55 protein-coding genes and 1 riboswitch (1 of these 56 running past the window's edge) are annotated in these 57671 nt (G+C 47.4%); of the genes, 47 read left to right on the forward strand and 8 right to left on the reverse strand.

Annotation, left to right across the window (positions count from 1 at the left end):
* The 3 genes from ACN08Z_RS06350 to ACN08Z_RS06360 all read right to left on the reverse strand — a co-directional run.
* On the reverse strand, positions 1 to 449 hold a 449-nt coding region (locus ACN08Z_RS06350), incomplete at its 3' end, for a GNAT family N-acetyltransferase (RefSeq protein WP_419103723.1).
* A 171-nt stretch (positions 450 to 620) separates the two neighbouring features.
* Complete coding sequence (locus ACN08Z_RS06355; RefSeq protein WP_419103724.1) at positions 621 to 944, reverse strand: hypothetical protein; 324 nt, start codon at positions 942 to 944, stop codon at positions 621 to 623.
* Positions 941 to 1246 carry an ArsR/SmtB family transcription factor gene (locus ACN08Z_RS06360; protein ID WP_419103725.1) on the reverse strand — a complete coding sequence of 102 codons (306 nt, stop codon included), beginning with the start codon at positions 1244 to 1246 and terminating at the stop codon, positions 941 to 943. The genes ACN08Z_RS06355 and ACN08Z_RS06360 overlap by 4 nt, the downstream gene beginning before the upstream one ends.
* Positions 1247 to 1470: 224 nt before the next feature.
* Between ACN08Z_RS06360 and thrS the strand changes: the two genes are divergently transcribed.
* From thrS to ACN08Z_RS06375, 3 genes are all read left to right on the forward strand, one after another.
* Positions 1471 to 3501: a threonine--tRNA ligase gene (gene thrS / locus ACN08Z_RS06365; protein WP_419101327.1), complete on the forward strand. Its 2031-nt coding sequence runs from the start codon at positions 1471 to 1473 to the stop codon at positions 3499 to 3501.
* A gap of 148 nt (positions 3502 to 3649) precedes the next feature.
* Complete coding sequence (locus ACN08Z_RS06370; RefSeq protein WP_419103726.1) at positions 3650 to 5707, forward strand: M3 family metallopeptidase; 2058 nt, start codon at positions 3650 to 3652, stop codon at positions 5705 to 5707.
* A gap of 140 nt (positions 5708 to 5847) precedes the next feature.
* Positions 5848 to 6411, forward strand: coding sequence for an HIT family protein (locus ACN08Z_RS06375; protein ID WP_419103727.1), 564 nt, complete (start codon positions 5848 to 5850; stop codon positions 6409 to 6411).
* A 6-nt stretch (positions 6412 to 6417) separates the two neighbouring features.
* Here ACN08Z_RS06375 and thiE read toward each other — a convergent pair whose 3' ends face one another.
* Positions 6418 to 7122, reverse strand: a complete 705-nt coding sequence (gene thiE / locus ACN08Z_RS06380; RefSeq protein WP_419103728.1) for a thiamine phosphate synthase — start codon at positions 7120 to 7122, stop codon at positions 6418 to 6420.
* 44 nt (positions 7123 to 7166) lie between these two features.
* A riboswitch (TPP riboswitch) is annotated at positions 7167 to 7304 on the forward strand.
* Here thiE and thiO point away from each other — a divergent pair.
* From thiO to ACN08Z_RS06435, 11 genes are all read left to right on the forward strand, one after another.
* Positions 7298 to 8611 (forward strand): glycine oxidase ThiO, encoded by a 1314-nt coding sequence (thiO, locus tag ACN08Z_RS06385; protein ID WP_419103729.1) that lies wholly within the window; start codon positions 7298 to 7300, stop codon positions 8609 to 8611. (Overlaps the previous riboswitch by 7 nt.)
* Positions 8589 to 8831: a sulfur carrier protein ThiS gene (gene thiS, locus ACN08Z_RS06390; RefSeq protein ID WP_419101322.1), complete on the forward strand. Its 243-nt coding sequence runs from the start codon at positions 8589 to 8591 to the stop codon at positions 8829 to 8831. Before thiO ends, thiS begins: the two co-directional genes overlap by 23 nt.
* Positions 8832 to 8870: 39 nt before the next feature.
* Positions 8871 to 9683, forward strand: a complete 813-nt coding sequence (locus tag ACN08Z_RS06395; protein WP_419101321.1) for a thiazole synthase — start codon at positions 8871 to 8873, stop codon at positions 9681 to 9683.
* A complete protein-coding gene (locus ACN08Z_RS06400) occupies positions 9583 to 10896 on the forward strand; it encodes a ThiF family adenylyltransferase (protein WP_419103730.1) in 1314 nt (437 codons plus the stop codon). Before ACN08Z_RS06395 ends, ACN08Z_RS06400 begins: the two co-directional genes overlap by 101 nt.
* The gene (locus tag ACN08Z_RS06405) at positions 10893 to 12182 is read left to right on the forward strand and encodes a MurT ligase domain-containing protein (protein WP_419103776.1); all 1290 of its coding nucleotides are present in this window, start codon (positions 10893 to 10895) and stop codon (positions 12180 to 12182) included. Before ACN08Z_RS06400 ends, ACN08Z_RS06405 begins: the two co-directional genes overlap by 4 nt.
* Positions 12182 to 12904: a type 1 glutamine amidotransferase gene (locus ACN08Z_RS06410; RefSeq protein WP_419103731.1), complete on the forward strand. Its 723-nt coding sequence runs from the start codon at positions 12182 to 12184 to the stop codon at positions 12902 to 12904. The genes ACN08Z_RS06405 and ACN08Z_RS06410 overlap by 1 nt, the downstream gene beginning before the upstream one ends.
* A 98-nt stretch (positions 12905 to 13002) precedes the next feature.
* Positions 13003 to 13761, forward strand: coding sequence for a YebC/PmpR family DNA-binding transcriptional regulator (locus ACN08Z_RS06415; protein WP_419101318.1), 759 nt, complete (start codon positions 13003 to 13005; stop codon positions 13759 to 13761).
* 16 nt (positions 13762 to 13777) lie between these two features.
* The gene (ruvC, locus tag ACN08Z_RS06420) at positions 13778 to 14461 is read left to right on the forward strand and encodes a crossover junction endodeoxyribonuclease RuvC (protein WP_419103732.1); all 684 of its coding nucleotides are present in this window, start codon (positions 13778 to 13780) and stop codon (positions 14459 to 14461) included.
* A gap of 27 nt (positions 14462 to 14488) precedes the next feature.
* Positions 14489 to 15109 (forward strand): Holliday junction branch migration protein RuvA, encoded by a 621-nt coding sequence (gene ruvA, locus ACN08Z_RS06425; RefSeq protein WP_419103733.1) that lies wholly within the window; start codon positions 14489 to 14491, stop codon positions 15107 to 15109.
* 120 nt (positions 15110 to 15229) lie between these two features.
* Positions 15230 to 16192: a Holliday junction branch migration DNA helicase RuvB gene (gene ruvB / locus ACN08Z_RS06430; RefSeq protein ID WP_419101636.1), complete on the forward strand. Its 963-nt coding sequence runs from the start codon at positions 15230 to 15232 to the stop codon at positions 16190 to 16192.
* A 9-nt stretch (positions 16193 to 16201) separates the two neighbouring features.
* A complete protein-coding gene (locus ACN08Z_RS06435; protein ID WP_419103734.1) occupies positions 16202 to 16294 on the forward strand; it encodes a LysM peptidoglycan-binding domain-containing protein in 93 nt (30 codons plus the stop codon).
* 55 nt (positions 16295 to 16349) lie between these two features.
* On the opposite strand, the gene ACN08Z_RS06440 is transcribed toward ACN08Z_RS06435, so the two are convergent.
* On the reverse strand, positions 16350 to 16496 hold the full coding sequence (locus tag ACN08Z_RS06440) for a hypothetical protein (RefSeq protein ID WP_419103735.1): 147 nt from the start codon (positions 16494 to 16496) through the stop codon (positions 16350 to 16352).
* Between the two features lie 607 nt (positions 16497 to 17103).
* On the opposite strand from ACN08Z_RS06440, the gene secD reads away from it, so the two are divergent.
* The 3 genes from secD to ACN08Z_RS06455 all read left to right on the forward strand — a co-directional run bounded on the left by secD (position 17104) and on the right by ACN08Z_RS06455 (position 22434).
* On the forward strand, positions 17104 to 18801 hold the full coding sequence (gene secD, locus ACN08Z_RS06445; protein ID WP_419103736.1) for a protein translocase subunit SecD: 1698 nt from the start codon (positions 17104 to 17106) through the stop codon (positions 18799 to 18801).
* A 2-nt stretch (positions 18802 to 18803) separates the two neighbouring features.
* Complete coding sequence (gene secF, locus ACN08Z_RS06450) at positions 18804 to 19880, forward strand: protein translocase subunit SecF (protein ID WP_419101311.1); 1077 nt, start codon at positions 18804 to 18806, stop codon at positions 19878 to 19880.
* A 232-nt stretch (positions 19881 to 20112) separates the two neighbouring features.
* Positions 20113 to 22434 carry a RelA/SpoT family protein gene (locus ACN08Z_RS06455; protein ID WP_419103777.1) on the forward strand — a complete coding sequence of 774 codons (2322 nt, stop codon included), beginning with the start codon at positions 20113 to 20115 and terminating at the stop codon, positions 22432 to 22434.
* Here ACN08Z_RS06455 and ACN08Z_RS06460 read toward each other — a convergent pair.
* Positions 22431 to 23042: a hypothetical protein gene (locus ACN08Z_RS06460; RefSeq protein ID WP_419103737.1), complete on the reverse strand. Its 612-nt coding sequence runs from the start codon at positions 23040 to 23042 to the stop codon at positions 22431 to 22433. The two genes, ACN08Z_RS06455 and ACN08Z_RS06460, sit on opposite strands and share 4 nt — an antisense overlap.
* Before the next feature lie 469 nt (positions 23043 to 23511).
* Complete coding sequence (locus ACN08Z_RS06465) at positions 23512 to 24798, reverse strand: DUF349 domain-containing protein (protein WP_419103738.1); 1287 nt, start codon at positions 24796 to 24798, stop codon at positions 23512 to 23514.
* 305 nt (positions 24799 to 25103) lie between these two features.
* On the opposite strand from ACN08Z_RS06465, the gene hisS reads away from it, so the two are divergent.
* The 3 genes from hisS (at position 25104) to ACN08Z_RS06480 (ending at position 29337) form a co-directional block, all read left to right on the forward strand.
* Positions 25104 to 26468 (forward strand): histidine--tRNA ligase, encoded by a 1365-nt coding sequence (gene hisS / locus ACN08Z_RS06470; RefSeq protein ID WP_419103739.1) that lies wholly within the window; start codon positions 25104 to 25106, stop codon positions 26466 to 26468.
* Between the two features lie 162 nt (positions 26469 to 26630).
* Positions 26631 to 28400, forward strand: a complete 1770-nt coding sequence (aspS, locus tag ACN08Z_RS06475) for an aspartate--tRNA ligase (protein WP_419103778.1) — start codon at positions 26631 to 26633, stop codon at positions 28398 to 28400.
* A gap of 175 nt (positions 28401 to 28575) precedes the next feature.
* A complete protein-coding gene (locus tag ACN08Z_RS06480) occupies positions 28576 to 29337 on the forward strand; it encodes a siderophore-interacting protein (protein WP_419103740.1) in 762 nt (253 codons plus the stop codon).
* Positions 29338 to 29353: 16 nt separating this feature from the next.
* Here ACN08Z_RS06480 and ACN08Z_RS06485 read toward each other — a convergent pair whose 3' ends face one another.
* Entirely contained in the window at positions 29354 to 30217 is an 864-nt protein-coding gene (locus ACN08Z_RS06485) for a GIY-YIG nuclease family protein (protein ID WP_419103741.1), read from the reverse strand.
* A gap of 109 nt (positions 30218 to 30326) precedes the next feature.
* Here ACN08Z_RS06485 and dtd point away from each other — a divergent pair, with 109 nt between their 5' ends.
* The 27 genes from dtd to ACN08Z_RS06620 all read left to right on the forward strand — a co-directional run.
* A complete protein-coding gene (gene dtd, locus ACN08Z_RS06490) occupies positions 30327 to 30761 on the forward strand; it encodes a D-aminoacyl-tRNA deacylase (protein ID WP_419103742.1) in 435 nt (144 codons plus the stop codon).
* A 39-nt stretch (positions 30762 to 30800) separates the two neighbouring features.
* Positions 30801 to 32243 (forward strand): replication-associated recombination protein A, encoded by a 1443-nt coding sequence (locus ACN08Z_RS06495; protein ID WP_419103743.1) that lies wholly within the window; start codon positions 30801 to 30803, stop codon positions 32241 to 32243.
* Positions 32244 to 32496: 253 nt separating this feature from the next.
* Positions 32497 to 33129 (forward strand): 30S ribosomal protein S4, encoded by a 633-nt coding sequence (gene rpsD, locus ACN08Z_RS06500; RefSeq protein WP_419103744.1) that lies wholly within the window; start codon positions 32497 to 32499, stop codon positions 33127 to 33129.
* A gap of 249 nt (positions 33130 to 33378) precedes the next feature.
* Positions 33379 to 33762, forward strand: a complete 384-nt coding sequence (locus tag ACN08Z_RS06505) for a DUF948 domain-containing protein (RefSeq protein ID WP_419103745.1) — start codon at positions 33379 to 33381, stop codon at positions 33760 to 33762.
* The gene (locus ACN08Z_RS06510; protein ID WP_419103746.1) at positions 33762 to 34223 is read left to right on the forward strand and encodes a hypothetical protein; all 462 of its coding nucleotides are present in this window, start codon (positions 33762 to 33764) and stop codon (positions 34221 to 34223) included. The genes ACN08Z_RS06505 and ACN08Z_RS06510 overlap by 1 nt, the downstream gene beginning before the upstream one ends.
* A 75-nt stretch (positions 34224 to 34298) precedes the next feature.
* Positions 34299 to 36983: an alanine--tRNA ligase gene (gene alaS / locus ACN08Z_RS06515; RefSeq protein ID WP_419103747.1), complete on the forward strand. Its 2685-nt coding sequence runs from the start codon at positions 34299 to 34301 to the stop codon at positions 36981 to 36983.
* Between the two features lie 3 nt (positions 36984 to 36986).
* The gene (gene ruvX, locus ACN08Z_RS06520) at positions 36987 to 37541 is read left to right on the forward strand and encodes a Holliday junction resolvase RuvX (RefSeq protein WP_419103748.1); all 555 of its coding nucleotides are present in this window, start codon (positions 36987 to 36989) and stop codon (positions 37539 to 37541) included.
* Positions 37531 to 38754, forward strand: coding sequence for an endolytic transglycosylase MltG (gene mltG, locus ACN08Z_RS06525; protein ID WP_419103749.1), 1224 nt, complete (start codon positions 37531 to 37533; stop codon positions 38752 to 38754). Before ruvX ends, mltG begins: the two co-directional genes overlap by 11 nt.
* Positions 38735 to 39688: a shikimate dehydrogenase family protein gene (locus ACN08Z_RS06530; protein WP_419103750.1), complete on the forward strand. Its 954-nt coding sequence runs from the start codon at positions 38735 to 38737 to the stop codon at positions 39686 to 39688. Before mltG ends, ACN08Z_RS06530 begins: the two co-directional genes overlap by 20 nt.
* A gap of 114 nt (positions 39689 to 39802) precedes the next feature.
* Positions 39803 to 41017 carry a chorismate synthase gene (aroC, locus tag ACN08Z_RS06535; RefSeq protein WP_419103751.1) on the forward strand — a complete coding sequence of 405 codons (1215 nt, stop codon included), beginning with the start codon at positions 39803 to 39805 and terminating at the stop codon, positions 41015 to 41017.
* Positions 41018 to 41023: 6 nt separating this feature from the next.
* Positions 41024 to 41647 (forward strand): shikimate kinase, encoded by a 624-nt coding sequence (locus ACN08Z_RS06540; RefSeq protein ID WP_419103752.1) that lies wholly within the window; start codon positions 41024 to 41026, stop codon positions 41645 to 41647.
* Positions 41644 to 42747, forward strand: coding sequence for a 3-dehydroquinate synthase (aroB, locus tag ACN08Z_RS06545; protein ID WP_419103753.1), 1104 nt, complete (start codon positions 41644 to 41646; stop codon positions 42745 to 42747). The genes ACN08Z_RS06540 and aroB overlap by 4 nt, the downstream gene beginning before the upstream one ends.
* Before the next feature lie 167 nt (positions 42748 to 42914).
* Entirely contained in the window at positions 42915 to 43478 is a 564-nt protein-coding gene (gene efp, locus ACN08Z_RS06550; protein WP_419101667.1) for an elongation factor P, read from the forward strand.
* A 20-nt stretch (positions 43479 to 43498) separates the two neighbouring features.
* Positions 43499 to 43909, forward strand: a complete 411-nt coding sequence (gene nusB / locus ACN08Z_RS06555; RefSeq protein ID WP_419103754.1) for a transcription antitermination factor NusB — start codon at positions 43499 to 43501, stop codon at positions 43907 to 43909.
* A gap of 217 nt (positions 43910 to 44126) precedes the next feature.
* A complete protein-coding gene (gene pyrR, locus ACN08Z_RS06560; protein WP_419103755.1) occupies positions 44127 to 44702 on the forward strand; it encodes a bifunctional pyr operon transcriptional regulator/uracil phosphoribosyltransferase PyrR in 576 nt (191 codons plus the stop codon).
* Between the two features lie 6 nt (positions 44703 to 44708).
* Positions 44709 to 45710, forward strand: coding sequence for an aspartate carbamoyltransferase catalytic subunit (locus ACN08Z_RS06565; RefSeq protein ID WP_419103756.1), 1002 nt, complete (start codon positions 44709 to 44711; stop codon positions 45708 to 45710).
* 9 nt (positions 45711 to 45719) lie between these two features.
* Positions 45720 to 47045, forward strand: coding sequence for a dihydroorotase (locus ACN08Z_RS06570; RefSeq protein WP_419103757.1), 1326 nt, complete (start codon positions 45720 to 45722; stop codon positions 47043 to 47045).
* Positions 47046 to 47048: 3 nt separating this feature from the next.
* Positions 47049 to 47570, forward strand: coding sequence for a hypothetical protein (locus tag ACN08Z_RS06575; RefSeq protein WP_419103758.1), 522 nt, complete (start codon positions 47049 to 47051; stop codon positions 47568 to 47570).
* A 53-nt stretch (positions 47571 to 47623) separates the two neighbouring features.
* Entirely contained in the window at positions 47624 to 48784 is a 1161-nt protein-coding gene (gene carA, locus ACN08Z_RS06580) for a glutamine-hydrolyzing carbamoyl-phosphate synthase small subunit (protein ID WP_419103759.1), read from the forward strand.
* 26 nt (positions 48785 to 48810) lie between these two features.
* Positions 48811 to 52143: a carbamoyl-phosphate synthase large subunit gene (gene carB, locus ACN08Z_RS06585; RefSeq protein ID WP_419103760.1), complete on the forward strand. Its 3333-nt coding sequence runs from the start codon at positions 48811 to 48813 to the stop codon at positions 52141 to 52143.
* The gene (pyrF, locus tag ACN08Z_RS06590) at positions 52136 to 52999 is read left to right on the forward strand and encodes an orotidine-5'-phosphate decarboxylase (RefSeq protein ID WP_419103761.1); all 864 of its coding nucleotides are present in this window, start codon (positions 52136 to 52138) and stop codon (positions 52997 to 52999) included. Before carB ends, pyrF begins: the two co-directional genes overlap by 8 nt.
* A gap of 220 nt (positions 53000 to 53219) precedes the next feature.
* A complete protein-coding gene (mihF, locus tag ACN08Z_RS06595; RefSeq protein ID WP_419103762.1) occupies positions 53220 to 53534 on the forward strand; it encodes an integration host factor, actinobacterial type in 315 nt (104 codons plus the stop codon).
* Positions 53535 to 53546: 12 nt separating this feature from the next.
* Positions 53547 to 54125, forward strand: a complete 579-nt coding sequence (gene gmk / locus ACN08Z_RS06600; RefSeq protein WP_419103763.1) for a guanylate kinase — start codon at positions 53547 to 53549, stop codon at positions 54123 to 54125.
* Between the two features lie 151 nt (positions 54126 to 54276).
* Positions 54277 to 54681, forward strand: coding sequence for a DNA-directed RNA polymerase subunit omega (gene rpoZ / locus ACN08Z_RS06605; protein ID WP_419103764.1), 405 nt, complete (start codon positions 54277 to 54279; stop codon positions 54679 to 54681).
* Positions 54682 to 54712: 31 nt separating this feature from the next.
* Positions 54713 to 55951 carry a bifunctional phosphopantothenoylcysteine decarboxylase/phosphopantothenate--cysteine ligase CoaBC gene (gene coaBC, locus ACN08Z_RS06610; protein ID WP_419103765.1) on the forward strand — a complete coding sequence of 413 codons (1239 nt, stop codon included), beginning with the start codon at positions 54713 to 54715 and terminating at the stop codon, positions 55949 to 55951.
* A gap of 40 nt (positions 55952 to 55991) precedes the next feature.
* Positions 55992 to 57194 (forward strand): methionine adenosyltransferase, encoded by a 1203-nt coding sequence (metK, locus tag ACN08Z_RS06615; protein ID WP_419103766.1) that lies wholly within the window; start codon positions 55992 to 55994, stop codon positions 57192 to 57194.
* 14 nt (positions 57195 to 57208) lie between these two features.
* Positions 57209 to 57671 carry the start of a primosomal protein N' gene (locus ACN08Z_RS06620; protein WP_419103767.1) on the forward strand. Its footprint extends 1628 nt past the window's final position, so 463 of the gene's 2091 nt are visible here — the first part of the coding sequence; the start codon lies at positions 57209 to 57211; its stop codon lies off the right edge, out of view.

Genomic DNA, 57671 nt, shown 5'->3' on the forward strand with positions numbered 1-57671 from the left:
GCGGCGTTTCTTTCGCTGATATGTGTACTTGCCTCGTCATAATGATGATTTTGCATAATGTCGAGGGCGTAGGTAATGAGTTCTTCGGCAATTCCTTCACGGCGTCGTGAAGGTGCAGTGATGAGCTCTAATAGTGTGGGTGTTTCTTCTGGCCCGTTGTGGTCTAGACGGTTTTTGAGGCTGAGGAGAACAGCAACTGCTCGACCGTTATCGTCAATGAGGAGAGGGGAAGCTTCGGGGTAGAACTCTCCGTATGTTCCAGCGAGTATTTCTTTGACTTGGCGTTGTGCATCTTCTTGGGTGACGAAGGTTGATTCGTCGTAGGAAGAGAATAAGAGCCGTGCGATGGCTTCTGTATCTTCTGGTGTGGTGGGGCGTAGAGTGAGACGCTGAGGTGATTTGCGCAGTGGAGTGGTGGTGTTGGTGATGAGGGTGATGTACTTTTCCATGGCAAGTCCTAGGTATTGTGGGCAACGTCATGTATGTAAACAGGCTAGCGGATATTTCTCTTAACCGGCAATAGCTTATTGTGTGGTGTCTTGATGATTTTAAAATACGGTGGGTGATAAGGACTAAGTCCTTATCACCCACCGTATTTTAGCCTGTGTGTTGAGCTGTATTTATGCTGCGTGGTTGCAGGTTGCGCACTGGCAGTTTTCGCAGACGCAGTTGACGCATGCGTCTGAGCAGTCGCCGCATTCGCAGGTTGCGTGGTTGCAGGTGGGGCAGTTGCAGTTGTCGCATTCGCAGGTTGCGCAGCTATCGTTGCAGTCGCCGCATTCGCAGGTGACGCATTCGTCGTAGTGTCCATCGTGTTCACGGTGTACGTGGTCGCCGTGGATGTAGTCGACGTGGTCGTGGTGGATGACTGCTAGGTGACCGCAGTTTGGTCCGTGGGTGTGTGCATGTGCTTCTGATTCGCGGTGCAAAGTTGCGGTGCTCATGAGTTATTCTCCTTGGTGTGTTCGTAGACATCGTTAATGATGTGCGTGACGTGATGGTCTGCTACTTCGTAGATGATGCTACGTCCTGTCTGTGTGCTGGTAATAACTCCAGCTTCTTTGAGGATTTTGAGGTGGTGGGAGACAAGAGGTTGTGAGACTCCCATACATGTAAAAAGCTCACTGACGGTATGTGATCCTTTGGACAGATGGTGAGTCAAAGCTAGGCGCAATGGGTGCGCTAATGCTGCAAAGAGTGCAACGGAGCCACTGTACTCTGTTTCCCAAGTTCTCTCGCTATCCATAAAAGAAACTTTATATAAAGATTTCTTTGTGCGTCAAGGTATGTATCAAAAAAATTTTATGGATGTTAGATACTCCACAACCAGTCGTCACGACACTGCAGATAAAGAACCCCCATGACAAAACACATGTAAACTAAAGAACAATGTGCGCTCTTGTACCGCGCACTATCAATACCGAGCATGCCCTTAGTACGGGCGTGCACAACACACAAACAAGGAGACAGATGTCTGTCGCACACATTTCTGTAGACGTTGCCGGAGAAAAACGCACCATTGAAGACGGCACCACAGCCGCCGAACTCTTCACCGAAGACCGCGATATTGTCGTTGCCCGTATTAACGACAAACTCGTAGACCTCTCAACACCCCTACACGAGGGGGATTCTATCGTCCCCGTCAGCATCCACGAACAAGAAGGTCTAGAAGTCCTCCGTCACTCCGCCGCGCACGTCATGGCTCAAGCAGTCCAAGAATACCGAAAAGACGCAAAGCTCGGCATCGGACCATATATTACCGACGGCTTCTACTTCGACTTTGACGTTGAAGACCCCTTCACCCCTGAAGACCTCAAAAAAATTGAGAAAATGATGATCAAAATCATCAAATCAGGACAAAAATTTGTACGCCGCGTTGTGACCCCAGAACAAGCAGCGCAAGAAATGGCGCAAGAACCCTACAAGCTCGAATTGCTGAGCCTCAGCCAAGGTCCCGGTTCTGGGGCTGACGCAGCAGAAGGCGCCTCCGTAGAAGTCGGCGCCGGTGATATCACCATCTACGACAACGTTCACCCCAAAACTGGGGAAACCGTATGGCGTGACCTCTGCCGTGGCCCACACCTACCCAACACAAAACTTATCGGAAACGGGTACGCCCTCATGCGCGCAGGTGGAGCCTACTGGCGCGGTTCTGAAAAGAACCCCATGCTCCAACGCATTTACGGAACTGCATGGCCTAGCAAAGAAGAGCTTGTAGCCTACAAAGAACGTATCGCAGAAGCTGAACGACGCGACCACCGACGACTCGGAGAAGAACTAGACCTCTTCTCCTTCCCTAAAAACATCGGCCCCGGTCTACCCGTCATCCACCCCAAAGGTGGCATTATCAAACGTGAGATGGAAGACTACGTACGCACACGCCACATCCAAGAAGGCTTCCAATACGTCAGCACCCCTCATATTTCCAAAGAAGACCTGTTCTACACCTCTGGGCACCTGCCATACTACTCAGACGGTATGTTCCCCTCCATGGAGCTCGATAACGGAAACTACCGTCTCAAGGCCATGAACTGCCCCATGCACAATGAGATTTTCCGATCACGAGGACGCTCCTACCGAGAGCTACCATTACGACTATTCGAATTTGGAACCGTCTACCGTGACGAAAAATCAGGTGTACTACAAGGACTCACCCGAGTTCGTATGATCACCCAAGACGACTCACATAGCTACGTCACCAAAGAACAAGCACCCGATGAGATTCGTCATCTGCTCAAATTTATGCTCAGCCTGCTAGAAGATTTCGGTATGACAGACTTCTACCTCGAATTGTCTACCCGAGACACAGAAGGCGATAAAAAAGACAAGTTTATCGGCACCGACGAACAATGGGAACAAGCAACAGCAGTCCTTGAACAAGTCGCCTCCGAAACCGGTCTAGAACTTGTACCAGATCCAGGTGGAGCAGCATTCTACGGACCTAAAATCTCCGTACAAGCGAAAGACGCCATCGGCCGTACCTGGCAGATGTCTACTGTTCAATATGACTTCAACCAGCCACAACGATTCGGGTTAGAATACCAAGCCTCAGACGGAACACGTCAAGAACCTGTCATGATTCACTCTGCAAAGTTTGGTTCGTTTGAGCGCTTCCTCGGAGTTCTCACCGAACACTATGCAGGAGCATTCCCCGCATGGCTATCACCCGTACAAGTTGTAGCAGTGCCCGTAGCAGAAGCCTTCAACGACTATATGGCAGATATTGCTACCAAGCTTCGAGCTGAAGGGGTTCGCGTAGAAGTCGACTACGGAACTGACCGTTTCCCCAAAAAGATTCGTACCGCTTCCAAAGAGAAAACACCGTTTATTCTCATTGCCGGCGGAGAAGACGCAGAAAATGGGGCAGTATCGTTCCGCTACCGTGATGGCTCCCAAGAAAATGGTGTGCCTGTAGCAGAAGCTATCCAACGCATTGTTGAACACATCAAGAACCGTGTGAACGAAGACCCTCGCGCAACAACTGAAACACCGGCAGAATAGAAGAAAAACCTATACAGCCAAGACATCTCATGTGTTGAAACTGTCGCTCTTGTAAAGAATCCTTCCGACAAGGAAAAACTTTACAATAGCGACAGTTTGCTTTAACACAGCAGACAGGAGGAAAAAACCACCGCTAAAATAGAGAACTATGACACATAAACTATTACAAGCATCATCAGATATCGGAGGATACCCACAACTAGCCTCCACCACCAGCCATGACATACACCAAGCGTTAGAAGAAGCCGTACAGGCTCAAAAACTTGCGTGGAACAACATCTGTGCAAATAGCGAAACACCAACCTTTGCAAACACCATTGAACCGTTAGAAGACAGCTACCGAGAATTCTCACGAGCAACAGGCATCTACTACACGTACCTGTCCTCCATGGGAACACCAGAAATACTAGAACTCAGCGAATACTGGGAACCCAAACTCGCCGAACACACAACCGCCATGGCAAATAACGAGCCTCTTGCTACTCGCATCGCCAACGTTGAAGAGCACAACCTCACCCCAGAACAACAACGAGTGCTCAAGCTCTGGAAAGAAACATTCACCGACGCAGGAGTATACCTCAGCAAAGATGCACAACAACAGCTCGCAGCACTCGAGGCCGAACTAGCAAAACTGAGTGCAGAATTCTCTAAAGCACTGCTGACCGGAGCACAACAAGCAGCACTTCTCATCCACGACGAAGAAGAACTTACAGGACTCGACGAAAGCACCCGAGAACGTCTTGCCCTCAACGCCGCAAAAAACGGACACGAAGGAGCGTTCCTGCTACCTCAAGATCTCTTTGCCGCACCGGCACTTCTTGAATCACTAGAGAACCCCGCGACCCGCGAAAAATATTATGCAAACTCCATCAACCGTGGACGAGCACACACTCGAGATGCCGGTAGCGCAGATACACCACAAACCATCCAAACTGGCGCAAAAATGTCATACCTGCGAGCGCAACGAGCAGCACTCTTCGGAGCAAAGAACCACGCAGAACTGACCATTCGCCGAGCTGTAGCACAAAAATCTGATGAAGCATTAGCGATGCTTGAAAAAATGTTGCCACAAGCATTAGCAAACTTCCGTAAAGAACTAGAAACCATGGCAGAAGTTGCGGGAGTGCCTGTTGAAGACATCCATGCTGCTGACGTACCTTACTACCTCAAACGTGTGGCAGAAGAAAAATATCGTGTCGATATACAAGCTCTACGACCCTACTTTGAGCTTAACTCTGTAGTAGAACGAGGCGTCTTCTACGCCGCTGAAACTCTTTACGGAATCAGCTTCACCGAACACCCCGAACTATCGAGTTATTACCCCGACATGCGGGTATGGGAGGTCAAAGACGAGAACGGCACTCTTATCGGTATTTTTGCTCTTGACCCGTATGCTCGCGCCACCAAACAAGGCGGAGCATGGATGAACGACCTCGTACCACGTGATGAACGCATCCAACAAGTGCCAGTAGTGCTCAACACCCTCAACATTGCAGAACCTGCTGAAGGTGCACCGGCGCTACTGACCCTTGATAATGTACGGACACTTTTCCACGAATTTGGCCACGCACTACATTCCTTGTTAAGTACCGCTAAGTATCCTTCTGTTGCTGGTACGAACGTTCCCCGTGACTTTGTTGAATATCCCTCACAAGTTAATGAGATGTGGATGTTCCACCCAGCAGTAGTAGGGAACTACGCACGCCATATTGATACAGGAGAAACACTCCCACAAGAACATATTGATGCGCTACGCGCTAGCGAACAGTGGGGAGAAGGATTTGCCACCAGCGAATATCTAGGAGCCGCCCTCCTCGATATGGCATGGCACACCCGTAGCGTTGAAGACGGGCTCATCGACAGTTGTGAAGATGCTAAAGCCTTTGAAGATGAAGTGCTCAAACGTTATGGCTTCGACCAATACCCAGTATCTCCGCGCTACCTTACCGGAATGTTCAAACACATCTTTGGTGGAGGATACGCCGCCGGATACTATGCTTACATCTACTCCGAGATGATGGACGCAGAAACTGTTGATTGGTTTGAAGAATCCGGGGGAGCAACCCGCCACAACGGTGAAACCTTCAAAAACGCTATCCTCGCAACAGGAAATAGCCAAGACCCGGCAGAGTCTTTCCGACAGTTACGAGGACGAGACCCACGAATTGAACCACTATTACGTCGACGTGGACTACTTGAAGAATAGTTAGAACCTATTCTGCTAGGAGTATCACACTCGCATAATCTGTGTGGATGCTACCGGAAAAGACTTATCCGGTAGCATCCACAAGAATCTTTTAGCAACATTCACATAGAGCGTATGAGCCTACAGGTACACTAAAGACCATGGAGTACACCACCGATAGCTTTGAACTGCCACAAGTCCCAGATGCTTTCCAACGGCTTTGGACACCTCACCGTAAGGCATACGTCAGCGGAGGGCAAAAAGACTACCAAGAACAGACATGCCCCTTTTGTAGTGCTCCCGAACGCTCCGACGAAGAATCTCTGATTGTTCATCGAGGTAAATACGCATACGCCATCTTAAACCTCTACCCATATAACCCAGGGCACCTGCTGATTCTGCCCTACCGGCATATCCCATATTACGATGACGCAACCGTCGAAGAACTAACCGAAATAGGGATTCTCACCCAACAAGCGATGCGTGTGCTACGTCAAGTCAGCAAAACAGACGGATTCAATATTGGGATGAACCAAGGCAAAATTGGGGGAGCCGGAATAGCCGATCACCTACACCAGCATATCCTCCCACGATGGTCTGGCGACACCAATTTCTTACCGATTATCGCCCACACAAAAACCATGTCACAGACACTAGGACAGATACACACTCTCGTAAAACAAGGGTGGGAAGAATACCTTTCAACGACAACCAAAACTCTTTAGAGAAAGCTAAACAACTTCTAACGCACCCTTCAGTTGTTTTGCTGCGCTACGAACATCAGCAGCTTCGGTTAAAGCACGCACCACAACAATACGTGAGGCACCTGCCTGACAAACCTCTGACACCGTATCCACGTTAACGCCACCAATAGCAAACCACGGTTTCTGACCGGCAAACTGAGCAACCTGCTCAAGATACTCCACGCCTGTTGCTGCACGCCCCGGCTTCGTCGGCGTCGGCCACACCGGCCCACACGCAAAATAATCAATATTCTTATCGGCAGCAGCCTCCTGCCCCTGAGACACCCCATGTGTTGAAGCACCTACAAGAACATCGGCACCTAACAACCTGCGCGCCTGCACCGCAGAAAGATCGTCTTGACCTCGATGAAAAATATCAGCACCCATAAGAGCGGCAACATCAGCACGGTCATTGACCGCAAAAAGCTTATCGTGACGACGCGCCACCTTTTTGAGAACCTCTAAAGCTGCTAGCTCCTGTTGCACAGAAATCTTCTTATCACGCAGCTGAATAATATCGACACCGCCACTATAGGCTTCATCCAGAAAAGACTCTAAATCTCCACGAGATAAACGCGCATCCGTACACAAGTACAAGCGTGCTTTGTGAAGCTTTTCAAGGCGCTCGCGACGAAGCGTTGAAGAAGAATTCACGAAAGAAGTAGCGAAAGGCTGTTGTTCATAAACGGACATAGTTTTGAGGTCTCCTTGTATCAAAAAGATTGAGGCTTATACTTAGAGTGACCTACGGGAGCGTCAGATATATCGCGCCATATCACAATAGATATATCTTCACGACGCTGAGAGGGCTAAGAGAGCCGACCGTCTTACTTGATGCGGGTTATGCCGCCGGAAGGAAGTGTTCGTCATGGGTGCGACGTTGTTTAACCCGCACGATGAAGATTCAACTATTCATCAATATATACCCGAACTATCCAAAGAACCACCCTCAACAGTAGATATTGCAGTCATCGGTGCAGGAATTATCGGATTATCGACCGCGTACCGTCTCCAAAAAATAGGGTATAGCGTTGCTGTCTTAGACCCACAGCCCGCTTCAGAAGCAACACGAGCAGCCGCCGGAATGCTTGCCCCAGCATCTGAAACACAATTTCGCCAAGAACCATTAGTTCAGCTGATGAAACGGGCAGCGCAACTATACCCATACTTTGCACAACACATTCAAGAAGAATCCGGTATTCACGTTGGTAGACAAGAAACAAAAACCCTCGTATGCGCCTACGATCATGCTGATAAAAATGCTCTAGAAGACCTCCAACAATATCAACAAGAGCTAGGTTTAGAAACCCAAAAAATATCCATCCGAAAAGCTCGTTCTCAAGAACCAAGCCTCTCCTCGCGTCTTGCAGGAGTCGTGGAAATAGCCGGCGACCACCAGATTAACCCGCGCTGGTACTGCCAAGGGCTCATACACCTCTTACACGAACAGCTCTACCCTGTGAGAGCCCAAAAAATTCTTCTCGACGCAGACCAAACACACGCCCGCGGCATCTACTGGGAATACCAAAACCCCACGACAGGGCAACAGCACACCGGAGAACTCCACGCAACATATATCATCGTCGCTAACGGCCTCGGAACCTTAGAACTTCAGGGCATACCAGCGCTCAAAGAACTCCCTTTACGACCCGTCTACGGTGATGTGCTTCGTCTCCGCGTACCTGAAAACCAGCGGCCCTTCATCACCTCAACAATTCGCGGTATCGTCCGCTCCCAACCTGTTTACATCGTTCCCCGTGAAGACAACACCGTCGTCATCGGTGCAACATCACGTGAAGACCATATGCCCGGTATCAACGCTGGCGGAATATACCAACTACTACGTGATGCAAGAGAGCTTATCCCCGCCATCACAGAACTCGAACTCTACGAAATAATCTCACGAGCACGCCCCGGAACACCCGACGACCTGCCCCTCATCGGCACAATCGAACACCACGGTAAACCACTCAAAAACCTCATCCTCTCAAACGGCTACTTCCGTCACGGAATACTGCTTTCACCACGAGCAGCAGAACTCGTAGAACACCTCATCACCGAAACCCTCACCGAAGACGACAGAAAAGACCTCTACGCTTGCCGTCCACAACGCTTCACGCCAACCCAACAAAACCCTAAACCAACGGAGGAAAACCCCAATGAACATCACCCTCACAATTAACGGTGCAGAACACACCTATACGACACCACAAACCATCAAAAAACTCGTCGAAGACACCATCAACACCGCCCTCAACGACCAAGGAAACGCCCAAGACGGAACACCCCTTGGCATCGCCGTAGCACTCAACGACACCGTACTACCACGCAATCAATGGGCACACACCACCGCAAACCACCATGACAGGCTAGAAATCATCACCGCCGTACAAGGCGGATAACACCACCAGCACAAACAACAAACTCGAGATAAAAAGAACATGACACCAACAAACATTCCACCACTGAACATCGACGGAGTAGACCTCAACTCACGACTTATCATGGGCACCGGAGGAATCACCTCACTACAACACCTCGAAGAAGCACTCCTTAGCTCAGGAACAGAACTGACCACCGTCGCCATGCGACGATACAACCCCAGCGGAAAAGAATCTCTCTACTCCATTCTGAAACGCAACAACATCAAAATTCTGCCGAACACCGCAGGCTGCTACACCGCAAAAGACGCACTACTAACCGCAGAACTTGCCCGAGAAGCACTCCAAACACACTGGATTAAGTTAGAAGTCATCGCAGACGAAACAACACTCCTACCCGACACCTACGAACTAATCGAAGCCACCGAAACACTCGCCGAACGAGGCTTTACCGTATTCGCCTACACCAACGACGACCCCATCACCGCACGACACCTACAAAATGCAGGCGCCAGCGCCGTCATGCCCCTTGGCGCACCCATCGGCACAGGACTAGGAATACTCAACCCACACAACATCCAACTCATCACCAGCGAACTAGACGTTCCCGTCATCATCGACGCCGGCATCGGAACAGCCAGCCAAGCAACACAAGCAATGGAACTAGGCTGCGATGCTGTCCTCCTCGCCTCAGCCGTTACCCGAGCCCAAAACCCCGTAGCAATGGCAGAAGCCATGAAATACGCAGTACACGCCGGATACCACGCCTACCATGCTGGACGCATCCCCACCCGAACCCACGCGCAGGCCTCATCACCAACCGAAGGACGAATCCTCACCGGAGCACCCACCCAAGAAGACCTCACCACCTAACCTCAACGAAGAAAGCACCCCAACCATGCCACTGGCACCACTGACCACACCCAAAAAACAACTCAGTACACAAGAACAACTCCGCTACGGGCGACACTTCACCCTGCCCGGCATCGGAGAAGAAGGACAACGACGACTCGCCAACGCAAAAGTCCTCAGCATCGGAGCCGGAGGACTCGGCTCACCCCTACTGCTCTACCTCAGCGCAGCAGGAGTTGGAACCCTCGGCATCATCGACCACGACACCGTCGAATACAGCAACCTCCAACGCCAAATCATCCACAACAACAACACCATCAACACACCCAAAACACACTCCGCACAACAACGCATCCACGAACTCAACCCACACACCAACGTCCACACCTACCACGAAAAACTCAACGCAAACAACGCCGAAAACATCATCAAAAACTACGACCTCATCATCGACGGATCCGACAACTTCGCCACCAAATACCTCACCAACGACATCTGCGAACACCTCAACAAACCACTCATCTGGGGAAGTATCTCCCAATACACCGCACAAATCTCACTCTTCTGGGCACACCCCAAACACCTCAACACCACCCAACACACCCAAGGAACCACCCTCCGAGACCTCTACCCACAAATACCAGCAGCAGACTCCATCCCCACCTGCGCACAATCAGGAGTACTCGGATCCCTCTGCGGAACCATCGGCTCCATCATGGCCACCGAAGCCATCAAACTCATCACGGGAGTACCCGAACCACTCCTAGGAAAACTCTGGATGTACGACAGCCGAACACACACCACCAAAACCCTCAACATCACACCCGACCCACACCGCACCCCCACACCACTGACCGAAACACTCCAACAAATACAACAATCAACACCACAACCCCTCAACGTCCCCGAAATCGCACTCCACGAAATCAACCAACACCCCGAACACTACACACTCATCGACGTACGCGAACACCACGAACGCAACAACGGACACTACCAAGACCACGCACACATCCCACACCAAGAACTCCTCACCCTCATCAACAACACCCCAAACCCCCTAGAAAACATCAACAACACCCTTACCAAACACCTCAAAAACAACACCACACCAGTGTTCTACTGCGCCAGCGGAAAACGCTCAGCACTCATCGTCCACACCCTCAAAAAACAACAACCACACATAACAGCCCTATCCCTTACCGGAGGATTCAACCAAACACCTATAAAATAAAAAACATGTCTAGACCCATAACACGACTCATCGGCCAAGGCGTACGCTACGCCACCAAACTCCGCGGAGGCGGATCCGCATTCCCCGGACTCGTCATGGAAAAACTACACCCCAACTTCGTCCCCGAAGAACTCGCAAAACTACCTCACGGCGTAGTCGTCGTCTCTGGAACCAACGGAAAAACCACCACCACAAAAATGGTGGTCCAACTACTCCAAGCCCAAGGGCTCAAAGTCTTCACCAACAAAACAGGATCAAACTTCGTTCGAGGAGTTGCCGCCTCACTCCTTGCAGAAATGAGCCTCACCGGAAAACTCGACGCAGACATTGCCGTCCTCGAACTCGACGAAGCCCACGCCGTACACTTCGTCAAAAAAGTCAAACCACACTACGCACTACTACTCAACGTCCTACGCGACCAACTCGACCGCTTCGGTGAAATCGACACCACCCGAAAAATGCTCACCACCGTAGCAGAAGCAACCACCAACACCGTCGTACTCAACCGAGAAGACCCACGCATCCTCAGCATCGCAGAACACGTTAAAACAGGAACACACACCAACTATTTCGGACTCAGCCAAAAACTCCGAACCATGTTCCCATCCGACGACGAAATGCGCTCGCAACAACGAACCAGCACTAAAGAAAACCTCCCAGAAGCCACCGTCACCCTCAACGACTTCAACGGAACCAACGCAACATTCACCCTCAACGGACACACCGCACAAGGAAAAATCAACCTCTACGGCGTCTACAACATCTACAACGCCGCCGCAGCAATGGCACTCACCCAAGCAGTCATGGGAGAAAACCTCAACGAAGAAAAACTCATCGAAGAACTCCAACACATCACACCCGCCTTTGGACGAGGCGAAACCCTCAACATCAACGGCCAAACATTACAACTACTACTCGTCAAAAACCCCTCAGGATTTAGACTCTCCCTCGCCAGCGCAGACGCACAAGACTACGCAACCATGATTACCATCAACGACCAATACGCAGACGGCAGAGACGTCTCATGGCTCTGGGACGTAGACTTCCACAGCCTACAAACAACCGGAGTCAACACCGTCTCCGGAACCCGCGCATGGGATATGGCACTACGCCTAGAACACGACGAAATCACCACCGAACACGTCGAAGAAAACCTCACCGAAGCACTAGAACACTTCATCAAAAACTCCCACGGCAAACCCATGCGCATCTTCTGCACCTACACCGCTATGCTTGCCATCCGCAAAGAACTCTCCAAAATTACCAACGTAGAGGACATCTCCTAATGAGCAACAAAACACTCACCATCGTCCAACTCTACCCACAAGATATGAACATCTATGGAGACTGGGGCAACACCCTCGCCCTAGCACGTAGAGCAAAAGCCCACGGATACACCCCCGAAATCATCGACTACAACCCCTCCGACACCTTCCCCGAAAACCCCGACATCATCCTCGGCGGAGGCGGACAAGACTCCGGACAAAGCATCATCCAAGAGGACCTTCACGCCATCGCCCCCAAACTCAAAGAACTCGCAGAAAACGGCACACCCATGCTCGTCATCTGCGGACTCTACCAACTCTTCGGACAAGAATTCCGCACCAACCAAGGAGAAACACTCCAAGGCATCGGCATCTTTGACGCCATCACCGTCGGCGGAGAAGAACGACTGATTGGAAATATCGTCGAAGAATCCGAAGAATTCGGAACACTCATCGGATACGAAAACCACTCCGGAATCACCACACTCTCCGACGGCACCCGCCCCCTAGCCACCGTCACCAAAGGCGAAGGAAACAACACCACCGACAGCACCGAAGGCGCTCGCAAATACAATGTCATCGGCACCTATCTACACGGCTCACTCTTGCCGAAGAACCCTGCCGTGGCTGACTTCTTAATTGCAGAAGCTGCCAAGAAAAAATATGGGGAATTTATCCCTCAAACAATAGATGACACGACTATTGACCGTGCACGTGAAAGCGCCATGAATCGACCCCGTTAATGCGGTGTCGTTGAAACTGTTTACAATAGAACCTAGTATCTAAAGAGAACCTGCGCTGATGAGCCACATCAGCGCACAGCAACAAAAGGAGACAACGTATGTCAGGTCACTCCAAATGGGCAACAACCAAGCACAAAAAAGCAGCTATCGACGCTAAACGTGCAAAAGCATTTGCCAAATTTATCAAAGCTATTGAAGTTGCAGCTCGTATGGGTGGCGCAGACGTATCTGGTAACCCTGCACTAGACCTCGCTGTTTCTAAAGCTAAGAAAAACTCTGTCCCTAACGACAACATTGACCGTGCTATCAAGCGTGGTGCTGGTCTCACCGGTGAAACCATTGACTACACCGAAATCATGTATGAAGCCCGCGGACCTCAAGGAACAGCTCTTTACATTGAATGTTTGACCGATAACCGTAACCGTGCAGCAGCAGAAGTTCGTACTGCCGTTACTCGTAACGGTGGTACTATGGCCGATCAGGGATCTGTAGCGTTCCTCTTTGAACGTAAAGGCGTTGCCGAGGTGACCAAGACCGAAGGCCTTACCGAAGACGACGTCCTCATGGCAGTACTTGATGCTGGAGCTGAAGAAGTTATTGATGAAGGCGATATTTTTACTGTCGTATCAGAAGCAACTGATCTTCCAGCCATCCGCCAAGCATTGACTGAAGCAGAACTTGAATATAACAATGACGACCCTGTTTTCCGTCCTACCATGAATGTCGAAATTGACGCTGAAGGTGCTCGCAAATTCCTCAAACTAGCAGATGCTATTGAAGAACTTGACGACGTTCAGAACGTTTATTCTAACGCTGATATTAACGAAGCTGTTATGGAAGAACTTAACGCAGACTAAGGAGATAGTAGGCACAATGCCCCTATCCACAACACAGCGCCCGAAACTTGCGAGTATTCCGCGAGTTCCGGGCGCTGCCCGTATTCTTGGAGTAGACCCAGGGCTGACACGGTGCGGTTTTGGTGTTATTGATATGACCGCTAACCGCCAAGCCCGCTATGTGAAAGTTGGTGTGGCAGGAAGCGCCCCCGCCCAGAAACTTGACCAACGTATTTTCACTGTTTTTCAGGCGGCAGAAGAATGGCTAGAAGCGTATCAGCCAGATGCTTTAGCCATTGAACGAGTATTCGCGCAAGAGCAAGTCAATACGGTGATTGGCACGGCTCATGCTTCTGGTGTTGTGATTGCTGCTGCTGCTGCACGTTCCATTCCCGTATATTTTCATACTCCTTCAGAAGTTAAAGCGGCTGTGACTGGTTCCGGTAAAGCAGATAAAGCTTCTGTCGGAAGAATGGTCACGCGTATCCTTAAATTAGAGAGGCTACCTCAACCTGCTGATGCCGCAGATGCTTTAGCTATTGCTATTTGTCATGGGTGGCGTGGTGCAACGGTCGGCTCTGGTATTGATATGAGCGCTGGCGTGCAAACTCATCAAGGTTCGCGGCCTCGTCCTCAGATGGGTGCGCTAACCCCAGCCCAAAGAGCGTGGAAAGCGGCAGAAGCTCAAAGTGCTCGTCGTGGGCGAGGACAATGGAAATAGTACATATATTCGAATAAGATAGAGATTATGATTAGCACCCTCACGGGAACCGTGACTCAGATTTCCCTCAATAGCCTCATCCTTGACGTCAATGGCTGGGGGCTGATGGTACATACCCCAGCTCGAACACTCTCTCAGCTTTCGCAAGGGGAGACAACTACTCTTTTAACAAGCTTTATCGTTCGTGAAGATTCCATGACTCTTTACGGCTTCTTAGAACCGGCTGAACGTGAAGCCTTTGACCTTTTGCTCTCTGTCTCTGGTATCGGTCCGCGTATCGCCTTAGCAGCATTGTCGGTGCATACGGCCCAAGATATTGAACGAGCTATTGCCACAGGAGACGATAAAGCCTTCACTAAAGTTCCTGGTGTCGGCCCTAAAACTGCTCGAAGAATTGTTTTAGAACTTGCCGGAAAGCTGATTCTCAACGCGAACTCCGACACCGATCAGCTACCGCTTAACACTGGCATAGCATGGAAATCTCCCGTTCTCGAAGCGCTCATAGGATTAGGGTGGAGCGAAAAAGATGCAGAACGTTCGGTGGAATCCTACCTCAAAAAGAGTGCGCATCCTGAGAAGCTATCTGTGCCACAAGCCCTCAAAGAAGTCCTTGCAACATTAGGGCAACAACACAGCACCTGTCATTAGCACTCACGAACATTATCGCCTCAAGAATGAAGAACGGATACTTTGGTGAACCATCGCGCAACAGAACCTGAATATCGAGAGCAACGGCTCGTCGGGTTAGAAGAAGAACCTGAAGAAAAAATGATTGAAGCCGCTTTGCGTCCCCAATCATTAGATGATTTTGTAGGTCAGCAACGTGTCCGACAGCAGCTCTCACTACTTCTCGAAGCATCAAAACTGCGCGGTAAGTCAGCAGACCATGTGCTGTTATCTGGACCTCCCGGTTTAGGAAAGACAACCTTGTCGATGATTATTGCCGCAGAGATGGACGCGCCCTTGCGTATCACCTCAGGGCCAGCCATCCAACATTCCGGAGATTTGGCTGCTATTCTTTCTTCCTTGACTCCCGGTGAAGTTTTATTCTTAGATGAGATACACCGTATGTCTCGTCCAGCAGAAGAAATGCTGTATATGGCGATGGAAGATTTTCGTGTGGATATTGTGGTCGGGAAAGGTGCTGGCGCTACGTCTATTCCTCTGGAACTTCCACCGTTTACGTTAGTGGGGGCAACTACTCGGGCTGGTCTTTTGCCGGGGCCTCTACGAGACAGATTCGGTTTTACCGGACACTTAGAGTATTACTCAACAGAAGAACTGGAAAAAGTGTTGCGCCGTTCGGCAGGGCTGATGGATATGAATATTAGCGCTGAAGGTTTTGCGGAAATTGCAGGACGTTCTCGTGGCACTCCTCGTATCGCTAATCGTCTTCTGCGTCGTGTACGAGACTGGGCATTAGTGCACGACATCCCTCATATCAGCGCCGTAGAAGCTGGACGAGCTCTTGACATGTATGAAGTAGACTCGCGGGGGCTTGACCGCTTAGATCGTTCCGTCCTTGAATCTCTTATTCATAAGTTTGGTGGTGGTCCTGTTGGGCTATCAACTCTTGCTATTGCCGTAGGCGAAGAAGTTGAAACAGTAGAGACGGTCGCAGAACCTTATCTTGTCCGTGAGGGGATGATTGGTCGTACACCCCGAGGCAGAGTAGCGCTTTCAGCTGCTTGGGAGCATCTGGGGATAGAACCTCCAGAACAACTCTCATAAGATAAATATGTGGTTTTACCCAATCGCCTTACTGAGCTTAACGGTATTGCTAACCCCGATGTAATTGACGTTGGTCAGGTTATTGTTATTCAGCTTGGCTAATATACAAGGCGGGGCTGGGCATCACTTTTGTGTGGTGCTCAGCCCCGCCTCTTTTTTATTTGTTGGTTTTTAGGGCGGTGTAGGCGACTCCTCCCATGACGGCTGATAGGAGGAAATACCAGGGGTGACCTAGTACGGCTGGGATGAGGAATGCTACTGCGCCGATGGTTGCAAATAATGCAATTTTTTGTTTATCTGTCATGATGTTTTTCCTTTGTGATAAGGTCGGGGGTAACGCCCTCCCGCCCCTGATTAGTTGGTTTATTCAGGAGCGGGAGGGTTTTGTTACCTACTTTTCTCTTGAGTCTTCTTGATGGTAAAAGGGACAATGAAAAATATTATCGCCGATAGCTCCCACGTTTTGGCTGAGAATCAATCCATTTCTTCGCATTCTCAGGCAAATAAAGTGCTTTACCGTTAGGTAACACGAATATCATTAGTCATTACTTTACCGTGGTAACTGTTGATATATTGTCAGCCTCGTTGCTACATGTCTGTATTCACCAGTAGTACAAAAGATGAATGAAGCCATATCTTCATAAATATGTCTGATTTTATGCTCTGCAAACTCATCAGCGTATGCGGATTATTCGTTCGTGAACTACGATAGAGCGTGGAAACTTTTCTGCCAAGAAGTATTTTCTGATAAATATTTCTTGGTTTTAGTGATGACATGCACCGTTATCAAACATTGTAGATACTCACCATTAGAAGAAAAGTTCCACTAAATACGAATAAAAATGTTGAGCACATCGTTTACTAAGTATCAAGAAGTTAACGCATGTAGGTCGGGAGAGTAAAGGGGCGGTATGGCTAAGCGAAGCCAACGAGCTAAAGCGAGTAGAGCGCTTATCGCCATGGCTGTGATAGTCGTGGCTTTATGTGCTGGAATCTTTGCTAGCACATCCTATGGAGGGTCATGGCGAGCTAAATTCGCTTTAGACCTCTCTGGCGGAACACAAATGATTCTTGCGCCTAAAGTCAACGGGGCGCAAGACCAAACAGTTTCTGCTGAACAACTAGAGCAAGCTGTCGAAATTATTCGTCAACGTGTTGACGGTTCAGGTGTGTCCGAAGCAGAAGTGACGACCCAATCAGGGCGTAATGTTGTTGTCTCGGTGCCAGGAACTATCGATCAAAAAACACGTGAGCTGATTCAAGCCTCTGCACAAATGGACTTCCGCGCAGTAATTTACTCAACTTCTCCAGAACCTGTTGCTGATGATAAAAAACTGGCTGATGACCAACTTCCTCACCCCGATGGAGAAGCGACAGACGGTTCCGACGTGCGGTGGGTGACCCCAGAACTCTGGCGTGAATATGAAGCAACTGACTGCACAAGCGGGAAAAGCCCTAACGCAGAGCATCAAGACCCTCACCAAGCTATTGTGGCTTGTGCAGTATCTGGGCATGAAAAATATATCCTAGGACCTGTAGAGCTGAGTGGCTCCGATATATCTAACGCAACCGCCTCACAGGTTGCTAACAGTAATGGTGTCTCAACGGGACAATGGGGTGTAAACATCAATTTTGATGAGAAGGCCCGCGAAAAGTTTAAAGACATCACCACCCGCCTTTACGGAATCTACGGAAAAAACCAGCAAGACCCACGCGCTCGTTTTGCGATTATGCTCGATGGCGCAGTTCTTTCTTCTCCGGTAGCTCAAGCAGTGATTGCCGACGGTAACCCACAAATTACCGGTAACTTTACGGAAGAAAGTGCACAGTCTCTTGCTCAGCAGCTCAAATACGGTGCTTTGCCCATCAGCTTTACCATTCAATCTGAACAGCAGATTTCTGCAACACTAGGCTCTGACCAGCTCAAGATGGGGCTACTTGCTGGTGTTATCGGCTTGCTATTGGTCTTCGTCTATTCACTTTTCCAATACCGTTTACTAGGGTTCGTGACGATTGCATCGCTGATTGTTGCTGGTGTTATCTCTTATCTGGCAATTATTTTGCTTGGGTGGTCTATGAACTATCGTCTTTCCCTTGCCGGTATTGCTGGTTTAATCGTCGCTGTTGGGCAGACTGCTGACTCCTTCATCGTGTACTTTGAACGTATCCGTGATGAAATTCGTGGGGGTCGCACTATCCCCGCTGCAGTAGATCATGGCTGGCGTCGTGCTCAACACACGATTCTTGCTTCTAAAGCAGTCAACCTCCTTGCAGCAGTAGTGTTGTACATCTTCTCCGTCGGCTCGGTTCGTGGATTTGCTTTCACCTTAGGTTTGACCGCTATCGCCGACCTCATCGTTGTGTTCCTCTTTACACATCCTGTTCTGACGCTTCTTGCTCGTACCCGATACTTTGGTGAGGGTGGACGGTTCTCTGGTCTAGACCCTGTTGCCCTTGGTGCTACACCGTTATATCGAGGCGCTGGTCGTTTGCGCACTGCAGAAGAATCTGAGCAAATGAGTATCGCTGAACGTCGTCGAGCTGCTGCTCGCGCTCAAGAAAACGCTCAAGAAGTAGAGGCTTCTCAGAGCACACAGAAGGAGGGGTAATTGTGGCTAACGCACTTGCTCGTTTTGGTAACGACTTACATTCTGGACAGCGTTCATACCAGTTTGTTGGAAAACGTAGATTGTGGTTAAGCATTGCAATGGTTCTCGTTGTTTTGTCCCTTCTCATCCCCGTCGTCAAAGGAGGGTTCAATCTAGGTATTGAGTTCCGAGGCGGTTCAGAGTTTACGATTTCTGATACTTCAAATACCGATATTTCGGTAGGGCAAAAAATTATTGCAGAGCACGCCCCTGAAGCCTCTGACGTTCGAGTGACTCATATCGCTGCGAAAACTATCAGGGCGCAAATGAGCCAGCTTAACGATGAAGAGACTCTTGCGGTAAAAACTGCCCTTCAAGAGGGGTACGGTGTTTCTGCAGACGACGTCACCTCGTCCTTTGTCGGGCCAAGGTGGGGCGCCGATGTGACCAGACAAGCACTCTACGGACTTGTCGCGTTCGTCCTTCTTGCTCTTATCGGCATGGCTTTATACTTCCGTACGTGGAAGATGTCTCTATCTGCTATTGCGGGATTGCTTTTCACCGTAATCGTGACAATCGGAATTTACGCTTTAGTAGGCTTTGAAGTGACGCCTAGCGCAATCATCGGTTTCTTAACCATTTTGAGCTATTCACTCTATGACTCTGTGGTAGTTTTCGATAAGATTCGTGAGAATACCGAAGGCATTGAGAAACGCCGTGACCTCACCTATGGTGAACAGATTAACCTTGCAACGAACCAAACTCTTGTTCGTTCCATTAACACTTCTGTTGTGGGCGCATTACCTGTTGGTGCAATTCTTTTCATCGGTGCGTTCATGCTTGGTGCTGGAACTCTACAAGACCTCTCGTTAGCTTTATTCGTCGGCATTATTGTGGGAACGATTGGAACACTCTATGTTTCTGCACCAATGTATGCGGCGTTGCGTCTAGGTGAGAAAGAAATTCGTGAGCATACACAGATGGTAGAAGATATTCGTTCTGGAAAAGTTATTGAACCAGAAGATGCTTCTGAGACTTCTGAGCAGAGCTCTCTCAACGAAATACGCATTGAAGTCAACACGATTTCATTGGATCGTTAACGTTGATTAGACAATAACTATAGTTTTTGTTAAAAAATCGGTAGCTATGAAAAGAAATAGCTACCGATTTTTTATTTTTGTTATAGTGCGAACAATATAAGGCTAAAATAGCCATACTAGCCTTGGAAGGATGAACACTATGGCGGATTCAGCACACACAGCACAAGATATTGTTTCACAAAAGGTTGTTGGTAACCTTCTTCCTACGACTCTTGGCGGATCGCATCGGGTGATGTCTGCTTCAGAGCGTATTCCCACTCGTCATGTTTTCGGACGTTCCATTCAGACTTCACGAACAAGTCCTACACGTTATTCACCAGTACTTGCCCCAGTGATTCGAACTGTTAAAAAATTTCATCCCGAAGAGGATCTTGACGTAATACAACGGGCCTTTACCGTTGCCGATAAATATCACCAAGGGCAAAAACGTAAAAGCGGTGACCCCTACATTACTCACCCCGTTGCCGTCACCACGATTCTTGCAGAGATGGGAGCCACTGGCCCTGTTCTTGTGGCCGGGCTACTTCACGACACCGTAGAAGATACTCCGTATACGCAAGAACAACTCATCGAAGACTTTGGCGAAGAAGTTGCTTATCTTGTTGATGGCGTCACGAAATTAGATAAAGTAACTTATGGGGAATACGCCTCGATAGAGACGATTCGTAAATTAGTGCTTTCTATGAGCAAAGATATTCGCGTCTTATTGATCAAACTTGCTGATAGGTTGCATAATGCTCGCACGTGGCGTTTTGTTCCCTCTGGCTCTGCAGCTAAAAAAGCTGAAGAGACTCTAAAAATCTATGCTCCTTTAGCACACCGGCTTGGTTTGAGCGCTCTTAAATGGGAGCTAGAAGATCTTTCTTTTGCTGCGATGTCTCCAGAGATTTATCGTGAAATTGTGCGCATGGTGGGGGACCGTACGCCTAAGCTTGAAAAATATTTGGATGAAGCCAAAACGACGATTGAACAGCGTCTTGCTAAAGTTGGTATTAAGGCTACTGTCCATGGGCGTCCTAAGCATTATTATTCTATTCATCAGAAAATGAAGTCGAAGAATAAGAGCTTTGACGAAATTCATGACATCTTAGCTGTTCGTATCCTTGTCGATGATGAAGACACTTGTTATGGCGTATTAGGGCATGTAATGTCCTTATGGACCTCGGATCAGGGACGCTTTAAGGACTATATTAAATCTCCTAAAAATAATCATTATCAATCGATACATCTAACATTTGTTGGTCCAGGAAATCTTCCTCTCGAGGTTCAAATACGAACCTATAAGATGCATGAAGAAGCAGAATATGGTGTTGCTGCACACTGGAGATATAAGGCTGCTTCTCGCGGTGAAGATCTTGGAAAAATTGATGCTTCTGGCCGTAAAAAATCAGAGAATAAATCTTCTACTTTTAATGCTGGAATTTTACAAAATATCGCAGAGATATCGAATTCAACACCAGAGCCTGTAGCGTTCTTTGAAGAGTTAGCTTATCACTTAGAGACTGACGAGATTGTGGTGATGACCCCCAACGGTGACGGCATCATCTTACCTGTTGGAGCCACACCGGTAGATTTCGCCTATGCTATCCATTCTGAGGTCGGCGAGAAAACTGTTGGAGCTATCGTGAACGGAAAGATAGCTTCCTTATATACGGGATTAAACTCTGGCGATGTTGTCGAGATTCGTACGTCAAAGAGCCCTCAGCAAGAACCTAGTGAAGACTGGCTAAAATTTGTGCGTTCTTCTAAAGCTCGCCAAAAGATTCGTCAGTATTTTGCTAAAGGTCGCCGATTAGAAGCTATTGATAAAGGCCGTGACGCACTAACTAAGGCAATGCGTCAGCATGAGTTGCCTCTGCAAAAGATGCTGACTGCAGATTTATTGATGCAAGTAGCCCATACTTTCCATCAAAATGATGGTGCTTCTTTGTACCATGCCATCGGCGAAGGAAATATCAAAGCTCAAGATGTCATCTCAAACCTTGTAAATATCTACTATGGCGATGAGGACGATAACCTTGACGTGTTGCCATCCGATTTTGATGAAGATATGTTCTCTTCTCGTCGCACAGTTAGCGATAATGGAATCGTTGTTCCCGGCGCAGATGGTATTTTGACGAAAATTTCTAAGTGCTGTAACCCTGTTCCACCGGATGAAATTCTTGGTGTCGTCACGCGTACTAGCGGAATATCGGTTCACCGAACAGACTGCCCTAATATGCGCAATATGGGGGACGAACCACGATTAACTGAGGTTCAATGGGCGTCAAGTTCTCAGGCTGTCTATCGAGTCAATATTCAGGTTGAATCAATAGACCGTAAATCTTTATTGATGGATCTGACCAGAGCCATCGGTGAGAACCATATTAATATTTGTCATGCTCGAGTACTGACTAGCGAAGATCGCTTCGCGATTAACCGTTTTTCGGTGGAAGTACGTGACCGGTATATGTTGGATCATGTTCTTAATGTTCTTAAGAATGTTGAAGGAGTCTATAAGGCGTATCGTCTCACAGGAGCAAAGCCCGTACACGAAAAATCTTCTACCAGTTAAACTTTCATAGGGTGTGAGGTCGGGATGTTCTGGGATATTTGTTGAAGGACCTGTTGAGCTTTTTGACGGTGGGGTACATACTTCTTGTGTTCAAGGTATGTGTGCATAGTATCGATAGAACATCCTGAAAAGTTTGGAGTGTTGAGGAATCGTTCGACACTTTGACGAGCGATAGTTTCATCGTGGTGATAGATGAGCAAGTCTAAAGCGGTTCGTAGCGGAGTCGTAACGTGTACCTTGCCTAGGGCTAGGTAATCAGTAGAAGAAAACTGGTTTTGATGCGTAATGATGTTCTCTTGCCTAGTTTTACGAGTGTTAATTCTTGAATAGCGGTCAAAATCTATATAGAAATTCTCAAAGGCAGATGGAGTGCAACCCCATATCCATGCTGCACTATAACGAGAAATTCTACCTCTGGCAAAATATCGAGGAGGGAGGATAAGGCTTAAGGCGCTAGCTCTTAATAAAGGAGTGATACGTAACGCTGAAGGAGCATAAATATGGGGGAGTACCTCCTGATATTGATACTCTTGGGCGAGAACACGTAGCTCTTGAAGAGTGCCGTTAAAAGTCTCTTTGCTCAGAAGCTGAGAACAATATAATTTCATTTGTTGCTCAGAACTTAGTGAAGAACACACTATAGGTGTTGTTGGAGGTCTAAGACTTTGTTGAGTCCTGACACCTAAAACATGTTGAGGATGGCTCTCGACGAACAAGGGGCAAGGTAGTGTCTGAAGAAGAGAGCTAGGTTGCTGAGAATAAGCTGGTGGTGTACTCATACGCCCATTATGCGGTAGTTCTGAGTGAAACTATGTGTAGTAAAAATATTTGTGGATATCTTCTTGTCTGCCTATATTAATCTGAATTTTTTCTACCCTCGGATTGCGGCTCGAGCGATACACGGACTACGGTTCACTAAATTATTAATTTTGGTAGCTAAGCAACCAATACGTCCGAAACTTCGCACAGAAAAGGCTCCCCAGTAAAAACATCAGGGGAGCCTTTTCCGTGAGGGGTTTCAGTATAGGTTTTTTGAGCGTGCCAGTTGCTCATGATCTCCTTACCGAAAACAATTTTTTAGGCGTTAAAATCTGCAGAAGACGCCTGAAGCGTGCTCAACCATGTACGACGTGCATCGAGAGCTTCTTGAGCTTTTTTAATCTTCTGAGCATTGCCTGTTGCTTCCGCCTTCTTGAGGTCTTCTTCAAGGCCTGCTATGGAGTCCTCTAGCTGAGCAAGCATGGAGTTTGCGCGGGCTTTCTTCTCAGGATCGCTCTTAGACCACTTAGCATGTTCTGCATTGTAGATAGTGTCCTGAACCTTCTTAAGTTCGCCTTCAACGCGACGTACTGCATGACGAGGTACACGACCGGCTGCATCCCAACGGTCTGCAATAGCTTCAAACTGAGCTTTTGCAGCTTTCACATCAGTCACCGGTAAAATGGCTCGTGCTTCTTCTAGAAGTTTTTCTTTGACTTCAAGGTTAGCCTCAAACTCTTTATCTAGCTCTGCATGAGCTACTTTACGAGCTTCAAAGAAACGATCTTGTGCGGCACGGAAACGAGTCCAAAGAGCGTCATCTTCACGACGTGAAGCACGAGGAGCGCTCTTCCAACGGTCCATGAGGTCACGGTATTTTGTTGCTGTTGCTGCCCAATCGGTAGAAGTAGAAAGTTCTTCTGCCTCTGCGATGAGCGCTTCTTTAATCCGTTTAGCTTTGGCATTCGCCTCATCGAGAGAGGAAAAATGTGCGCGACGGTGCTTATCAAAAGTTGTGCGAGCAGAACGGAAACGAGTCCACAAACTATCTTCTACACTCTTAGGTAGGTGGTGAGTGCGCTGAGTGGTTTTCCACGCGTCAAATAGTTCGTTCATGCGAGCATGAGAGTTTTTCCAGTGGGTTTTCTCAATGTCTTGAGAAGCAATGGACTCTGCTTCGCTCACGATTTCTTCACGAGCTTTAAGGGCTGCTTCGCGTGCTGCTGCTTGTTCTTCTTTTTCAATGACTGCACGTTCAGCAATTTTTCCGGTGATAGCAATGAGACGTTGCTGTAGGTCTGCATAATCGCCAACCATGTTGCGAATAGCAACCTGAGCACCGAGCTGTTCTACAGATTTCTGTAAATCAGCAACAGCCGCGCCATGCTCAACGCGTGCTTCAAGAAGTGAAATCTGAGCTTGGATATTTTCAAACTTACGAGCAAAATATGCGAGGGCTTCGTCGGGGGTAGCTTCTGGAAGCTGGCCGACAGCGTATTCTTCTCCCTCGACAATGACAAAAACGTGTCCGTCGTCGGATACTCTGCCAAACTGGCGTGCTTTATCGAGGTCTACTGGGGTGTTGTCGTCGGATTGTGTGGTCACCGCTATAACTCTTTCACATGAGGCGCACAAGCGCGTTAAACAAACAAAAGCCGCATTCTTCGGCTAGTTCCTCTGCGTATCAGAGGCTCAATTCGCCGTGAATGCGTACATCTTTAGAATACCTTTAGCTTTAAAAACTAGCAACGCAACACGTGAGAAAACCTCTATGAGAATGAGTTTCAAACTACATTTTATGTAGATGACTCCTGTTGATGTTGGGTGATAGCAAAACAACCGAGTACCCTAGAGTAAAGAACTAATAAACACCATCCGGCTTCATCTAGTCGTATATATAGGAGTAACACATGGCTCGTAAGGCTTCGCTATCTGGTTTTCCCGAATTTCTTCCCGAGGAACGCCTGGTAGAGAATCACGTATTGGATACTCTCCGTACCACCTTCGAGCTTCATGGATTCTCACCTATTGAGACTCGTTCGGTGGAGACAGTAGAGCAGCTACTGCGTAAAGGCGAAATCGATAAAGAAGTTTATGGTATCTCTCGACTACTTGACGAAGACGCCGCACACAACAGCACCAAAAAAGACAAAGAAAAACTAGCTCTTCACTTTGATCTCACCGTACCTTTTGCACGATACGTTGTAGAGAACGCCGGATACCTCAACTTTCCTTTTATGCGCTACCAAATGCAGAAAGTATGGCGAGGAGAGCGACCTCAAGATGGTCGTTTCCGTGAATTTACCCAAGCTGACGTAGACGTTGTAGGCGATGGAACATTGCCTTTCCGCTACGACGTAGAACTTGCTCTAGTCGTCGTAGACGCACTTTCACAACTGAACATTGGTGACTTTAAGCTACGCGTCAATAACCGAAAACTCTCTGAAGGTTTCTACCGTGGAATTGGGCTCGACGACACGGCAGGGGTGCTCCGCTCCATCGATAAACTCGAAAAAATTGGGGCAGAGGCAGTAGCGCAACTTCTCAAAGATGAGCTCGGAGCCAGTGACGAACAAGCACAAGCAGCTCTATCATTAGCTCAAATCAGCGCCGAAGATACCTCGTTTGTTAAACAAGTACGCGCTTTAGGTGTTGAACATGAACTTCTTGAAGAAGGCCTTGCCGAACTAGAACAAGTTGTTGGTGAAGCAACTAAACGTGCCCCTGGGCGTGTTATTGCAGACCTGTCAATTGCTCGCGGTTTAGATTACTACACTGGAACCGTCTATGAGACAGTTCTTGTTGGACACGAAAAACTTGGTTCAATCTGCTCTGGAGGTCGCTACGAATCACTAGCTTCTAACGGTAAGAGAACCTTCCCCGGTGTGGGTCTTTCTATCGGGGTAACCCGCCTTGTCTCACGTATCATTGCAGAGCGCATGGCAGAACCAACTCGTAAAGTTCCTTCTGCCGTATTGATTGCTCTAACACATGAAGACATGTGGTCTGAAGCGCAAGACGTTGCCGTGGCATTACGCTCAAGAGGTATCGCTTGCGAAGTTTCTGCACAAGCAACCAAATTTGGTAAACAAATTAAATATGCAGAAAAACGTGGCATTCCTTTTGTCTGGTTTACATATGAGACAGAAGACGGTGGCTTGACTCATGAGGTAAAAGACATTCGTTCCGGAGAACAACTCCCAGTGAATCCTGCACAATGGATGCCATCAGTCGAAGACCTCACTGTGCGTGTAGTAGCCACAGAGAACTCCTAAAAGATGAAGAACCTCATATGAGTTCTTGAGTGAAAAAACAACTCTTTGAATATTTTTCAGTTCTTCATTCGCTGAGGAATATTAAGATTATGATTAGAATGACTATCACATTTTCGTGAACATACCACCTGAAGATAGGTGGTACCCGTGGAAAGGAATCGAGTGCTACGCACACACACCCTCGGCGAACTAACCGCCGAACACATTGGACAGACTGTCACATTAACCGGATGGGTAGCCCGCCGTCGCGACCACGGCGGTGTCGCGTTCGTTGATTTACGTGACCGTGAGGGCGTCACACAGTGCGTTTTCCACGATGAACAAGACTTTGAGCACCTTCGCAATGAGTACGTTCTTAAAGTTGTTGGTGAAGTAACCCGCCGTCCAGAAGGTAACGAAAATCCTCAACTAACAACCGGTGAGATTGAAGTTGAGGTTAAAGAAACTGAGGTGCTCAATACTGCTGCACCGCTACCATTCCAAATTGACGAACACGTAGAAGTTGGTGAAGAAGCTCGCCTCAAGTACCGTTACCTTGACTTGCGTCGTCCAGAACCAGCACGCCTAATGCGTCTACGTTCTGAAGCAAACCGTGTTGCACGTAATGTTCTTGCAGAAGATGGGTTCACTGAAGTTGAGACGCCTACTCTAACTCGTTCCACCCCCGAAGGTGCACGAGACTTCCTTGTTCCTGCTCGTCTAGCACCTGGCTCTTGGTATGCACTTCCTCAATCTCCTCAGCTTTTCAAACAGCTCCTACAGGTAGGTGGCATTGAAAAGTATTACCAGATTGCTCGTTGCTACCGTGACGAGGACTTCCGTGCAGACCGTCAACCCGAGTTTACTCAGCTTGATATTGAAGCCTCTTTCGTTGATCAAGAAGATATTATCGATCTTGGTGAACGCATTGTTGAGGCGGTATGGAACCTTATCGACGTCAAAGTTCCACGCCCAATTGAACGTATTACGTTCAAAGACGCTATGGAAAAATACGGTTCAGATAAACCTGATTTACGTTTCGGTTTGGAGCTAACAGAACTAACAGACTACTTTAAAGACACAACTTTCCGGGTCTTTAAGGCTCCTTATGTTGGCACTGTTGTTATGCCTGGTGGTGCTTCCCAGCCCCGCCGCACTCTTGACGCATGGCAAGAGTGGGCTAAACAGCGCGGTGCAAAGGGACTAGCTTATGTCCTAATTCAAGAAGACGGTGAGCTTACTGGCCCTGTTGCAAAGAACATCACTGAAGCTGAACGTGCTGGTCTGGCAGAAGCTACCGGCGCTAATCCTGGCGATTGTATCTTCTTCGCTGCAGGTGAAGCTAAAGCTTCTCGCGCGTTGCTTGGTGCTGCGCGTGTTGAAATTGGGCATCGAACTGGTCTGATTAAAGATGGTGAATGGTCCTTTGTTTGGGTTGTTGATGCACCCATGTTCGAACCAGCCGCAGACGCTACAGCATCTGGCGATGTGGCATTGGGCAACTCTTCGTGGACTGCAGTGCATCACGCCTTTACCTCACCTAAACCTGAGTTCTTAGAAAACTTTGATCAGAATCCCGGTGAAGCTCTTGCCTACGCATACGACATCGTATGTAACGGTAACGAAATTGGTGGTGGATCTATCCGTATTCACCAGCGTGATGTTCAAGAACGCGTCTTTGCCGTGATGGGTATCGGGGAAGAAGAAGCCCGAGAAAAGTTTGGGTTCCTTCTTGATGCGTTCTCCTTCGGTGCCCCTCCTATGGGCGGTATCGCTTTTGGTTGGGATCGTGTTCTGCAACTTTTGGGTGGCACTGATTCCATCCGTGATGTTATTGCGTTCCCGAAGACTGGCAATGGTTTTGACCCGCTAACGGCCGCGCCTGCACCAATTACTGCACAACAGCGTAAAGAAGCTGGTGTTGATGCAAAACCTAAAAAAGACGAAAAATAATCTTTGACTCTTTACCTCTGAGATAAAAGGTTTGGGGTGCAACATATGTTGCACCCCAAACCTTTTTCGTATCTGATACCCATAGATAAAAATAAGGTTTACCTAACTTTTAGTCTTCTTCTCTGGCATACTGGACTCATTAGCTTTCGTTGATAATTAGAAGAAGGGGTATCTCATGGGACGCGGTATATGCGGTGCGCTTCTAAAAGTTTTGCGTGCAGGAGATTATTCATGTACGGTACGTCGCATCTGGCAGCACAGCCCAAGTATGCTCGCATTACGAGTTAGCTCCCCAGAATTTGTTCAAGAAGTTCACCCCGTACAGGGAGAGTATCTTCGGTGTTGGTTTCCCTCTTTAGAGAACCCGAATAGAGAGGAAATGCGAGGATATACCATTACTGAGGTGGATGAACAGACAGGGGAGTTTACCTTATTCTTTCTTCTCCACACACCATATGGTCCGGGTAGTTATTGGGCTACTCATGCCGAAGTTGGTGACACCTTTGAGTTTTCCTATTATGGGTCACACCCTTTTGAAGTGCCGTCTAAGATACCTCAAGGTTTTGTCTTTATTGGTGACGCTGCAGGTATTCCTTATATTAATTCGGTGATTGAGGTTTTAGAGGGACGTTTTCCAATACAGATTTGGTTATCTCGGTGGCATGAAAGCGATGAAAGCATCCCGTTATGCTCTGGAGAAAATATTACGGTACATTGGATTGAACCTACCCCAGAAGCAATGCTGGAGAAAACAAAAAGCTGGGATTGGGAAGGGTGGTTCCCTCATCTTGTCTGTGAGGCTAAAGTTCTTTTGCCCACCCGAAGATATCTTCTTAAAGAGACTTCAGTTTCTAAAACTTTTATGCATTCTCACGCCTATTGGGTCAAAGGTCGTGCGATGGGAACTACGCGAGATATTCGAGAAGTAGAAAATTAGCCTTTTTATCTCGGCTTTACAGGTCTTTGAGAGGTGTGCCATCAACAGTTTTCCAAGCTCGGTTTCCACTGATGGACGCGCCTACGACAAATTCAGCAGCACCTGATGGGCTGGAGAAAAGAATATCTTCAGTAAGTTTTCCTTCACAGATATGTGCGCGGTGACGTTCACGTTGCTGAAAAACTCTTGGTGGGCAAGTTCGGGTAGTTTCAGAGCGAATTTGTGAATTACGAAAGACTACAAAACCTTCAGACGTTTGCTGTCCGGTAGCAACAGCACCCCTTTCCTTCAACTCAAGGACAGGTGCTTTCTGTTTTTGTGTCTCTTCTTGTGGAGTATCTCTCGGACGAACAAGTGGTTCAAAAACAAAGAATCCTAAAGAGCCCATTACCAATTCTGCGTAACTAATGAATTCCTCCAGCTCAGCTTGCTTTTCTTCAGTGATGTTCCCTCGACTAGGAAGATTCCCGTTCTTTACATGGTATCGACGAGCGTCCTTTGCTATCTGTGTAAAACGATGTTCTAAATATGATATTTCCGTTGGCCCGAAAGAATTATTGGAAGTTGTCATCACAACAGCCTGATTAAAGTAGTCCTTATTAGCATCATGGCAGTGTTCTTCTATACGACCTAAAACACCTCTACCGTTTTGACGAGTCCCAGCCTGTCCTACGTATACAGAACCTTGCCCGTCCGATTCATCTATACCAAAAAGAAAATAAACACCAGTTTGTTCAAGTGCCGGAATATCTTGTGCACCGCGGATAAAAGTACGAGGTATTTTATAAACTAACCCTGTCCAATTTGCGAGGGTGCTTTTAACACGACCGTCAACGACCCCATCCATGAGGAATAGCTGGATTGTTTTCGGTGACGGCATATTGTTCATCCTTAGAATTTGAGTACGAAAGAATGCTTTAACGATAGTCTAAAAAGGTTTAAAATAACATGTAACAATTCAATACTCTCACAAGAGAGGATAAATCTTTATGAAAGTCGTGATTCAACGTGTACAACAGGCTGAGGTCTGTGTAGGTGGACAACAAGTTGGTGCTATCGACCGTGCGGGGTTACTAGTTTTAGTTGGTATCACTCACACTGATACCCCTGAGATTGTCAAAAAACTTGCGGAGAAAACATGGAAATTGCGTCTTCTCGAGGGTGAAAAAAGCTGTTCAGATATTGGGGCACCCATTTTAGCTGTGTCGCAGTTTACCTTATATGCAGATTCTCGCCGTGGACGCCGTCCTTCGTGGTCAGCTGCTGCTAGACAAGAACTGGCAGAGCCTCTATTTAATAGTTGCGTTCAGTATCTTGAAGAATTAGGTGCAGAAGTCTCTCAAGGAATATTCGGTGCTGACATGCAAGTTAGCCTCATCAATGATGGTCCTGTAACTATTATTCTTGATAGTGATGAGCTATAAAAGTCCTTCCGCAATGGTGGGGAAGGGTAGGATAGCAACGTGACAGATTCTCTTTTTACCCTTGATGATGGCAACGAAAAACCTGCTCCTGAAGCGAGTCGATCTTTTACTCAGGCACCTTTGGCAGTGCGGATGCGCCCACGTACCTTAGATGAGGTGATTGGACAGAAGCAACTTCTTCATCAGGGCGCACCTTTGAGGATTTTAGCGGGAGAGTCAGCTGGACCAGCTGGGCCCCAGTCTGTCATTTTATGGGGCCCTCCAGGTACGGGAAAAACTACTCTAGCGCATGTTATTGCTAGGGGTAGTGGGCGAAAATTTGTTGAACTTTCTGCAATAACAGCTGGTGTTAAAGACGTTCGTCAGGTCATGGAACAAGCTCTATTAGATCGTGACATGTATGGAACAACTACCGTATTATTCCTAGACGAGATTCATCGGTTCTCTAAGGCCCAGCAAGATGCTTTACTTCCTGGCGTTGAGAACCGTTGGGTTGTTCTCGTTGCTGCAACTACGGAGAATCCGTCCTTTTCTATTATTTCTCCGCTGGTGTCACGGTCTTTAGTGCTCACTTTAGAATCTTTACAAGACGATGATATTCGTCAACTATTACTTCGAGCAGTTGAAGATTCTCGCGGTTTCGCTGGAAACGTCCAGATATCAGAACATGCACTTGAACATTTTGTCGCTTTGTCAAAAGGTGACGCTCGTAAAGCGTTAACTGCCTTAGAAGCAGCTGTAGCTACCGCTTATGGGCAAGAAAAACTATCTCTTAAAGAAGTGATAGAAGAATCTGAAAGTTCACGCCCTATCGTGGTTTCTTTAGAACATGCTGAAGAGGCGTTGAACCAAGCATCTATTCGATATGACCGTAATGGTGATCAACATTATGACGTCATTAGTGCCTTCATTAAGTCTATTCGTGGTTCAGATGTTGATGCCGCATTGCATTATCTTGCAAGGATGATTACGGCGGGGGAAGATCCTCGTTTTATTGCCCGTCGTTTAGTCGTACACGCTAGTGAAGATATTGGCATGGCAGATCCTACCGCTTTAACTACTGCAGTGAATGCCGCACAGGCTGTGCAACTAGTTGGTATGCCAGAGGCTCGTCTTAATCTTGCTCAAGCAACTATTCACCTTGCGACAGCACCTAAATCTAATGCTGTGATTGCTAGTATCTCTCAGGCGCTAGGGGACGTGAAAGCCGGTAAAGGTGGAGCCGTTCCTGTGCACCTTCGTGACAGCCATTATCCTGGGGCAGCTGAAATGGGTCATGGGCGTGATTATATTTACCCTCATAGTGTTCCTTTTGCTGTAGCCGAACAACAATATCTGCCAGATGATTTAGTAGGTCGGAAATATTACCACCCCACTGAGTATGGTGAGGAAAAGAATATTGCTCGTCGTTTGAGAGCTATTGTAAAAATTTTACGAGGGTCTTCATCTAGTGAAGCCACACGGAAAAATCATGAAAAATAGGTGTGAAAAAATACACCTAAGATGTGTAGGTGTTTATGCACATGTGAGGTAAGGTAGAACCGTGGTTGGCAAGCCTATCTAAAACGCACATTTCGATGTGATCACCAAATAGGTTGCAGTGTCTGAAGTGCGGCTGCTTCACACTCTCCACCGCATAAAATCGTGTGCGGATATTTTGGAGGCCAATCCATCAGAACAAATGGTCGGCACACTAGCTGTTTTGTGTGCTACCAACCGCTATGAAAGGTAAATTGTGGCTAAAAATAACCGCACCCGCCGTACCGTGCGTCATTCTCGTGCTCTTGGTATTGCGCTGACTCCTAAGGCAGAAAAGTACTTCGAACGTCGTCCTTACAGCCCCGGTCAGCATGGTCGTAACCGTCGTAAGGCTGATTCCAACTACGCAACCCACCTTCGCGAGAAGCAGCGTCTACGCGCTCAGTACAACATTCGTGAAGCTCAGATGCGTCGCGTATACCTCGAAGCTAAGCGCGTTGAAGGCCAGACCGGTAAGAACATGGTCGAGATTCTTGAAACTCGCCTTGACGCACTCGTTTTGCGTTCCGGTTTTGCACGCACCATTGCTCAGGCACGTCAGCTTGTAGTTCACCGCCACATTATGGTTGATGGTGTTCGTGTTGACCGTCCTTCCTTCCGTGTGAAGCCAGGTCAGCTCATCCACGTTCACCCTAAATCTGAAAAGATGGCTCCTTTCCAGGTAGCTGCTACCGGTGCACACAAAGATGTTTTGCCTGATACTCCGGCATACCTCAACGTTGAGATTGAGAAGCTCCACGCTAAGCTCGATCGTCTACCTAAGCGTGAAGAGATTCCGGTCATCTGCGAAGAGCAGCTTGTCGTTGAATACTACTCACGTTTGGCATAAGCATACGTTCGTACAGCCCGTGCTCTTTCCATCACTGGAAGAGGGCACGGGTTGTCCGTTTTAATGCGTCAGTTTTTGATTCAACCGTCGTTTTCTGCGGTTAATGTGTGCTCCGAAAAAGATGAGAAAATACGATAACCCGAAAATAAATCGTCTGTATCTTATTCCATGCAGTAGTATTGTTATCAATTCGTGTTCTTAATTTCTGATATTGAGGCGCACATCGTACACACGAGGAAAGAAGGATCTATGAGCGGTGGAGACATTGCCGGGCTTATCGCTGCGGCAGTATTTGCAATACTTGTAGCGCTTCTAGCCTTACCCATCATTAAATTAGGGAAAGTTTTTGACGAACTAGTAGTAACGATTCGTTCTCTCAACGGAGAAACCACTCCTTTAATTAGGGAAGTGACGAAAACTGTTACAACCACCAATACCCAATTAGAAAAAGTAGACGACATTACCAATAACGTTTCTGACGCTTCAGCTAACGTGTCTGCTCTTTCCTCGTTGGTGACATCAACGGTTGGGCAACCTCTTATTAAGGTTGCGTCATTCTCTTATGGTGTACGTAAAGCTATGCGTTCAGATAAACAAAACACACCACCTGCAACACCGAAGGAGCGTCCATAATGGGGTTCTGGAAAAGTGCGGCATTATTAGCTGGTGGGGCAGTAGCTGGTTATCTGGCGCAGCGTATCAACCAAACAACAGACGTGAGCCAAGCATTGGCACAACGAACTTCATCAGAGTTATCTTCAGCTTCTGGACGGAAGGCTCAAGTGGCACGCTTCTTTGATTCTCCGTGGGGGCAACCTCTTCAAAAGGTTGTACTAAAAGCAACTCAATTTGCTGCTCAAGTAAAAAGCGGGATGCAAGAACACGAAGCTCAGCTACAACAAAGATTTCAAGAACAAAAGAATGAGGCTCGCCCCGGTTCTTTAGACACATGGGCAGTACCTGAGAACTCTGACAGTGCTGAACTAACACCGCATAATACGCCTTCGCCACTGGCCGGCACGGAACGTAGAGTTCAACGTGACCGTCAGCTAGGTGAAGACTTTTTTGAAGGTCATACTTCTAGCGGGTCTTAAACGTTATCGGCTCTAGTAGCCTTTTATACATTTTTAGAACATTTATTCATCATCATAGGTTAGGAATATAGCTTCATGCTTTCACAGGAAATATCAAAGCGATGGCTTGAATTCTTTAAAGAACGCGGTCACACAGTCGTTCCCTCCGCCTCGCTTGTTTCCAACGAGCCAGGTGCAATGTTTACCATCGCCGGTATGGTTCCTTTTATTCCTTATTTCTTGGGTCGTGAAGTTCCTCCTTATCGTCGAGCAACTTCCGTACAGAAATGTATCCGCACCCTCGATATTGAAGAAGTAGGTAAAACAGCTCGCCACGGAACGTTCTTCCAGATGGCTGGCAACTTTTCTTTCGGCGACTACTTCAAAAAAGAGGTGATCCCTTGGGCGTGGGAACTTCTTACTACCTCTGTTGAAAAAGGCGGGTTTGGTCTTGACCCAGAACGTCTTTGGGTGACCGTCTATGAAGGCGATGATGAGGCCTACGAGCTATGGACGAAGACCGTCGGGCTACCTGCCGAACGCGTACAGCGTATGGGTATGAAAGAAAATTATTGGTCTACCGGACAGCCTGGCCCTGCTGGTCCTGACTCTGAAATCTTCTATGACCGTGGGCCTGCCTACGGTAAAGATGGTGGCCCTGCTGTTGACGATAATCGCTACATTGAAATCTGGAACCTTGTGTTCATGCAATACCAGCGTGGTGAAGGTACTGGAAAAGATAGCTTTGAAATTCTTGGGGATCTACCCGAGAAGAATATTGATACGGGTCTAGGCGTTGAACGTCTTGCAATGCTATTACAAGGCGTTGAAAACTTCTACGAAACCGATCAGGTTCGTCCGGTACTTGATGCTGCAGCAAAACTATCAGGCAAGACATACCACGGTTCTGAAACAGCTCAAGATGAAGGATATGAAGATGACGTTCGGATGCGTGTTGTTGCAGACCATATCCGTTCTTCACTGATGCTCATTGCTGATGGCGTGACCCCCTCTAACGAAGGTCGTGGATATATTCTCCGCCGCCTGATGCGTCGCGCTATTCGAGCTATGCGACTTTTAGGTGTTACTGAGCCATGCTTGCCAGTGCTATTCCCAGCTTCTCGCGATGCAATGGGTGGCGCATTCCCCGTCGTGCTTGAAGACTTTGAGCGTATTTCACGTATTGCGTATGCGGAAGAAAAAGCATTCTTAAGAACTATTGAGTCAGGTACTGAACGTCTCGAAGAAGCTGTTAAAGAAGCTAAAAAGGGAAGCTCTATTGTTTCTGGAACTGAAGCTTTCACTTTGCATGACACCTATGGTTTCCCCATCGACTTGACGCTAGAAATGGCTGAAGAAGCTGGAGTAAAAGTCGACGAAAAAGCTTTCCGTGAGCTCATGGAAGAGCAACGTACTCGCGCCCAAAAAGATGCTAAAGCCAAAAAGGGTGCTTTCGCAGATCTTTCTGCATTACGTGAACTTGCTAATGAACGCGGCTCCGTATTTACCGGTTATGAAGAGCTCAAAACACAGACTGTCTTACGCGCTATTTTGGTTAATGGTGTTACTGTTCCTGTTGCTCAGGCAGGGGACCGCATTGAAATCGTTTTGGATGAGACTCCTTTCTACGCTGAAGCAGGTGGTCAGGCAGCTGATACCGGAGTGATTAGTGGTAACGGTTTTGTGATTGATATCGATGATGTGCAGCAACCTGTTAAAGGTTTGAGCGTGCATCGTGGTGTTGTTCGTGAAGGCGAAGCTCTAGCTGGTGCTGAAGTTGTTGCACAGGTGAACGAACGTCGCCGTCGCGATGGTGAAAAAGCTCACTCTGGTACACATATTGTGCACGCAGCATTGCACCAAGTGCTTGGAAATGAAGCAACGCAGCGTGGCTCTTTCAATAAAGAAGACTACCTACGTTTCGACTTTGCATGGGGTGAAGGATTATCTGAGTCTGTTCAGCGTGAAGTTGAAGAAGTTGCTAACACCGCAATTCGTGACAACCTACAGACTGTGACACGAGAGATGCCGTTAGATGAGGCGAAGAAACTCGGCGCAATGAGTCTCTTCGGTGAAAAATACGGTGATACCGTACGTGTCGTCGAAATTGGTGGAGATTTCTCTCGTGAACTTTGTGGAGGAACCCACGTGTCATCCTCTGCAGAGATTGGTTCTTTGACATTGCTTTCAGAACAATCTGTTGGTTCTGGTAACCGTCGTGTTGAAGCGCTTGTCGGATATAGCTCCTTTAACCATTTGGCAACAGAACGTACTCTTGTTAACCAGCTGACAGGCATGATGAAAGTACAATCTTCTGCTGAACTTCCAGAACGTCTTTCTCAGACCCTGACAAAACTGAAGAGTGTTGAAAAAGAGCTGGAGAAACTTCGTACTGAAAAACTTCAGGCTGAAGCTGGAAAACTAGTAGAATCAGCAGAACTCATCGGACAAATCCGAGCTCTCGTTCATAATGCTGGTGAACTATCAGTGAATGAGTTACGTAATCTTGCAATGGATTTGCGTCAACGTCTAGGCTCAGAGCCTGCTGTTGTTGCAGTAACAGCTGTTAATAATGGTCGCCCGGTTGTTCTCGTGGCAACTAATGAAGGTGCTCGTGAACACGGCGTTAAAGCTGGAGCTTTGGTTCGTGTTGCTGCAGGCATCCTTGGTGGCGGCGGTGGCGGCAAGGACGATATGGCTCAAGGTGGCGGACAAGACCCAACAAAGGTTGAGGATGCGCTCACCGCTATTCGTTCTGAACTTGCGAAAGTCAGTGCTTAACCTATGACTTTTACACCAGGAGTGCGCATGGGAGTCGACGTGGGTAACGCTCGCGTCGGTCTCTCCCTCTGCGATAGAGATGGAATTCTAGCGACGCCGCTCAAGACTTTACGTCGAGACCTTAAAAAGAACTCTGATCGTAGAGTCTTGCGTACCCTGGTGAAAGTCCACGAAGTTACCGAAATTTTCGTGGGCTTACCTAAGACCATGCGCGGTGGAGAATCATCATCAACGCTTATGGCTCGTTCTTATGCACAAGATCTCGTTACTGAACTTGTAGCAGAAGGATATTCCATTCCTGTATGGTTAGTAGACGAGCGTTTAACGACGGTCAGTGCTCATCGCACTTTGCATGAGGCTGGGGTATCGTCACGAGATTTTAAGACAATGGTGGATCAGGTAGCTGCAGTTAATATCTTGCAGTATTGCCTAGACACACTGAAAGCAGGCAATCATGTTGCTGGATTTTTAGTGGAGCCTCAGACAATAGAATGCGCTGAGGAGATTTCCTCAGCACCACAGACGAAAAACGATATGGAGAACTTGAGTGAGCAATAAAACGAACTCGAGCCGATCGCCGAAACGTTCAGTTCACCGTGATGAGCCAGAGAACCTCAAAATGATTTTGAGCCCCTCTGAAGAAGATGAACGTGAGGGTATCCTCGGATTAGTTGTTGAGCATGATCTGCTCACTCCTGAACAACGGCGTAAAATTCGTCTTCGCAGGCGCAATACCATGCTCAGTGCAGGACTTGTTTTTGCCATTGCCGTGGTCATGATTATCGCAATTATTAGCCCTCAGCTAGGGTGGTTCAAACGCAAAGATTTTAGTGGTTCCGGTAATGGGACAAGCGTGAGCTTCACGGTTGCCCCTGGTGCTTCTACTATTGGTGTAGCAAACCAGCTAGAGAAAATGGGTGTTATTGCTGACGCTGACCGTTTCCTCTCTGTCTACAGTGATATGGGAGAGAAGAAGTATATTCAGCCTGGTGAGTATAACCTTCAAGAAGAGATGAGCAGCCAATCAGCACTTGATGTTCTTCTCCGTTTGAACGAAGCTAATCAAGTGTATATTGCTTTGGCTCAGACTCTTCGTATCGAAGAATCTCTAGATATTATTGCTCAAGCTACTGGTGTTTCACGAGATGAACTCAATAAGTTTAATCAGAACCCTCAGAGTCTTGGCGTTCCTGCTAATTTCCCTTCTCTAGAAGGTTGGATGCATCCTGGTGAATATCGTTTTGACCAGGGAACAGACATCAAAGATATTATGCAAAGCATTGTCGATGAGACGAAGAAAGCATTATCTGATGCTGGTGTAAAGGGCGATGAGCAAGCCTTTTATGTTCTAACGGTAGCTTCCATCGTGGAATTTGAAGGTATTACGCCTGACTATAAGGCTATTGCAGGGGCTATCGAAAACCGTATTAATAACCCTGATGGGGAAACTAGCGGGTACATTCAGTCCGATGCTACGGTTGCTTATGGTCTAGGGAAGAAGACCGTTCACATTACAAATGAGCAAAAGCAAGACCCGTCAAATAAGTACAACACTTTCTATTACAAAGGCCTTCCTGCTGGCCCTATTGGTTCACCGGGTACTAACGCTATTGATGCCGCAGCAAACCCCGATAAGAATGACTACTATTTCTGGGTGACTGTCAATCTTGATACTGGCGAAACAAAGTTTGCTAAGACCTATCGTCAGCATCTGAAGAACGTTGAAGAATACGATAGATGGTGTCGTGAACATGATGGCAAGTGCACCTAAAATAGATGATTCGATGAATACTCGGAAGAAAGCTTTTGTTCTAGGTAACCCTATTGAGCATTCGCTTTCTCCGAGCCTTCATCAGGTTGCCTATGAGCATCTTGGGTATGAGATTGATTATGGTCGTTGGAAAACCTCTATTGAGGAACTTCCAGAACGGTTTTTACCTGCTCTAACCGAAAATGTGGTTGGCTATTCTGTAACGATGCCGCTGAAAAACGCCGTGATTGAGAATCTTCATGAACTGACTGATTTTGCGAAGGTTCTTGATGTTGTCAATACGGTGTATTGGCGAGGTGAAGGTTCTTCTCGACGAGCTATAGGGCATAATACTGATGTTTCGGGCATCGTCAATGCCTTGCACCATGCTGGTGTTCGCGTATCTACAGACGACTCGCCACGGGCTATTCTTGGTGGTGGCGGAACTGCTACCTCTGCATTGATGGCACTGTCCTTTTTGGGTTCTACTGAGGTCGATCTTTATGTGCGTTCTGTAGAGCGCGCGGCAACTGTTCTTCGGCTAGCCGAGAAACTGGAGATACGTCTTAACATCTGTCGTTTTGAAGATTTTGCTTCACAATATTCGGTTTATGAAGCCGTTATCTCAACTTTGCCGGCAGGAGTGGCTGATCAATTTGCCCCAACGCTGGGGTCTTCTTTGAACGGTGTACTTTTCGATGTGAGTTATGACCCGTGGCCTTCTACCATTGCCTCGCGTTGGGAAGATGCTGGGGGAGTTATTGTCTCTGGTTTAGATATGCTACTGTATCAGGCTATCGACCAGATTAAGCTTTTTACAGGTCATGCGTTAGAAGAGACGTTACCTGAACAGCTTCAGATGATGAATGCGATGTGTTCAGCTATTGGGTTGTTACCACGAAATAAGCTACCGCTTAATGTTTATTCGATGGAACATTTTGGTTCTTGTGGTTAACACAGTTTTCATGTGAAGACATCAAAAATTTTATTCAGTTTATTTTCTGGGTACTCTAGTGCTTAGGGAAGAACCTTTTGGTTATCACACTACATATGTAAAGGAAGTCAGAGCATGTTGCGTTGGCTCACAGCCGGTGAATCTCACGGTGAAGCTCTTGTCGGTATTATTGAGGGCGTCCCAGCAGGTGTAGAACTAACCTCGCAGATGGTGCGTGACGCTTTGGCTCGACGTCGTCTCGGTTACGGGCGTGGAGCACGTATGAAGTTTGAAGAGGATCAGGTTCGTATTTTAGGTGGGGTGCGTCATGGTAAAACACTGGGTGGACCTGTTGCTTTAGAGATTGCGAATACGGAATGGCCAAAATGGGTTGATGTGATGAGCGCTGACCCTGTAGATCCTGCACTACTCGAAGGACGCGCACGGAATGCGCCATTGACTCGTCCTCGACCTGGGCACGCTGATTTTACGGGAATGCAGAAATATGATTTTGATGAAGCACGACCTGTTCTAGAAAGAGCTTCCGCACGAGAGACGGCAACTCGTGTAGCTCTCGGTGTTGTTGCTTCTCAGCTTCTCAAAGCTCTAGGAGTGCAGTTGGTAAGTCATACAACAGCTATTGCTGATGTATGCACTCCAGAAGATGCTCCTCGTCCATGCCCTTCTGATGTTGGGGCACTTGATGCTGACCCATTACGTTGTTTTGATTCTGCCACTTCTGCTGCGATGGTTCAGGCTGTAGATATGGCTCATAAAGATGGTGAGACTCTTGGTGGGGTTGTTGAAGTCCTTGCCTACGGTCTTCCTCCTGGGCTTGGTTCTTACGTTCATTGGGACCGTCGTCTTGATGCACGTCTTGCTGCTGCATTAATGGGGATTCAAGCCATTAAGGGTGTCGAAGTTGGAGATGGGTTTTTGACAGCTTCTCGTCCGGGAACTCGTGCGCACGACGAGATAAGCGTGAATGAGTACGGTGTTACTCGTGATTCAAATCGTGCCGGAGGTATCGAAGGTGGTATGAGTATCGGAGACCTCTTGCGAGTTCGTGCTGCGATGAAGCCTATTGCTACAGTCCCTAAAGCGTTGAAAACTATTGATACTTCTACTGGTGAGGTTGCAAAAGCTCACCATCAGCGTTCAGATGTATGCGCGGTACCTGCTGCTGGTGTTGTTGCTGAAGCGATGGTTGCACTGGTTCTTGCTGAAGCTGCTTTAGAGAAGTTTGGTGGGGACTCTGTGACTGAGACTCGACGGAATATGGATGCTTATCTTGCTGCTATTCCGCAGTCTTTGAGCTGGGAGTCGAACGTTGCCGGTTGGGACCGTTAGACGCCTATGTCGAAGCAGCGTCTTTCTCCAGAGCGTGTTAGTGTCTCATCACCGGACCCTCAGCATGTTCGTGAAGTTCAAGAAGAGTTCTTAGATCGCCGTCGGCCAGTAGTTTTTATTGGTCCGATGGCTGCTGGAAAGTCTTATATAGGGATGCACTGTGCCCGTTTTTATGGGTATCAGTTTTTAGACGCAGATCAGCTCATTACCGAACAATATGGATCGATACCAGAAATGTTCGATACTTTAGGAGAAGAATATTTTCGTAAAGTTGAGAGCGAAACTATTTTTCAAGTTCTTGAGTCTCCACAGTATCGCAATAGTATTTTTTCGTTGGGTGGTGGTGCACCCATGAGTGAGCAGGTTGCACAGAAACTCAAAAATGAGTGTGTTATTTATCTGAAGGTGGATGCTGATACTGTTCGCCCACGAATTTTAGGTAATAAGACGCGTCCACTTTTGCAAGGGGATCCTATCCAGCGTTGGAATGATATTTTTCAACTACGCAAAGAACGCTATGAACAGTTAGCAAGCTACACGTTGGATGTTCGGGGGTCTCGTCCTATTTCAGAGATTGCTGCAGAAGTTCAACAATTTATTTTACGTACTCGTGGGGGAGTAACAGCATGAGCAATAATATGGAGCCAACCGTTATTTCGGTTACGGGAGATACCCCGCAAGAAAATTATGATGTTTTTGTTGGACATCATCTTTTAGCTCAGTTACCTGAGATTCTGGGTGCTCAAACTCGCCGTGTGTTGATGATTTATCCGAGGGCTTTGCGTTCTACCGGTGAACTGGTCATGGAAGATTTACGTTCGGCTGGTTATGACTCTTTCAGCGCAGAGATACCTGACGCAGAAGAAGGAAAACATCTTCAAGTAGCAGGTTTTTGCTGGCAGGTGTTAGGGAAGAATGATTTTACTCGTTCTGATGCAATTATCTCTATTGGTGGCGGAGCAGTCAGCGATGTGGCAGGTTTTGTGGCCTCCACCTGGTTGCGTGGTGTGAAGGTTGTTCATATCCCGACAACTTTACTTGGCATGGTCGACGCTGCAATCGGTGGAAAAACAGCGATTAATACTGCTGAGGGAAAGAATTTGGTAGGGACGTTCTACCCTCCGGCAGCTGTTTTATGCGAGTTAGGAACGTTACGGACTTTGCCCGTTCATGAATTATTGACGGGGCTGGCAGAGGTCATTAAATGTGGGTTTATTGCTGATCCTGAGATTCTCGATATTATTGAAGGCAATCCTGATGCTTTACGTGATTCTCAGTCTGCAGTAATTCGTGATTTAATTGAGCGCTCTATCCGTGTTAAAGCTCGTATTGTTTCTGAGGATTTAAAGGAATCTGGCCTTCGAGAATTCCTGAATTATGGCCACACTTTTGGTCATGCTATTGAGCGAGTTGAGCGTTATCAGTGGCGTCATGGTGCGGCAGTTGCGGTAGGCATGGTTTTTGCTGCTGAGTTATCTTTGGCTGCAGGGTATGTTGATGAGTCAGTGGTAGAGCGTACTCGTCGTATCTGTCAGTCGGTGGGTCTTCCGGTGAGTTATCGTGGGGACCGTTGGCAGCAGCTCATTGAGTCGATGCGCCGAGATAAAAAGGCTCGTGGAAATTTGCTTCGTTTCGTCCTTCTTGAGGGGTATGGTTCACCTCGTATTTATGAAGTTCCTGATGATTCTTTGTTGTTTGCAACGTATCAGGAAGTTTCTTCTACCTCGTAGGCTTTATAGACCCTCATCTATATGATGAAGGCTGTGTGTTCTGGCACAGGGGAGCATCTATTTTATGTTTCTTCGTCCAATACAGCTGTCTTTATCTCGTTGAAGCGTTACAATGGCTAAGAATCATTTGATTATTGATAATTCCCATATATTTGAAGGAGAGTCGGTTGGCTACTACCGCTGACATTAAGAACGGCGTTGTACTTAAGATTGATGGTAACCTCTGGTCGGTTATCGAATTCCAGCACGTCAAGCCAGGAAAAGGTGGAGCGTTCGTTCGTACCAAGTTGCGTAATGTAACCTCCGGCAAAGTTGTCGATCGTACGTTTAACGCTGGCGCAAAGGTCGATACTGCTACTGTTGATCGTTCTGATTATCAGTATCTCTATCAAGATGGTGATGATTACGTTTTCATGGACGTAAAAACTTACGATCAGATTAATGTTCCTCAGGTTGTTGTTGGTGACGCAGCAAATTATCTTCTTGAGTCTCAGGTTGCTACTATCGCGATGCATGAGGGTGAGCCACTATACATTGAGCTTCCTGCATCTGTTGTTCTTGAGATTACGTACACTGAGCCTGGCCTTCAGGGTGACCGCTCTACCGGTGGCACAAAGCCTGCAACAGTTGAGACTGGTGCTCAGATTCAGGTTCCACTCTTCTTGGAGACTGGCACTAAAGTTAAGGTTGATACTCGTACCGGTGAGTATCTTGGTCGTGTAAACGACTAGAAGAACAGGGCATAAAATACGTGAATTCACGAACTAAAGCTCGATTGAGAGCAGTTGAAGTTCTTTTTGAAGCTGAGCAACGAGATGATGAGATTCTAGACGTATTGACTCGTCGTCGTTTACATACTTCCGCGCAGATTTCTACGTACTCTGAGCAGATTGTGCGCGGTGTACAAGAACATGACGAAGAGATTCGTGAGTATATCGAAACGTACTCTCAGGACTGGACCATGGACCGTATGCCTAGCGTAGATCGCATTCTTTTGCGTATCGGAGCATGGGAACTTCTCTATAATGATGAGGTTCCAGATCTTGTTGCTATTTCAGAAGCAACGGGACTGGCTCGGGTGCTTTCGACTAACGATTCACCTAAGTTCATCAATGGTCTTTTGGAGCGGTTGCGTCAAGTTAAACCTACGCTTCTTGCATAAAAGTATCTTTCAACGGTGGGGTGGCTACACTATGTGGCCACCCCACCGTTTTATGCGTGGTGACGTGCTGATTTACCGGATAACTTCATCGTTTTTCTCAAAAACTTTTCTCAAAACATCTCTTCTTGCAGGTTTGCCAAGATAAAACATGATAGATTGCTCCATAAAGCAAGCAACCTTTAAGTCCGTCCTGTGAGGCGGGGAAGGAGGCCGGCAGATGAGTGAACTCTACCCAGTGATGGGTCGCACCATTCTTAACGAAGCCGATATTAACCGTGCCTTGACACGTATTGCTCACGAAATCCTTGAAGGAAATCGTGGTGCAGAAAATCTTGTCCTTGTGGGGATTCAGCGCAAGGGCGCACCATTAGCGCAACGCTTAGCAGAAAAGATTGCGCGCACTGATTCGTCTTTTAATCCTCAGCTATGCCTCGGTCAATTAGATATTACAAAATACCGAGATGATCTCAATTCAAAACCTGAGAAGACTCCTTTACCAACAGTTCTACCAGCATCCGGTATTAACGGTAAAAATCTCGTGCTCGTCGATGATGTTTTATACTCCGGAAGAACGATTCGAGCAGGTTTAGACGCTCTCAAAGACTATGGTCGCCCTGCTTGTGTCCGTCTAGCTGTTCTCGTTGATAGGGGACATCGCGAATTACCTATTCGTGCAGACCACGTTGGTAAAAACCTTCCCACCTCATCTGAAGAACTTGTTCGTGTATATCTCGAAGAAATTGACGGTTGCACCGATCGCGTTGAGATTTTGCACCCTAATAGCGGAGAATAAAAGACCATGCGTCATTTACTAGACACTAAAGAATTAACTCGCGAAGAAGCGATAAGTATTCTCGATACCGCCGATTATATGGCAGAAGTGGGCCGGCAGGAGGTGAAAAAACTTCCTGTCTTACAGGGCCGTACCGTGGTAAATCTCTTCTTTGAAGACTCTACTCGTACTCGACTTTCTTTCGAAACAGCCGAAAAACGCCTCGGCGCCGACATCATTAATTTTGCTGCTAAAGGTTCTTCTGTTTCTAAAGGGGAATCTCTCAAAGACACTGCTCAGACCTTAGCTGCAATTAATGCTGACGCGTTTGTGATTCGGCATAGCGCATCAGGGGCACCTCAGCGTTTAGCAGAAGCTGGATGGACCAATATTCCAGTTCTTAATGCTGGCGACGGTACACACGCTCACCCAACACAAGCCCTTCTTGATGCGATGACACTTCGACAGTTCCAGCATCAGCTATCAGGTATTCCGACTCAAGGTTCTGCACTTGAGGGAATGCGTGTCGCTATTGTTGGCGATATCCTTCACTCTCGTGTTGCTCGTTCAAACCTCTGGCTTCTACACACATTAGGAGCAGAGGTTATTTTTATAGCACCGCCTACTCTTTTACCTCATGATATTGATCATTGGCCAGTTCAGGTGTACTACAACTTTGATCAGGCCTTAGCGCATGGTGTTGATGCGGTAATGCTACTTCGTATTCAAAAAGAACGTATGAATGCTGCGTTCTTCCCTAGCGTTGAAGAATACGCCCGATTATGGGGGCTTACCCCTGAACGTTTCAAAGCTTTAGAACGTTCGGGAGAACAGACAGCCGTTCTACATCCGGGCCCAATGAACCGCGGGCTTGAGATTAGTTCTCTTGCAGCAGATTCTTCACAATCGTGGGTTCTTCGCCAGGTCAATAACGGAGTCTCTGTGCGCATGGCGGTGCTCTATATGCTAATGACTGGCCAAGACGGCAGCGAACTTTACTCTTCAAATAACACACAGATTCACCCATAGCGAGAAGATATGACACAGAAATACCTCATTAAAAATGCTTCTATTCTTGGCCAAGATACAGCAGATATCCTTATTGAGGCCGGAAAGATTGTGCAGATAGGTACAGCATTGACAGCTGATGATGCTCACACCATTGAAGCACAGGGGCTCATTGCTTTGCCTGGTCTTGTCGATTTGCACACCCATTTGAGAGAACCGGGCCAAGAAGATGCTGAAACGGTTGAATCTGGAACTCAAGCAGCTGCTTTAGGTGGCTATACAGCGGTTTTTGCGATGGCGAATTCTCAGCCTGTGGCAGACAGTGCAGGAGTTGTTGAGCAAGTATATGATCTTGGAAAAAAAGCAGGCTGGGCGCAAGTCTATCCTGTTGGCGCAGTAACCGTAGGTCTCAAAGGAGAACGTCTTTCAGCAATCGGTGCGATGGCAGATTCTCGTGCTCAAGTACGGGTTTTCTCTGATGATGGTATGTGTGTATGGGATCCGGCACTGATGCGTAGAGCCTTAGAATACGTCAAGACTTTTGACGGAGTCATTGCTCAACATGCGCAAGAACCTCGGTTAACCGAAGGCGCTCAGATGAATGAAGGAAAAGTTTCAGCAGAACTTGGTTTAGCAGGATGGCCTGCTGTAGCTGAAGAATCCATTATCGCTAGGGACGTTCTTTTAGCTGAACATGTTAATTCTCGTGTGCATATCTGCCATCTTTCAACACGTGGGGCAGTAGATATTGTGCGCTGGGCTAAGTCTCGTGGTGTTCAGGTGACGGCTGAAGCAACACCTCATCATTTACTTTTGACCGAAGAACTTGTCCGAAGCTACGACCCTGTATATAAGGTGAATCCTCCTTTGCGAACCGAAGAAGACGTTATGGCTCTCCGTCAGGCGGTTGCAGATGGAACGATCGATATTATTGGCACAGATCATGCTCCGCACCCAGTAGAGTCTAAAGATTGCGAATGGGCTTGCGCGGCAAATGGTATGACCGGTTTGGAACAGGCATTATCAATTATTCAGAAAACGCTTGTTGATACTGGTCTTATTGGTTGGGAGCGTGTTGCAGAAATTATGAGTTTCCGTCCTGCTCGTATTGGCAGTGCAACAGGTCAAGGACGTCCCATTGCACCAGGCGAGCCAGCACATATCGTACTTTATGATCCTCAAGCAACACGCGTTATCAACTCAGCTGAACAGGCGACACGAGGTAAGAATAATCCGTACCAGGGGTTAGAAGTTCCAGGTGCTGTTCGTGCAACCTTCTTTGCCGGTCATCCTACTGTTTTAGAGGGGTCTTTAGCGACGCCGCGCCGACAACCAGCAGAGGGGAACAGCCTCTAAACTATGTCAAAATATTTTTTCCCCACGCTTGTATGTATCGGTGTTGTTGTCTTAGCTTGCCTTTTGATGTGGCGTGGCTGGTCGGCACGTAAAAGACGTCAAAGTGAGCTAGGCCCTTTAGCACCGGTACCAGAACGTTACGATGAGTTACCGCCTGATGCGGTTGTTTCTGGGACGTATATTGTTACAACGCTATTAGGGGATTGGTTAGCCCGCGTTGCAGTGCACACTTTAGGTGTTAAATCTCGGGCTGAGTTATTCATTTTTGATGAAGGACTTGTTTTAGCCAGAGAAGGTGCACAACACCTATGGATTCCTTATCGCGATGTTATTGCAGTACGCCAAGAGTCAGGCATTAACGGAAAGTTTGTTGAGAAGGATGGTCTTCTCATCATCTCCTGGATGCTCAATAGCACTGCTGTCGATACGGGGTTTAGGCTATTGCACCCGCAAGAACAAGAAAATATTCAGAAAGAAATTCTTCGAAGAGCACCTCAGGCGAAGGATTATCTTCCAGCTCTTTAGCCCTCAATGATTGATGCGAATTATCGCAAAACACTATATAAGGAAGTTAGTTGATGTCTAATCTAACTCAGCACCAGCCCGCTCTTCTCGTATTAGAAGATGGCACGGTTTACCATGGACAGGCTTATGGAACAGTAGGAAAGACTCTGGGTGAGGCCGTCTTTTCTACGGGTATGACCGGTTATCAAGAAACTCTCACTGACCCTTCTTACGCTGGTCAAATTGTGGTGCAGACTGCTCCTCATATTGGAAATACTGGTGTTAACGCTGTGGATGCGGAATCACGTCAAGTGTGGGTTGCCGGTTATGTTGTACGAGATGCTGCTCGACGTCCTTCAAATTGGCGTAGTGAAGGTTCTCTCGACGATTATCTTTCAGCGCAGGGAATTGTAGGTATTGAGGGGATTGATACTCGTGCCCTCACCCGTCATTTACGTTCTGCTGGGGCAATGCGTGCTGGTATTTTTTCGGGGGAGTACGCACAACGTCCGGTATCTGAGCTGTTGACGATGGTGCAAGAGTCTGAGCCGATGCAGGGACGACAGCTAGCGGAGAGTGTTTCTTCTGAACAAGCGTATACCGTTGAGCCGCAAGACTTCGGGTGGGAGGGCCCCATTCAAGGGGTGTTAGCAGCTCTTGACTTAGGTATTAAATCGATGACTCCCGAACAGTTCGCACGTCGTGGTGTTCGTGTTCATGTTTTGCCTGCTTCATCAGACTTTGAGGCTATTCAGGCGGTCAAACCTGACGGCGTGTTCTTCTCAAATGGCCCAGGAGACCCCGCTACTGCCAACCAGCAGGTTGAACTTCTACAACAGGTTCTTCGTTCTTCTATTCCGTTCTTTGGTATTTGCTTTGGTAACCAATTGTTAGGTCGTGCCTTAGGTTTTGGTACATATAAGTTGCCTTTCGGTCATCGTGGGATTAACCAACCTGTTCTTGATAAGACAACAGGCAAAGTAGAGATTACGGCCCAAAACCATGGCTTTGCAGTGGACGCACCTCTTGATGAGGTGGTGACGGCTCCATGTGAGGAATTTGGTCGTGTTGAGGTTTCTCATATCGGCCTCAACGACCGTGTTGTTGAAGGATTACGTTGCTTAGATATTCCAGCCTTCTCAGTGCAGTATCATCCGGAGGCTGCGGCTGGGCCACATGATGCAGCGTATCTTTTTGATCGCTTTATCGATTTGATGAAACAACACCAGAACTAAGAAACTCACAAAGGATTTTGTAAACAATGCCACGTAGAAAAGACCTCAACTCTGTGCTCGTTATCGGTTCTGGCCCTATTGTGATTGGGCAGGCAGCCGAGTTCGATTATTCCGGCACTCAGGCGCTTCGAGTTCTCAAGGAAGAAGGAATCCGAGTGATTCTTGTGAACTCAAACCCCGCGACGATTATGACTGACCCAGAGTTTGCTGATGCAACATATATTGAACCAATCAGCGCAGAAGTTATTGAAAAAATTATTGAAAAAGAGCGTCCTAACGCGATCTTGCCAACTCTTGGTGGGCAGACAGCCCTCAACGCCGCAATTGACCTTGACCGCCAAGGTGTTTTGGCAAAGTATCAGGTAGAGCTGATTGGTGCGAATATTGAAGCTATTAATCTTGGTGAAGACCGAGAAAAGTTCAAGGGTGTCGTAGAACGTGCTGGTGGTGAGTCTGCTCGCTCGGTCATCGTTCATAGCATGCCAGAAGCTTTGGCGGCAGCTGAAAAACTAGGTTACCCGATGGTGGTGCGCCCTTCCTTTACGATGGGCGGTTTAGGTTCTGGTATGGCTTATAACGAAGAAGACTTATACCGTATTGCCGGTGCTGGTATTCAGTACAGCCCCACGAGTGAGGTTCTTTTAGAAGAATCTATTCTTGGGTGGAAAGAATACGAGCTAGAGATGATGCGTGATAAGAACGATAACGTTGTTGTTATTTGTTCTATCGAGAACTTTGACCCAGTAGGTGTGCATACGGGAGATTCCATTACTGTTGCACCAGCGTTGACCCTTACTGACCGTGAGTTCCAAAAGCTTCGTGATATTTCTATTAACGTTATTCGCGAGGTGGGTGTTGATACGGGTGGATGTAATATCCAGTTTGCGGTGGATCCTCATAGTGGTCGCGTTATCGTCATTGAGATGAACCCTCGTGTGTCTCGTTCTTCTGCTTTGGCATCTAAAGCGACAGGGTTCCCTATCGCAAAGATTGCGACAAAGCTTTCATTGGGGTACACCTTAGATGAAATCCCTAATGATATTACGCAGAAGACTCCGGCATCTTTTGAGCCAACCTTAGATTATGTTGTTGTTAAAGTTCCGCGTTTTGCATTTGAGAAGTTCCCTGCAGCTGACCCCACGCTAACAACAACGATGAAATCGGTCGGTGAGGCGATGGCATTAGGCCGTAACTTTACGGAGGCTCTGCAAAAAGCAATGCGTTCTTTGGAGCAGAAGGGGGCAGAATTCAGTTTTGATATTTCTTCTGCAACCGAGGAAGACCTCGATCAGTTACGTCAGCTTTGTGCCCGTCCGACGGCAGAGCGTATCCACTATGTTCAACAAGCGTTAGCTCTTGGTCTTGGGGTTGAGGAGCTCTACCAGCTTACTGGTATTGACCCATGGTTCTTAGACCAGTTGGTGTTGCTCAATGAAGTAGCAGAGAATATTCGTGAGCATAAAAACCTTGATGAGCAGACTCTACGTCTGGCGAAGAGACATGGTTTTTCTGATGCGCAGATTGCACATATCGTGGGTTCCTCAGAGGAAGTTGTTCGAGGTATCCGCTATGCCTTAGGTATTCGTCCGGTCTTCAAAACGGTTGATACTTGTGCTGCAGAGTTTGAGGCTTTTACTCCGTATCATTATTCTTCTTACGATATGGAAGATGAGATTGCTCCTCATGAAAAGCCGTCTGTGATGATTTTGGGTTCTGGTCCTAACCGTATCGGTCAGGGTATCGAATTCGATTATTCTTGTGTTCACGCCTCACTGGTGTTGCGTGAAGCGGGATATGAGACGGTGATGGTTAACTGCAATCCGGAGACAGTGTCAACTGATTACGATATTTCAACCCGTCTGTATTTTGAGCCTCTCACGCTCGAGAACGTTTTAGAAATTATTGATGCAGAACGTCGTACTGGTGGTCTTCTTGGGGTGTTCGTTCAGTTGGGTGGGCAGACTCCGTTGAAACTAGCTCAGGCATTGAAAGAAGCCGGTGTGCCAATTCTTGGAACTTCACCTGAATCTATTGATTTAGCAGAAGACCGTGGTGAGTTCTCTCGAGTTCTTGAAGAAGCTGAACTGATTTCACCAAAGAATGGTACCGCTTTTACGTTTGAGAATGCTCGTCGTATTGCTGATGAGATTGGTTATCCAGTGTTGGTTCGTCCTTCCTATGTTTTGGGCGGTCGTGGCATGGAGATTGTCTATGAGCCAAAACAATTGGCTCGTTATCTTGAGAACGCCACCGAGGTTTCGCCTTCACAACCTGCCTTGATTGATAAGTTCCTTGAAGACGCTATCGAAATTGATGTGGATGCTCTTTATGATGGTGAGCAACTTTATCTTGGTGGCGTGATGGAGCACATTGAAGAAGCTGGTATTCACTCTGGCGATTCAGCATGTACTTTACCTCCTATTACTTTGAGCCCTGACACTATTGCTCAGGTGAAGGAAGCAACGCTTAGGATTGCTCGTGGTGTCAACGTTCGTGGACTGATTAATATTCAGTTTGCGGTGCAATCTGATGTTTTGTATGTGATTGAGGCTAATCCTCGTGCTTCGCGTACGGTTCCTTTTGTGTCAAAGGCTACAGGCGTTCAATTAGCTAAGGCAGCAGCGTTAATTGGTATGGGCAAGAGTATTGCTCAGCTACAGTCTGAAGGTGTTTTGCCGGTCACCATGGATGGAGCTTCTTTGCCTTCAGATACTGCTATTGCGGTTAAAGAAGCAGTGCTTCCTTTTAGTCGTTTCCGTACCCCTGAAGGTGTGGTCGTGGACTCGTTGCTAAGCCCTGAGATGCGCTCTACTGGTGAGGTGATGGGCTTACATCGACATTTTGATACGGCTTTTGCGAAGGCAGAGAGTGCTGCTGGTGGGGCGTTACCTGTTGAAGGCAAGGTTTTTGTTTCTATTGCTAATAGGGATAAGCGTCATGCGATTATTTATGTTCGTATGTTGCAAAGTCTTGGCTTTGAAATTATTTCTACCGGTGGTACGGCACAGGTGTTACGTCGTAATGGTGTTGATTCGGTGGTTGTTCCAAAGATTGCTGAAACTACAGCAGATGAGAAATCCATTGTTCAGATGATTACTGAGGGTGAAATTTCGTTGATTCTTAATACGCCTTCCGGTGGTGAGAATGCCCGTGGTGATGGGTATGAGATTCGTGCCGCAGCAACCTCTGTTGGTTGCCCTGTGATGACAACAGTCTCGGAGTTTGGGGCGACAGTACAGGCTATTCAGGCGATGCGTGAGCACAGCTGGGATGTGATGACTTTACAAGAACATAGTGCTTCGTTAAAGGCTGAGCAGATGCGTCGTCTCAGTGAGTCTGAGGAGTTGGCTGATGCGTAATTCGTGTGTAGGTTTTGGCGATGTGCTGTTTCAGAAGATGGAGCAGTATGGGCCGTTATGTGTGGGTATTGATCCTCATCCTCAGCTTTTGCAGCAATGGGGGTTGCCTATTAGCGCTGATGGTGTAGAGCGTTTTTCGCAGTTAGTTCTTCAGGCATGTGCTGGAAAAGTTGCTGCCGTCAAACCACAGGTTGCTTTTTTTGAGAGCTATGGTTCAGCTGGTTTCTTGGCTTTAGAGCGTTGTATCAAACAGGCGCAGAGTCTGGGGCTATTGGTGATATCTGATGCGAAGCGTGGAGACATTGGTTCTACGATGAGTGCTTATGCTCATACGTGGTTGGATGATTCTTCGCCTCTTGCAAGTGATGCGCTGACTCTTAGTCCATATCTTGGGTTTGGAAGTTTATCTCCGGCCTTGGAACTTTCTGAGTCTCAAGGACGTGGGGTTTTTGTTCTGGCGTTGACGTCTAATCCTGAGGGTAAGAGCGTCCAGCATCGTGGGGGAGAGCGTTCTGTTGCTGCTGAGGTGATTCGTTCTGCTCAGGAGAGAAATGCTGAGCAGTCGTGGCAACGGATGGGCTCTTGTGGTCTCGTTGTTGGTGCGACAGTGGCTGATGCTTTAGATGTACTATCGATTGATTTGTCTGGTTTTAACGGTCCGATTTTAGCTCCAGGGTATGGTGCTCAGGGTGCTACGGCTGAACAATTGTATGAGGTTTTTTCTGGTTGCCAATCGCAGGTTTTAGTGAATTCTAGCCGTGGGGTTTTGTCTCGGGGTCCGTCTGTTGAGGGGCTTATTGATGCGATTGAAAGTTCGCAAGAAAATCTCAAAAATAATTTAAATGACAGAATATAATAATTCGTCGTTTATTAGGAGTGATTGGTCTAAATAATCTGACTTAATCTGAGTATCATCTAGTAGAAATATCCAGTAACGTCCCCTAAAGTGTTAGATTAATACACGTCAAAGGTGGTTTGTTCAGCACCTTGCATACCTTCGTATCGGGTGCTGAACAAACCACCAAAAGACAGGTTCGCAAATATAACACGTCACATTTACGCTAAGGGGAATTAGCATGGCACTCCGCCCACTCACCGAAGAAGAACGCGCAGCAGCTCGCGAAAAAGCTAAAGTTTCTCGCACCATTCGCGCTGAGGTCAAAGAATCTCTCAAAAAACGTGAAACAACTATCGCAGAAGTTCTCAAACGTGCTGATAATGAAGAAGCTGTGAGTAGACTAAAAGTAACAGATTTGCTAATGGCCCTTCCAAGCATTGGTGAGATTCGCGCTAACGCAATTCTTAAAGAACTCAATATCGCGCCGTCCCGCCGTTTACGCGGATTAGGTGTACACCAGCGACGCGCATTAATCGACTTCCTCGAACGCTAAAGGCGGTTTTCAATGACTGAGAGCACTACACCTCGACTCACTGTTTTAGCAGGACCTACCGCCGTAGGTAAAGGTACTGTTTCGCAGTATATTCGTGAGAATTATCCAGATGTATGGTTCTCAGTTTCAGCTACAACACGAGATCCGCGCCCTGGTGAAGAAGAAGGCGTACACTACTATTTCGTGTCCGATGAAGAATTCGATTCGATGGTAGAGAACCGCCAAATGCTTGAGTGGGCACAGGTTCATAATAAATATCGTTATGGAACCATGAAGAATATGGTCACTCGTGCTCTTGAGTCGGGAAAACACGTCTTATTGGAGATTGATTTACAAGGTGCTCGTCAAGTGCGTAACAGCATGCCAGAAGCTCGACTTATTTTCCTCGCTCCACCAAGCTGGGAAGAACTTGTTCGACGCTTAGTTGGACGCGGTACAGAGTCTGCTGAAGAGCAACAACAACGTCTAGATACCGCAAAAATTGAGTTGGCTGCTGAACCCGAGTTTGATCATACGGTAGTTAACGACACCGTTGCACAAGCTGCTCAAGAGATTATTGAGCTTATGGGTCTGGAAAAAACCTCAGCATAAAACTTCTACGAGGGGTGAGAATCTTTGCACTGAAGATTCTCACCCCTCATAATATTTTTTATCGTAGAGTGCAATTTATCGGGCTTTTAGATATACTTATTTTTTGTCTTAGGCAAGTTTCTCTCTACGAAGCTTGCTGGTTGTCAATCTTATGGGAGTATTCGTGGCTAACGCACACAATGAAGAAGGAATCATCAACCCTAGCGCAGATGAGCTACTTGAAAAAGCAGAGTCTAAGTATGGTCTGGTGATTTTTGGCGCTCGTCGTGCCCGCCAGATTAACGCATACTACTCTCAGATGCACGAAAACCTTTTCGACCACGTAGGTCCTCTCGTCGATAGTGAACCTAACGAGAAGTCACTTTCTGTTGCAATGCGCGAAATTAACGAAGGCCTAATTGAAGCTCGTCACGTTAACGAGGGAACCTTCGATGAAAACGGTGATCTCATCCCTGAGGAAGCTCCTTCAGCTTTCTTGACCGGAGGGTTCTACACTGAAGAATACTCTGAATCAGCACCTATCGTAGAATACGTAGACGCCGAAGACTCCGAATAAGGTTTTCGGCTTCTGTCAAGAAGAGCGCACTATGCGTATAGTTATCGGCATCGGAGGAGGCATCGCGGCGTATAAAGCCACGTCCCTCCTTCGTCTTTTTTCAAAAGCAGGGCATGAAGTCATCGCGATGCCCACAGAAACTGCCCTAAACTTTGTAGGTAAAGCAACTTTTGAAGCTCTCAGCGGCAACCCTGTAGCAACTTCTGTTTTTGAGCGAGTACCTGAAGTAAACCATGTCAAGCAAGCAGAAGATGCTGACGGTATTGTGATTGCACCTGCTACAGCAGATCTTCTCTCACGGTTAGCTTCTGGTCGCGCTGATGATCTTCTTAGCGCAACAGTACTTACCACCCACGCCCCAGTGATTCTTGCTCCAGCAATGCATACCCAGATGTGGGAACATCCTGCAACCGTGCACAATGTTCGAAAACTTCAAGAATACGGTTACCACGTTATTGAACCAGCAATTGGACGGCTCACGGGAAAAGACTCAGGTATTGGCAGAATGCCAGAACCTGAAGATATTTTTGAACAAGCCCTCAATGTTCTCAACCGCAATGTTCCAGACGGTACAGGCAACCAACCCTTTACCGGAAAACACATTGTGATTACTGCAGGTGGAACTCGAGAGCCTTTAGACCCGGTACGTTTCTTAGGTAATCGCTCTTCTGGTAAACAAGGCGTAGCTTTGGCACGAGTAGCTCATTCTCTCGGTGCACGGGTTACTCTTATTGGTGCCCATCTACAAGTGCCCGTTCCCTCTACTGTAGAGCGCGTTGACGTTTCAACAACTGAAGAACTACGCCAAGCAGTTCATCACCATAGTGAGGGAGCGTATGCTCTCATCATGGCGGCTGCAGTTGCTGATTTTCGTCCAGCGCATTATGCAGAATACAAAATTAAGAAAACGGCGAATGACGACGAAGCCCCGACGATAGAGCTTGTCAGAAATCCTGATATTCTGCGTGAGATGGTTCAGCGAAAAGAGCGCTCTGATCCTCAAGCGCCGAAGATTATTGTTGGTTTTGCCGCCGAAACGGGTAGCCAAGAAAAGACTGTGCTAGAGCTCGGTCGTGAAAAGCTACAAAGAAAAGGGTGCGACTATCTTGCAATCAATCAGGTAGGAAAGACAGTTGGCTTTGGTACCGACACCAATACGGTGACGCTACTCTCACAAGATTTAGCTACTGCCATTGAGGTGAGTGGCTCAAAAGAAGACGTTGCTCAAGCCTTATTACTCCATATAGCGCAATATGTGCACAAAAATTAATATTTTTCTTTTATCCCGTCTAACTAAGTAGAGTAAATACGTGAATTCTCATCCTTCTCATCTTCGTTTATTTACCAGCGAGTCTGTTACTGAAGGTCACCCTGATAAAATTTGTGACCAGATTTCAGACGCAATTCTTGACGCTCTTCTCACCGAAGACCCTCATGCAAACGTGGCTGTTGAAACTATGGTAACCACCGGCCAAGTGCATGTTGCCGGCGAGGTCACAACTACGGGGTACGTCGATATTCCCTCTATCGTACGTAAGACCATCCTTGATATTGGATATAACTCTTCCACCCACGGTTTTGATGGTGAGTTCTGCGGTGTGTCGGTATCTATTGGTGAACAGTCTCCTGATATCAATGCTGGTGTTTATCATTCTCTAGAAACCCGTACCGGTTCTGAAGATGAACTAGACCGTCAAGGTGCTGGAGACCAAGGCATCATGTTTGGGTACGCATCAAACGAAACTGAAGTCCTCATGCCCGCGCCAATTTGGGTTGCACATCGATTGTCTGAACAGCTTACGGCTGTACGTAAAAATGGAACTCTTGAACGTTTACGCCCTGATGGAAAAACTCAAGTTACTCTCGGATATGACGGAAATACTCCCGTTTCAGTAGATACTGTTGTTGTGTCTACACAGCACACTAAAGACTATGATTTAGCTGAGCTTGAAGCTGATATCCGTCAACACGTCATTTCGCCGGTACTGCAAGATCTTGATTTTGACAGTTCTCAGGCCAAAATTATTATCAACCCTGCTGGACAGTTCGTTCAGGGCGGCCCAGTAGGTGACGCGGGACTTACCGGACGAAAAATTATTGTTGACACCTATGGGGGATTTGCCCGACATGGTGGAGGGGCGTTCTCCGGTAAGGATCCGTCAAAAGTTGATCGTTCTGCCGCATACGCTATGCGTTGGGTAGCAAAGAATGTTGTTGCTGCCGGACTTGCTGATCGTGCAGAGGTTCAGGTTGCTTATGCAATTGGTAAAGCTTCTCCTGTCGGACTGTATGTTGAGACTTTTGGAACTGAAAAAGTGAATCCCGTCATCATTGAACAGGCTATTCGCGAAGTCTTTGATTTACGTCCTTTAGCTATTATTCGTGATTTGGAGCTTCGCCGCCCAATTTATGCGAAGACGGCAGCTCACGGGCATTTCGGCCGTGAAGAAGAAACTTTTACGTGGGAGAGAACAAACCGCGTAGAAGAACTACGCGCCGCAGCAAATCTCTAAATATACTAGGTTCTATGACGAACGTTTCTTCTGCAGGGTCCTTGCAAACAGATTTGTTTGCGGGGACCCTCAATATCACCAATATGCTGAGGCAAGAACATCCTCTTGCTCAGCAGTTCCCTGTTGCGCGGGTGATACTAGAAACAGACGTCCCGCATCTTGACCGCGCATTTGACTATTTAGTTCCTGAATCTTTAGCTGATAGCGCTCAACCGGGAGTAAAAGTCAAAGTTCAGTTCAACGGGCAGAACATGATGGGATACATTAAATCTCGTCAAGATAGCAGTGAATATGACGGCAGCATGCGATATATCGATCAGATTATTTCGCCTGTTTCTTTAGTATCGCCAGAGATTTTTCAACTGGCAGAAACTCTTGCTGATCGTTATGCAAATATTCTTCCGCATGTTTTACGTTTAGCAATTCCAACACGAGTAGTTGGTGTGGAAGAGAAATTTCTTGCACAATCTCCAGAGT

Origin of the sequence: Rothia sp. P7181 (assembly GCF_048513015.1) — a bacterium.
In the GTDB taxonomy this organism is placed as follows: Bacteria; Actinomycetota; Actinomycetes; order Actinomycetales; family Micrococcaceae; genus Rothia.

Coding starts and splice junctions, on each gene's coding strand:
- ACN08Z_RS06355 (WP_419103724.1), bottom strand. CDS start 944: ATGAGCACCGCAACTTTGCACCGCGAATCAGAAGCACATGCACACACC.
- ACN08Z_RS06360 (WP_419103725.1), bottom strand. CDS start 1,246: ATGGATAGCGAGAGAACTTGGGAAACAGAGTACAGTGGCTCCGTTGCA.
- thrS (WP_419101327.1), top strand. CDS start 1,471: ATGTCTGTCGCACACATTTCTGTAGACGTTGCCGGAGAAAAACGCACC.
- ACN08Z_RS06370 (WP_419103726.1), top strand. CDS start 3,650: ATGACACATAAACTATTACAAGCATCATCAGATATCGGAGGATACCCA.
- ACN08Z_RS06375 (WP_419103727.1), top strand. CDS start 5,848: ATGGAGTACACCACCGATAGCTTTGAACTGCCACAAGTCCCAGATGCT.
- thiE (WP_419103728.1), bottom strand. CDS start 7,122: ATGTCCGTTTATGAACAACAGCCTTTCGCTACTTCTTTCGTGAATTCT.
- thiO (WP_419103729.1), top strand. CDS start 7,298: ATGGGTGCGACGTTGTTTAACCCGCACGATGAAGATTCAACTATTCAT.
- thiS (WP_419101322.1), top strand. CDS start 8,589: ATGAACATCACCCTCACAATTAACGGTGCAGAACACACCTATACGACA.
- ACN08Z_RS06395 (WP_419101321.1), top strand. CDS start 8,871: ATGACACCAACAAACATTCCACCACTGAACATCGACGGAGTAGACCTC.
- ACN08Z_RS06400 (WP_419103730.1), top strand. CDS start 9,583: ATGCTGGACGCATCCCCACCCGAACCCACGCGCAGGCCTCATCACCAA.
- ACN08Z_RS06410 (WP_419103731.1), top strand. CDS start 12,182: ATGAGCAACAAAACACTCACCATCGTCCAACTCTACCCACAAGATATG.
- ACN08Z_RS06415 (WP_419101318.1), top strand. CDS start 13,003: ATGTCAGGTCACTCCAAATGGGCAACAACCAAGCACAAAAAAGCAGCT.
- ruvC (WP_419103732.1), top strand. CDS start 13,778: ATGCCCCTATCCACAACACAGCGCCCGAAACTTGCGAGTATTCCGCGA.
- ruvA (WP_419103733.1), top strand. CDS start 14,489: ATGATTAGCACCCTCACGGGAACCGTGACTCAGATTTCCCTCAATAGC.
- ruvB (WP_419101636.1), top strand. CDS start 15,230: ATGATTGAAGCCGCTTTGCGTCCCCAATCATTAGATGATTTTGTAGGT.
- ACN08Z_RS06440 (WP_419103735.1), bottom strand. CDS start 16,496: ATGACAGATAAACAAAAAATTGCATTATTTGCAACCATCGGCGCAGTA.
- secD (WP_419103736.1), top strand. CDS start 17,104: ATGGCTAAGCGAAGCCAACGAGCTAAAGCGAGTAGAGCGCTTATCGCC.
- ACN08Z_RS06455 (WP_419103777.1), top strand. CDS start 20,113: ATGTCTGCTTCAGAGCGTATTCCCACTCGTCATGTTTTCGGACGTTCC.
- ACN08Z_RS06460 (WP_419103737.1), bottom strand. CDS start 23,042: ATGAAATTATATTGTTCTCAGCTTCTGAGCAAAGAGACTTTTAACGGC.
- hisS (WP_419103739.1), top strand. CDS start 25,104: ATGGCTCGTAAGGCTTCGCTATCTGGTTTTCCCGAATTTCTTCCCGAG.
- ACN08Z_RS06480 (WP_419103740.1), top strand. CDS start 28,576: ATGGGACGCGGTATATGCGGTGCGCTTCTAAAAGTTTTGCGTGCAGGA.
- ACN08Z_RS06485 (WP_419103741.1), bottom strand. CDS start 30,217: ATGCCGTCACCGAAAACAATCCAGCTATTCCTCATGGATGGGGTCGTT.
- dtd (WP_419103742.1), top strand. CDS start 30,327: ATGAAAGTCGTGATTCAACGTGTACAACAGGCTGAGGTCTGTGTAGGT.
- ACN08Z_RS06505 (WP_419103745.1), top strand. CDS start 33,379: ATGAGCGGTGGAGACATTGCCGGGCTTATCGCTGCGGCAGTATTTGCA.
- ACN08Z_RS06510 (WP_419103746.1), top strand. CDS start 33,762: ATGGGGTTCTGGAAAAGTGCGGCATTATTAGCTGGTGGGGCAGTAGCT.
- alaS (WP_419103747.1), top strand. CDS start 34,299: ATGCTTTCACAGGAAATATCAAAGCGATGGCTTGAATTCTTTAAAGAA.
- ruvX (WP_419103748.1), top strand. CDS start 36,987: ATGACTTTTACACCAGGAGTGCGCATGGGAGTCGACGTGGGTAACGCT.
- ACN08Z_RS06530 (WP_419103750.1), top strand. CDS start 38,735: ATGATGGCAAGTGCACCTAAAATAGATGATTCGATGAATACTCGGAAG.
- aroC (WP_419103751.1), top strand. CDS start 39,803: ATGTTGCGTTGGCTCACAGCCGGTGAATCTCACGGTGAAGCTCTTGTC.
- ACN08Z_RS06540 (WP_419103752.1), top strand. CDS start 41,024: ATGTCGAAGCAGCGTCTTTCTCCAGAGCGTGTTAGTGTCTCATCACCG.
- aroB (WP_419103753.1), top strand. CDS start 41,644: ATGAGCAATAATATGGAGCCAACCGTTATTTCGGTTACGGGAGATACC.
- pyrR (WP_419103755.1), top strand. CDS start 44,127: ATGAGTGAACTCTACCCAGTGATGGGTCGCACCATTCTTAACGAAGCC.
- ACN08Z_RS06565 (WP_419103756.1), top strand. CDS start 44,709: ATGCGTCATTTACTAGACACTAAAGAATTAACTCGCGAAGAAGCGATA.
- ACN08Z_RS06570 (WP_419103757.1), top strand. CDS start 45,720: ATGACACAGAAATACCTCATTAAAAATGCTTCTATTCTTGGCCAAGAT.
- ACN08Z_RS06575 (WP_419103758.1), top strand. CDS start 47,049: ATGTCAAAATATTTTTTCCCCACGCTTGTATGTATCGGTGTTGTTGTC.
- carA (WP_419103759.1), top strand. CDS start 47,624: ATGTCTAATCTAACTCAGCACCAGCCCGCTCTTCTCGTATTAGAAGAT.
- carB (WP_419103760.1), top strand. CDS start 48,811: ATGCCACGTAGAAAAGACCTCAACTCTGTGCTCGTTATCGGTTCTGGC.
- pyrF (WP_419103761.1), top strand. CDS start 52,136: ATGCGTAATTCGTGTGTAGGTTTTGGCGATGTGCTGTTTCAGAAGATG.
- mihF (WP_419103762.1), top strand. CDS start 53,220: ATGGCACTCCGCCCACTCACCGAAGAAGAACGCGCAGCAGCTCGCGAA.
- gmk (WP_419103763.1), top strand. CDS start 53,547: ATGACTGAGAGCACTACACCTCGACTCACTGTTTTAGCAGGACCTACC.
- rpoZ (WP_419103764.1), top strand. CDS start 54,277: ATGGGAGTATTCGTGGCTAACGCACACAATGAAGAAGGAATCATCAAC.
- coaBC (WP_419103765.1), top strand. CDS start 54,713: ATGCGTATAGTTATCGGCATCGGAGGAGGCATCGCGGCGTATAAAGCC.